General features: G+C 66.4%; 40 protein-coding genes. 17 read left to right on the forward strand and 23 right to left on the reverse strand.

Annotation, left to right across the window (positions count from 1 at the left end; genetic code table 11):
• The 5 genes from VIR62_RS15005 to dapA all read right to left on the reverse strand — a co-directional run.
• On the reverse strand, positions 1-209 hold a 209-nt coding region (locus tag VIR62_RS15005), incomplete at its 3' end, for a hypothetical protein (RefSeq protein WP_431872571.1).
• Positions 210-252: 43 nt separating this feature from the next.
• Positions 253-2391 carry a M13 family metallopeptidase gene (locus VIR62_RS15010; RefSeq protein ID WP_431872573.1) on the reverse strand — a complete coding sequence of 713 codons (2139 nt, stop codon included), beginning with the start codon at positions 2389-2391 and terminating at the stop codon, positions 253-255.
• 71 nt (positions 2392-2462) lie between these two features.
• A complete protein-coding gene (locus VIR62_RS15015) occupies positions 2463-3026 on the reverse strand; it encodes a DUF2062 domain-containing protein (RefSeq protein ID WP_431872574.1) in 564 nt (187 codons plus the stop codon).
• Positions 3019-3501: an SsrA-binding protein SmpB gene (smpB, locus tag VIR62_RS15020; protein ID WP_431872575.1), complete on the reverse strand. Its 483-nt coding sequence runs from the start codon at positions 3499-3501 to the stop codon at positions 3019-3021. The genes VIR62_RS15015 and smpB overlap by 8 nt, the downstream gene beginning before the upstream one ends.
• Entirely contained in the window at positions 3502-4377 is an 876-nt protein-coding gene (gene dapA, locus VIR62_RS15025) for a 4-hydroxy-tetrahydrodipicolinate synthase (protein WP_431872577.1), read from the reverse strand.
• An 81-nt stretch (positions 4378-4458) separates the two neighbouring features.
• On the opposite strand from dapA, the gene VIR62_RS15030 reads away from it, so the two are divergent.
• Positions 4459-6501, forward strand: a complete 2043-nt coding sequence (locus VIR62_RS15030; RefSeq protein WP_431872579.1) for a lytic transglycosylase domain-containing protein — start codon at positions 4459-4461, stop codon at positions 6499-6501.
• Positions 6502-6530: 29 nt separating this feature from the next.
• Positions 6531-7028, forward strand: a complete 498-nt coding sequence (gene greB / locus VIR62_RS15035; protein WP_431872580.1) for a transcription elongation factor GreB — start codon at positions 6531-6533, stop codon at positions 7026-7028.
• On the opposite strand, the gene VIR62_RS15040 is transcribed toward greB, so the two are convergent.
• From VIR62_RS15040 to aspS, 3 genes are all read right to left on the reverse strand, one after another.
• On the reverse strand, positions 7022-7471 hold the full coding sequence (locus VIR62_RS15040; RefSeq protein WP_431872582.1) for a hypothetical protein: 450 nt from the start codon (positions 7469-7471) through the stop codon (positions 7022-7024). The genes greB and VIR62_RS15040 overlap by 7 nt on opposite strands.
• Positions 7472-7540: 69 nt before the next feature.
• The gene (locus VIR62_RS15045; protein WP_431872584.1) at positions 7541-8320 is read right to left on the reverse strand and encodes a polyphosphate kinase 2 family protein; all 780 of its coding nucleotides are present in this window, start codon (positions 8318-8320) and stop codon (positions 7541-7543) included.
• A 99-nt stretch (positions 8321-8419) separates the two neighbouring features.
• Entirely contained in the window at positions 8420-10234 is a 1815-nt protein-coding gene (gene aspS, locus VIR62_RS15050) for an aspartate--tRNA ligase (RefSeq protein WP_431872636.1), read from the reverse strand.
• Positions 10235-10338: 104 nt separating this feature from the next.
• Between aspS and rnd the strand changes: the two genes are divergently transcribed.
• Both rnd and VIR62_RS15060 read left to right on the forward strand, forming a co-directional pair.
• Positions 10339-11511, forward strand: a complete 1173-nt coding sequence (gene rnd / locus VIR62_RS15055) for a ribonuclease D (RefSeq protein WP_431872585.1) — start codon at positions 10339-10341, stop codon at positions 11509-11511.
• Between the two features lie 14 nt (positions 11512-11525).
• Positions 11526-11807 (forward strand): I78 family peptidase inhibitor, encoded by a 282-nt coding sequence (locus tag VIR62_RS15060; protein ID WP_431872586.1) that lies wholly within the window; start codon positions 11526-11528, stop codon positions 11805-11807.
• A gap of 116 nt (positions 11808-11923) precedes the next feature.
• Here VIR62_RS15060 and VIR62_RS15065 read toward each other — a convergent pair whose 3' ends face one another.
• Genes VIR62_RS15065 through VIR62_RS15080 form a run of 4 tightly spaced genes read right to left on the reverse strand, consistent with a single transcriptional unit; the run spans position 11924 to position 17422 of the window.
• A complete protein-coding gene (locus tag VIR62_RS15065) occupies positions 11924-13381 on the reverse strand; it encodes a Ppx/GppA family phosphatase (RefSeq protein WP_431872587.1) in 1458 nt (485 codons plus the stop codon).
• 5 nt (positions 13382-13386) lie between these two features.
• Positions 13387-15549, reverse strand: coding sequence for an RNA degradosome polyphosphate kinase (locus VIR62_RS15070; RefSeq protein ID WP_431872589.1), 2163 nt, complete (start codon positions 15547-15549; stop codon positions 13387-13389).
• A gap of 2 nt (positions 15550-15551) precedes the next feature.
• Positions 15552-16172 (reverse strand): HdaA/DnaA family protein, encoded by a 621-nt coding sequence (locus VIR62_RS15075; RefSeq protein ID WP_431872590.1) that lies wholly within the window; start codon positions 16170-16172, stop codon positions 15552-15554.
• An 8-nt stretch (positions 16173-16180) separates the two neighbouring features.
• Positions 16181-17422 carry a heavy-metal-associated domain-containing protein gene (locus VIR62_RS15080; protein ID WP_431872592.1) on the reverse strand — a complete coding sequence of 414 codons (1242 nt, stop codon included), beginning with the start codon at positions 17420-17422 and terminating at the stop codon, positions 16181-16183.
• A 61-nt stretch (positions 17423-17483) separates the two neighbouring features.
• Here VIR62_RS15080 and purM point away from each other — a divergent pair, with 61 nt between their 5' ends.
• From purM to VIR62_RS15095, 3 genes are all read left to right on the forward strand, one after another.
• Positions 17484-18590: a phosphoribosylformylglycinamidine cyclo-ligase gene (purM, locus tag VIR62_RS15085; protein ID WP_431872594.1), complete on the forward strand. Its 1107-nt coding sequence runs from the start codon at positions 17484-17486 to the stop codon at positions 18588-18590.
• Entirely contained in the window at positions 18583-19521 is a 939-nt protein-coding gene (gene purN, locus VIR62_RS15090; RefSeq protein ID WP_431872596.1) for a phosphoribosylglycinamide formyltransferase, read from the forward strand. Before purM ends, purN begins: the two co-directional genes overlap by 8 nt.
• Positions 19522-19629: 108 nt before the next feature.
• Positions 19630-20262, forward strand: coding sequence for a hypothetical protein (locus tag VIR62_RS15095; protein WP_431872598.1), 633 nt, complete (start codon positions 19630-19632; stop codon positions 20260-20262).
• A gap of 32 nt (positions 20263-20294) precedes the next feature.
• Here VIR62_RS15095 and ndk read toward each other — a convergent pair whose 3' ends face one another.
• From ndk to VIR62_RS15115, 4 genes are all read right to left on the reverse strand, one after another.
• Positions 20295-20717, reverse strand: a complete 423-nt coding sequence (gene ndk, locus VIR62_RS15100) for a nucleoside-diphosphate kinase (RefSeq protein WP_431872600.1) — start codon at positions 20715-20717, stop codon at positions 20295-20297.
• An 85-nt stretch (positions 20718-20802) separates the two neighbouring features.
• A complete protein-coding gene (locus VIR62_RS15105; protein WP_431872602.1) occupies positions 20803-21246 on the reverse strand; it encodes a hypothetical protein in 444 nt (147 codons plus the stop codon).
• A 64-nt stretch (positions 21247-21310) separates the two neighbouring features.
• Complete coding sequence (locus VIR62_RS15110) at positions 21311-21745, reverse strand: DNA polymerase III subunit chi (RefSeq protein ID WP_431872604.1); 435 nt, start codon at positions 21743-21745, stop codon at positions 21311-21313.
• A 150-nt stretch (positions 21746-21895) separates the two neighbouring features.
• The gene (locus tag VIR62_RS15115; protein WP_431872606.1) at positions 21896-23371 is read right to left on the reverse strand and encodes a leucyl aminopeptidase; all 1476 of its coding nucleotides are present in this window, start codon (positions 23369-23371) and stop codon (positions 21896-21898) included.
• Between the two features lie 186 nt (positions 23372-23557).
• On the opposite strand from VIR62_RS15115, the gene VIR62_RS15120 reads away from it, so the two are divergent.
• The 4 genes from VIR62_RS15120 (at position 23558) to rsmA (ending at position 29029) form a co-directional block, all read left to right on the forward strand.
• Positions 23558-25780, forward strand: a complete 2223-nt coding sequence (locus tag VIR62_RS15120) for an LPS-assembly protein LptD (protein ID WP_431872607.1) — start codon at positions 23558-23560, stop codon at positions 25778-25780.
• 79 nt (positions 25781-25859) lie between these two features.
• Positions 25860-27209 (forward strand): foldase protein PrsA, encoded by a 1350-nt coding sequence (locus VIR62_RS15125; protein WP_431872609.1) that lies wholly within the window; start codon positions 25860-25862, stop codon positions 27207-27209.
• Positions 27210-27227: 18 nt separating this feature from the next.
• Positions 27228-28211, forward strand: a complete 984-nt coding sequence (pdxA, locus tag VIR62_RS15130) for a 4-hydroxythreonine-4-phosphate dehydrogenase PdxA (RefSeq protein WP_431872611.1) — start codon at positions 27228-27230, stop codon at positions 28209-28211.
• The gene (gene rsmA / locus VIR62_RS15135) at positions 28208-29029 is read left to right on the forward strand and encodes a 16S rRNA (adenine(1518)-N(6)/adenine(1519)-N(6))-dimethyltransferase RsmA (protein WP_431872613.1); all 822 of its coding nucleotides are present in this window, start codon (positions 28208-28210) and stop codon (positions 29027-29029) included. The genes pdxA and rsmA overlap by 4 nt, the downstream gene beginning before the upstream one ends.
• On the opposite strand, the gene VIR62_RS15140 is transcribed toward rsmA, so the two are convergent.
• From VIR62_RS15140 to VIR62_RS15160, 5 genes are all read right to left on the reverse strand, one after another.
• Positions 29026-29535 carry a tetratricopeptide repeat protein gene (locus VIR62_RS15140; protein WP_431872614.1) on the reverse strand — a complete coding sequence of 170 codons (510 nt, stop codon included), beginning with the start codon at positions 29533-29535 and terminating at the stop codon, positions 29026-29028. The two genes, rsmA and VIR62_RS15140, sit on opposite strands and share 4 nt — an antisense overlap.
• A 31-nt stretch (positions 29536-29566) precedes the next feature.
• Positions 29567-30751: an RsmB/NOP family class I SAM-dependent RNA methyltransferase gene (locus VIR62_RS15145; RefSeq protein ID WP_431872616.1), complete on the reverse strand. Its 1185-nt coding sequence runs from the start codon at positions 30749-30751 to the stop codon at positions 29567-29569.
• 108 nt (positions 30752-30859) lie between these two features.
• A complete protein-coding gene (guaB, locus tag VIR62_RS15150; protein WP_431872617.1) occupies positions 30860-32317 on the reverse strand; it encodes an IMP dehydrogenase in 1458 nt (485 codons plus the stop codon).
• Positions 32318-32376: 59 nt separating this feature from the next.
• Positions 32377-33831 carry a M28 family peptidase gene (locus VIR62_RS15155; protein WP_431872619.1) on the reverse strand — a complete coding sequence of 485 codons (1455 nt, stop codon included), beginning with the start codon at positions 33829-33831 and terminating at the stop codon, positions 32377-32379.
• Positions 33832-33872: 41 nt separating this feature from the next.
• On the reverse strand, positions 33873-34682 hold the full coding sequence (locus tag VIR62_RS15160; protein ID WP_431872620.1) for an HpcH/HpaI aldolase/citrate lyase family protein: 810 nt from the start codon (positions 34680-34682) through the stop codon (positions 33873-33875).
• 74 nt (positions 34683-34756) lie between these two features.
• On the opposite strand from VIR62_RS15160, the gene VIR62_RS15165 reads away from it, so the two are divergent.
• From VIR62_RS15165 to VIR62_RS15180, 4 genes are all read left to right on the forward strand, one after another.
• Complete coding sequence (locus VIR62_RS15165) at positions 34757-35725, forward strand: SPFH domain-containing protein (RefSeq protein WP_431872637.1); 969 nt, start codon at positions 34757-34759, stop codon at positions 35723-35725.
• Entirely contained in the window at positions 35722-36171 is a 450-nt protein-coding gene (locus tag VIR62_RS15170) for an NfeD family protein (protein ID WP_431872622.1), read from the forward strand. Before VIR62_RS15165 ends, VIR62_RS15170 begins: the two co-directional genes overlap by 4 nt.
• A 440-nt stretch (positions 36172-36611) precedes the next feature.
• The gene (locus VIR62_RS15175; RefSeq protein ID WP_431872624.1) at positions 36612-36866 is read left to right on the forward strand and encodes a hypothetical protein; all 255 of its coding nucleotides are present in this window, start codon (positions 36612-36614) and stop codon (positions 36864-36866) included.
• Positions 36867-37339: 473 nt separating this feature from the next.
• The gene (locus tag VIR62_RS15180) at positions 37340-37771 is read left to right on the forward strand and encodes a DUF4437 domain-containing protein (RefSeq protein ID WP_431872626.1); all 432 of its coding nucleotides are present in this window, start codon (positions 37340-37342) and stop codon (positions 37769-37771) included.
• 200 nt (positions 37772-37971) lie between these two features.
• On the opposite strand, the gene VIR62_RS15185 is transcribed toward VIR62_RS15180, so the two are convergent.
• Positions 37972-38424: a hypothetical protein gene (locus tag VIR62_RS15185; RefSeq protein ID WP_431872628.1), complete on the reverse strand. Its 453-nt coding sequence runs from the start codon at positions 38422-38424 to the stop codon at positions 37972-37974.
• A gap of 111 nt (positions 38425-38535) precedes the next feature.
• On the reverse strand, positions 38536-40131 hold the full coding sequence (locus tag VIR62_RS15190; protein ID WP_431872630.1) for a phosphoenolpyruvate carboxykinase: 1596 nt from the start codon (positions 40129-40131) through the stop codon (positions 38536-38538).
• A gap of 164 nt (positions 40132-40295) precedes the next feature.
• Between VIR62_RS15190 and VIR62_RS15195 the strand changes: the two genes are divergently transcribed.
• Positions 40296-41006: a response regulator transcription factor gene (locus VIR62_RS15195; RefSeq protein WP_431872632.1), complete on the forward strand. Its 711-nt coding sequence runs from the start codon at positions 40296-40298 to the stop codon at positions 41004-41006.
• The coding region (locus VIR62_RS15200; RefSeq protein WP_431872634.1) for a sensor N-terminal transmembrane domain-containing protein at positions 40993-41537 on the forward strand (545 nt) is incomplete at its 3' end. The genes VIR62_RS15195 and VIR62_RS15200, both read left to right, overlap by 14 nt.

Consider the following 41537-nt stretch of genomic DNA (forward strand, 5'->3'; position numbering starts at 1 on the left):
AGCAGCAGGATGGCGCCCAGCCCGCAAAGTCCCGCGAGGAAGGCGCCCGCGAACAACGGATCGTTCACCGCCCAAAGCAAGGCGGCGGCGGACAGGAGGGCGGCCGCGACCACGAGGGTCAGGGACCGGCCGCCGCCGCGCCCGGCGGCACGGGCGGCGCCAAAATCAGGGTCAGATGCGGGGCTGAGCGACGGCATGGATGCCGTCACTCATGTCCTGCCCGTCTCACCGCCGTCAAGCGGCGAGCAGCGCCTACCAGATGCGAACCCGCTCTTCCGGCGACAGATAGAGCGTATTGTCGGCGGAAACGTTGTAGGCGTCATACCATTGATCGAAATTGCGCACGACCGAGACGCGCGCCTTCGACGGCGAATGCGGATCGGTGATCAGCCGCTGGAGGAGGTTGTCCTCGCGGTAGTTGCGGCGCCAGATCTGTGCCCAGCCGAGATTGAAGCGCTGGTCTCCGGTCAGACCGCCGATCACCGGCGGCTCCCGGCCGTCGAGCGAGGTTCGATAGGCGTCATAGGCGATGGTGACACCGGCGAGGTCGCCGATATTCTCGCCGAGCGTCAACGCGCCGTTGACGTGCTTGCCGGGCAGCGGCTCATACTCGTTATACTGTTCGACGAGGCGCTTGGTGAGCGCCTCGAAACGCTGGACGTCGCCCGGAGTCCACCACTCCTCGAGCGCGCCGCGCTCGTTGTACTTGCTGCCCTGGTCGTCGAAATGGTGGCTGACCTCGTGCCCGATCACCGCGCCGATGCCGCCGTAATTGATCGCCGGATCGGCATTGGGATCGAAGAAGGGAGGCTGCAGGATCGCGGCCGGAAAGACGATCTCGTTCCAGGTGAAGTTCGCGTAGGCGTTGATCGTCATCGGATACATGCCCCACTCGCCCCGATCGACCGGCTTTCCCAGCTTATTCAGCTGCCGCTGATGCTCGAACTGGTTGGCGCGGATGACGTTGCCGACAAGGTCGTCACGCTTCACCTGGAGCGCGGAATAGTCGCGCCACTTTTCGGGATAACCGATCTTGGGCGTGAAGGCCGCCAGCTTGGCTTGGGCCCGCGCCTTCGTTTCCGGTGCCATCCAGCTGAGATTCTGAATGCGCCGGTCCATGGCGGCGAGGACATTCTGGACGAGCTCGTCCATCGCCGCCTTGGCCTCGGGCGGGAAATAGCGCTCGACATAATATTTGCCGATCTCCTCGCCCATCGCGTTGGTGACGAGAGTAACGCCGCGCTTCCACAAATCCTGGTTCTGGGGCGTGCCGTTCAGCGCGGTGCCGTGGAAGGCGAAGTTGGCGGCCACGAACGGGTCCGAGAGATAGGGCGCATAGGCGTCGATCGTGTGCAGCCTCAGATAATCCTTCAGCACCGCCATCGGCGCGGAGGCAAGGACCTTGGCGGTGCCACTGATCGCGGACGGCTGGCGGACGATGAAGGTGGGCTGGGCGTCGACGCCCACCGCCTCCAAATAGCCGTCCCAGGCGAAGCCGGGCGCCGACTTCGCGAACTGGTCTCGCGTCCATTTATTGTAGGTCTTCTGCGCGTCGCGGCTGTCGACCTGCGTCCAGTGCGCTTCGGCGATGTCGCTCTCCAAAGTCAGGATGGCCGCGGCCCGCGCTTCCGCGTTGGGCTCTCCGGCGAGAGTCAGAAGCTGGACGAGATAGTCGCGATAGGCGTTGCGCTTCCCGACGAGGCCGGCGTCGTCGCTCAGATAATAATCGCGGTCAGGAAGGCCGAGGCCGCCCTGGACGAGCTGGAAGATCGCCGCGTCCGGATTCTTGTCGTCCGAATCGACGAAGTTGCCGAACGGCGTGCCGAGGCCGAGCCGGCTGAGGCGGCCCATGACGACGGCGAGCTCGGCGCGGCTGCCAGCCTCGTCGATCGACTGGAGCACCGGGGCCAGCGGTTCGACGCCTTTCGCGTTGGCCGCCTCGCGGTCCATGAAGCTGGTGTAGAAATCGCCAATCTTCGAGCCGGGCTTTTGCGCGTGCTCTTCGAGAATCTCACGCGTGCGCTCGTTGGAAAGCTCCTCGAGCATGGTGAACATGCCGTAATTGGAGCGATCGGGCGGGATCGGCGTCGTCCTGTCCCAGGTGCCGTTGGCATAATCGTAGAAGCTGTCGCCGGGCTCGACGCCGCGGTCCATTCCGGCAAGGTCGAAGCCGAACGTGCCGAGCTGCGGCGCCCCCGCCGGCGCGGGCGTCACGGGACCAGTAGCGCCCTCCGCCACCGTGGCCGTCTGTTCAGCGACTTCCGGCGCTGTCGCCGTCTCGGCGACTTCCGCCACCGTCGCCGTCTCGGCGATTTCCGGCGACGTCGTTGCGGTGGTGGCGCAGGCGGCGAGCGCGGTGCTGGCGAGAAGGGCGAAAAGATACGGCTTCATCGTCTTGGGTTCCCCTTGGTTCATTGCTTGGGTGGGCGTAGCAACAGGTCGGGGCCGGCACAAACGACCGATCAGTCGTTCGGGCCGTCGGCCTGCCTCAGCGCGCGCTTCTTCCATTTCCGCCCCTGCCACCAGCGCCACGCCAGGTCCGCGATCACATAGCCGATCGCGGCGGCGGCGCCGGCGATAATGAGGAGCCCGCAGACGAGGGCGGGCGCCGCCGAGGAGGCGAGCCAGGCCAGCCATTCGCTGGCCGAGGCGGAGCTTTCATAGAGGTCATAGAAGGCGGTCGTGTCGGCCCGGAAGCCCAGCGTGTTGCCGACGAAGATCGAGGCCAGCAGGATGAAGGGCGTCGTCGCCGGGTTGCTGAGGAAGGTCATCGCGGCGGCGACCGGAATGTTGGCACGGAACGGCACGGCGAGCAGCGCGGCGCCGATGATCTGAAGCCCCGGGATCATCAGGAAGATGCCGACCAGGAGGCCGATCGCCACGCCCCGGGGCACGGAGCGGCGGGTAAAGCGCCACAGCTCGCTCCTCAGGATACGGCCGGCGAAGGGGCGCATCCAGCGATGCTCGGCCAGCTCCTCGCGCTTGGGCGCGTTCTTCGCCAGCCACCGGCCGAACCGCTCAACCATGGTTGCGCATCAGGCGGGCCTGCTCCCTCTTCCAGTCCTTCTCTTTTTCATGCTCGCGCTTGTCGTGGGCCTTGCGCCCTTTGGCCAGCGCCAGTTCGACCTTCGCGCGGCCGCGGCTGTTGAAATAGATGGAAAGGGGCACGAGCGTCATGCCCTGGCGGGCGACGGCGCCATGCAGCTTCGAGATCTCGCGCTGATGAAGGAGCAACTTGCGAGGGCGCTTGGGCTCATGGTTGAAGCGGTTGCCGTGACTGAATTCGGGTATGTTGGCGTTGATCAGCCAGACTTCCTCCTCCTTCACCTCGGCATAGCTTTCGGCGATCGAGCCTTCGCCGAAGCGGAGCGACTTCACCTCGGTGCCGGTGAGCGCGATGCCGGCTTCATATTTGTCCTCGATGGCATAATCGTAGCGCGCGCGCCGGTTCTCGGCGACGACCTTCTTCTTGTCGAAACTCTCGGGGCGCGGACGGGCCATTCAGACGAGGCCGGCATGTTCGAGCGCGGCGTCGACGGCCTTGCGGCTGGCTTCGGAAGGCGGGGTCATCGGCAGGCGAAGGTCGGAAGGCATTTCGGGGCGCACACGGGAGAGCGCATATTTAACCGGGCCCGGTGAAGCGTCCGTGAACAGCGCGGCGTGGAGCGGATAGAGCTTGTCCTGGAGGGCGAGCGCGCCGACCCAGTCGCCACGGAGGCAGGCGTTCTGGAAATCGGCGCAGAGGCGGGGCGCGACATTGGCGGTGACCGAGATGCAGCCGACGCCGCCCATCGCCATGAAGCCTAGAGTCATGTCGTCATTGCCGGAAAGTTGCGCGAAATCGGTCCCGCAGAGGCGGCGGTGGGCGGTGACGCGTGGGAGGTCGCCGCTCGCATCCTTGATCGCGACGACGGTCGGCAGTTTGGCGATCCGGCCCAGCGTCTCGGGCCTGATGTCGGTCACCGTCCGGCCAGGCACGTTGTAGACGACGATCGGCAGGTCCGAGGCTTCGGCCAGCGCCGTGAAGTGCGCGACCAGCCCCTCCTGATTCGGACGATTGTAATAGGGAAGGACGATCAGCGCCGCGTCCGCGCCTCGCGCCTTCGCCGCCTGCATGCTGCGGATTGCGCTCGCCGTGTCGTTCGAGCCGCAGCCGGCGATGACCGGGATTCGGCCGGCGGTCTGATCGACGCAGACTTCGATCACGCGATAATGTTCATCGGTTACGAGCGTCGCGGACTCCCCGGTCGTGCCGCAGGGCACAAGCCCATGACTTCCTTCGATAATTTGCCAATCGACGAAATCCCGATACGCGGACTCGTCAAACGCTTCGTCGCGAAATGGCGTCACCAGAGCCGGTATCGACCCGCGAAACATGATAGTCTCCTTCACCTCGGGAGCGTGCGCGGACATAGGCTGGTCCGCGATCGTTCATGGCCTGATAAGGAGGGGGCCGGCATGATGTCCAGCATGCATAAAAATACCGTCGCTTTCGCCGTCCTCCTCGCATCCGCCGGAACGGTCGCGGCGGCGCTCAAGACGAGCGGGCCGGCCAATCCCCTGCCCGCCGCGGTCCAGAGCGCCCCCGCGGCGGCCGCCGTCCAAACGCAACGGGCCGTTCCGCCCGCGCCCGCCATCGGCAGCCGGGTCAGCACCGGCCTCGCCCGCTGGAACAGCCTGCGCCAGAGCGACAGGCTGCCGTTCACCTCCTACGCTTCCTTTCTCACCAGCTATCGCGGCTGGCCGGGCGAGACTGCGATGCGCAAGACCGCCGAGCAGGCGATCGATCCCAACAACATGCGCGCCGCCGAGGTCGTCGCCTACTTTCGGGTAATGCCGCCGCTGACCGGCGTCGGCCACGCGCGTCACGCCTTCGCGCTTCACGCCCAGGGCCAGATCGAGGCGGCGCGGGCCGCCGCTCGGGAGGCCTGGTATAGCGGCATCCTCCCTCAGGCGGACGAGGATCGGCTGCTGGCGCTGTTCGGTGCGTCGCTGAGCATGGTGGATCACGACCGGCGGATGGAGACGCTGCTCGCCAACCGGGACACGGTAAGCGCGCGCCGCATCCTGCCGATGACTTCTCCCCAACGGCGCGCCGTGTACGATGCGAGGATCGCGCTCCAGACGGGCGCGGTCGATGTCGATAGGCGGGTCGCGGCGCTCGGCGATATCGCCAACACCCATCCCGGCCTCCTCAGGGACCGTGCCGAACGGATGCGCGACACCAACCAGGGCTATGCGGCCCGGGCTCTCCTTGCCCGGTCGCGCCAACTCAGCTCGCTGCCGCACGATCCGGAGAAATGGTACGAGACGCTGCTCCGCATGGCCCGGGGCGCCGCCAACGACCGTCAATGGTCGGCGGCCTACCAGATCGCCTCACAGATCGACGGCGCCTATCCGCCCGGCACCGATATCAGCACCAAATCCTATGGCGAGCGTGACGATTATACGAGCCTCGCCTGGTTGGCCGGCACGGCCGCCCTGTACCATCTCAACCGCCCCGCTGACGCCGAAGCTATGTTCGTCCGCTATGCCAATGGCGGACGCTCGGCGCAGGTGCTGACCAAGGGCATGTACTGGGCCGGCCGGGCGGCGGAAGCCCAGGGTCAGATGGTCCAGGCGCAAAGCTATTTCGGGAAGGCGGCCGCTTATCCTGAACTCTTCTACGGCCAGCTTTCCCTGGAGCAGCTGGGCCGTCCGGTGCCCCGCCCCCGCCCGGTGACCGCCATTCCGATCAGCCCCGGGGAGCGCACCGCCTTTTATGCCAAGGATCTGGTGCAGGCGATCCGGCTGTTGGGCCAGATGGGAAACCGGGACGACCAGACGGACTTCATCCGCGCACTTTCCGAACAGGCGGCGAACGACAGAGAACGGGCGCTGGCCGCAGAGCTCGCACGGCAGGTGGCGCGGCCCGACCTTTCGGTCTGGCTCGCGCGAGACGCCCGCAACGACGGCTCGGACTTTTATGTTCAGACCAGCTATCCCGAGGTCCAGATTCCGCCGACACAGGGCAATCTCTGGTCGCTCGCCCACGGCATCATCCGACAGGAAAGCTCTTTCGACCGGGCGGCCGTGAGTCATGCGGGAGCGCGCGGCATGATGCAGTTGATGCCGGGCACCGCGCGCGAGACGAGCGGCAAGATGGGTCTGTCCTATGATCTGTCCCGGCTGACCGCCGATCCCGGCTATAACATCATGCTCGGCAGCCACTATTTCGCGCGGCTGATGGACCGGTGGGGCGGTTATGCGCCGTTGGCGATCGCAAGCTACAATGCCGGCGCGGGCAATGTCGGCAAGTGGATCAACGCCAATGGTGATCCCCGGACGCCCAATATCGATATCGTGCGCTGGATCGAGGAGATACCGTTCACCGAGACGCGCGGCTATGTGCAGCGCGTGCTGGAGAACGCCGTCGTCTATGACGCGCTCTACCCGGACCGGGCGCGGACGCAGCAGTCGACACGGCTTTCCTACTATCTTCGCAAGAACAGGCCGGGCTGATTGTCGCTGTCTCGCGGGGGAGTAAGAGCATGACCGATCGCCCCAACTACATCACGCCCGAAGGCTATCGCCGCCTGCGCGAGGAATATGAGGGGCTGTTCGCCGTCGAGCGGCCCAGGCTGGTCGAGACGATCAGCTGGGCGGCCGCTAATGGCGACCGATCCGAGAATGGCGACTATATCTACGGCCGCAAGCGGCTGCGCGAGATCGATCGGCGGATCACCTGGCTATCGAAGCGCATGGCGAAAGCGGCGGTGGTCAATCCGGCTGAGCAACCGGACCGGACCCATGCCTTCTTCGGCGCCATCGTCACCTTGGCGGACGAGGACGACAATCGGCGCGTCGTAACCCTGGTCGGCGAGGACGAAGCGGATGCGAGCGTGGGCCGGATCAGCTGGAACTCGCCCATGGCGCGCGCGATCAGGGGCGGCGGGGCCGGGGACGTGCGGCGCGTCCGGCTCCCTTCGGGCGAGAAGGAATTCGAGATAATCGCGATCAGCTATCCCGTGGCGGACGCGCCTCAATAGCCGCCTGGAATCCAAGGCCGGTCGCGCGAACCCTGCACCAGCGCCACGCGGATTTCGGGGTCGGTGAGGCGACGATCGTCGTCCGTGTCGGCATAGCGACGGAACCAGATGTTCGCCCGCTCCGCCGTGCCCTCGGCGATCCAGCCGTCGTCATCGGTGTCGAAGCCGAGGGTGACGATGTCCCTTCCCTCCGGCGTCAGCGCGAGCCACGGGTCGAGCTGCTCGACGCCGGCTCCGATCAGATAGGCCTCGCGATCCTGCCAGCGGGCCGGCTCATAATAGTCGCCGTCGTAGCGATAATCTCCATATTGGTCGAAATCGTCCCAGCCCACCCGGTCGCCGTGATAATAGCCGGGGCCGTAGGCATAATCGCCATAATAGCTTGTGCAGGCCGACAGTCCGGCGGCTGTCAGCAGCAGCGCGATGACGCGCATCCTCCGCATGGTTGGCCTCCCTTATGGTTGATGGGCTGTTAACCATAAGGGAGCGCGAAAGTTGCTCGTTACGCGGCTTCAACCATCTTTTCCAAGGGCCTCGCGCGCCAATGCCTCGATCTCAGGTGAAGGCTGGGGCGGCTTCATCGGCACCTGCTTTTCGAGCGCATCGACAACGGCGGTCAGAGCCGCGATCCGGGCGGCCTTCTTGTTGTTGCCGTCGATTACCTGCCAAGGCGCCCAGCGGGTGTTTGTGTTCGCGAACATGTCCTTCAACGCGTCCAGATAATCCTCGCGGCGGGCGCGGTTGCGGAAGTCTTCGGCGTGGACCTTCCAGCGCTTCCAGGGATGGTCGAGTCGGGCCTGAAGGCGCTCGTCCTGGGTTTCCTGCGTCACATGGAGGAAGAGCTTCACCATGGCGGTGCCGTCTTCCACCTGCTGGCATTCGAACTCGTTGATCTCGTCATAGGCGCGGCGCCATTGCGCCTCGCTCGCCAAGCCTTCGACCCGCTCGACGAGGACGCGGCCGTACCAGCTGCGGTCGAAGATGGCGATCTCGCCGGCGCCCGGCAATTTTTGCCAGAAGCGCCAGAGGAAATGGCGGGCCTTCTCCTCTTCGGTCGGCGCGCCGATCGGCCAGACGCTGTAGCTGCGCGGGTCCCATTCGGCGGTGAGGCGCTTGATCGCCCCGCCCTTCCCCGCTGCGTCCCAGCCCTCGATGGCGATGACGGCGCGCTTCTTGTGCACGACATGGGCGACGAGGATACGGGACAGCCGCTCCTGCAGCTTGTCGAGCGTGTCGCCATAATGGCCCTGGAACTTGGCGCCCCGCTCGTAATCGGAGAGGTCGATGCTCACCCGTCAGCCTTAACCGTTCGTCCCGAGCGGAGTCGAGGGGCGTACGTGATGAGTCCGTGCCAGCGCCCCTCGACTACGCTCGGGACGAACGAGGTTGGGCTACTCCAGCGCCACGGTGCGGGCGGGGTCCTGCCTGGCCGTGCCGGCGGGCTCGACGATGCGGATGTGGAGCTCGCGGAGCTGCTTGGTCGTCACTTCGCTCGGGGCGTTCATCATCAGATCCTCGGCCCGCTGGTTCATCGGGAAGAGGACGACCTCGCGAATATTGGGCTCGCCGGCCAGCAGCATGACGATGCGGTCGATGCCCGGTGCCGAGCCCCCGTGCGGCGGAGCGCCATATTTGAAGGCGTTGATCATGCCGGAAAAGTCTTCGTCCACTTGGCTCTTCGTGTAGCCGGCGATCTCGAAGGCCTTGTACATGATGTCCGGGCGATGATTCCGGATCGCGCCCGAGGACAGTTCCACGCCGTTGCAGACGATGTCGTATTGGTAGGCGAGGATGTCGAGTGGGTCCTGGGTCTCCAGCGCCTCCAGCTCGCCCTGCGGCATCGAGAAGGGGTTGTGGGAGAAGTCGACCTTCTTCGCGTCCTCGTCATATTCGAACATCGGGAAGTCGACGATCCAGCAGAAATCGAAGCGGTTCTCGTCGATCAGGCCGAGCTGCTCGGCGACGCGGGTGCGGGCGAGACCGGCGAGCCTGGCGGCCTGCGCTTCCTTGCCGGCGGCGAAGAAGATGCCGTCATTGGGGCCGAGGCCCAGCTCGGCGACGAGCTTGCGCGTCGCTTCCTCGCCGTGGTTCTTGGCGATGGGGCCGCCCAGCTCGCCATTCTTCTGGGTGATGTAGCCCAATCCGGCATGACCTTCCGAGCGGGCCCAGTCGTTCATGTCGTCGAAGAATTTGCGGCTCTTTTCGGCGGTGCCCGGCGCCGGGATGGCGCGAACGACGCTGCCGCTCGCGACCATATTGGCGAAGAGGCCGAAGCCCGAGCCTTCGAAATATTTCGACACGTCGGAGATGAGGATGGGGTTGCGAAGATCCGGCTTGTCGGAACCGTATTTCAGCATCGCGTCCTTGTAGGCGATGCGTGGGAACGGCGCGGGCGTCACGCTCTTGCCATTGGCGAACTCCTCGAACACGCCGCCGAGCACCGGTTCTAATGCCGCGAAAACATCGTCTTGCGTGACGAAGCTCATTTCCAGATCGAGCTGGTAGAACTCGCCCGGGCTCCGGTCGGCGCGGGCGTCCTCGTCGCGAAAGCAGGGGGCGATCTGGAAATACTTGTCGAAGCCCGCCACCATGATCAGCTGCTTGAACATCTGCGGCGCCTGCGGGAGCGCGTAGAATTTACCGGGGTGGACGCGGCTCGGCACCAGATAGTCGCGCGCACCTTCCGGCGACGAGGCGGTCAGGATCGGCGTCTGGAACTCGGTGAAACCCTGATCGATCATGCGGCGGCGGATCGAGTTGATCACTTGGCTGCGGAGGACGATATTGCGGTGGAGGCGCTCGCGGCGGAGGTCGAGATAGCGGTAGCGGAGGCGGATGTCCTCGGGATAGTCGGCCTCGCCGGCGACCGGGAGCGGCAGCTCGTCGGCGGCGGACTGGACGGCGACCTCCTCGGCGACGACCTCGATCTCGCCGGTGGCAAGGTTGGGGTTGGTCGCCTCGGGTCCGCGCGAGACGATCTTGCCGGTAACGGTGACGACGGATTCGGCGCGAATCCGGTCGAGCACCTTCAGCGCCTCGCTGTCGGCATTGGCGACGACCTGGGTCAGCCCGTAATGATCGCGAAGATCGACGAACAACACGCCGCCATGGTCACGCTTGCGGTGGACCCAGCCCGACAGCTTGACGCGCTCGCCGACATGAGCGGCGCGAAGGTCGGCGCAGGTGTGGGTGCGATAGGCGTGCATAAAGGCGGCTTCCGATTTCAACTTTTGGGTGAAAAGGCTGGCGAGCGCTTCGCTTGGGATACAAGCCTTTGTCAAGGGATCAGCCCCTCGCTAAGACCCTGCCGATGCTTATTCATCCTTTAATCACCGACAGCGAGTCGCTGCTTGCCCTTTGCGAGCGCCTCGCCAAATCCCCATTCATCGCGGTCGACACCGAATTCATGCGCGAGAACACCTATTGGCCCGATCTGTGCCTTATCCAGATCGGCAATGAGGAGGAGGCCGCGGCGATCGACCCCAAGGCGGAAGGCATAGACCTGACGCCTCTCCTCAACCTCCTCGTCAACAACGAGGAGGTGCTCAAGGTTTTCCATGCCGGCGGGCAGGATCTGGAGATCATCTTCAACATGACGGGCGGCACGCCGCACCCTTTGTTCGACACGCAGGTCGCGGCGATGGCGCTCGGGCTCGGGGAGCAGATCGGCTATTCCAACCTGGTCGAAAGCCTCATCGGCGAGAGCCTCGACAAGGGCGCGCGCTTCACCGACTGGGGTCGGCGGCCGCTCGACCAGAGACAGATCGACTATGCGATCGGCGACGTCACCCATCTCGCCGCCCTCTTCCCCAAGATGTTGAAGAACCTGCGCAAGACCGGTCGTGGCGCCTGGCTCGATCAGGAAATGGAGCGGCTCGCCGAGCCGGCCAATTATGCCAACGACCCCGCCGAAGCCTATAAAAGGGTGCGGATCTCGAGCCGAAAGGCGGAGGTGCTGGGGCGCTTGAAGGCGATCGCCGCCTGGCGCGAGATCGAGGCGCGTTCCAAGAACCTTCCGCGCGGGCGGATCATGAAGGACGAGACGCTGGCCGACATCGCCGCCCATCCGCCGACCAGCCAGGAAGCGCTGGCGCGGGTACGCGGGCTTTCGGCAGGCTGGAAGACGAACGACATCGGTGCGCGGCTGATGGACGCGCTCGCCGCCGCCCATCCCCTCCCCGCCGACGAAATGCCGCAGCGGGAGGACAAGCCGGGGCTCGGCAAGGAGGGCGCGCTGGTCGCGGACCTTCTGAAGCTGCTCCTCAAGATCCGCTCGCGGGAGAGCAATGTCGCGGCGAGGCTCATCGCCCGATCAGAGGAGTTAGAACTTCTCGCCGCCGGCCGGCGTCAGGGACTCTCCATCCTCGAAGGGTGGCGATACGAGCAGTTCGGCCATGACGCGCTCGACCTCGTGGAAGGCCGGCTTGCCTTCGCCATCCGGAACGGAAAGCTGGCGATGACCAGAACGGAGGCTGAAACATGATTTTGAGACTTGCCATGAGCGCGCTTCTGCTGTCGGCTGCGGGCTGCATGACCCCGGCCAATGACGATGGGTCGCCCCCGGCGATGGGGGTGGGCGAGTGCGACGCCGATGCCGCCCAGGGCCTCGTCGGCCAGATGGCAACCGCAGAGCTCGGCGCCGAGGCGCTGCGCCTCAGCGGCGCGCGGGCCCTGCGTTGGATACAGCCGGGGCAAGCAGTGACGATGGACTATCGGACCGACCGGCTGAACATCAAGCTGGACGCCCAGAACCGCGTCGAGGCGATCACCTGCGGATAACCGTCATTCCGGCGAAAGCCGGAACCCAAGAACACCGATTCTCGAAAACTAGGTCGAGCGCACTCGTCTGCGCCTTCGTTCTTGGGTCCCGGCTTGCGCCGCGATGACGGGCTTGGTCAGACGCAGATCATCTCGGCTTTACAGCCCATCGCCGCCGCCAAAGCATTGAAACGCCGCTCGACCGCTTCGCCGTACAAGGCTTCGTCCCTTTTGCGAAGCTCCAGACGAAGAACTCCATTGTTCCGCACCAGACGGCTGCGCTCCAGGCTGGCGGCGACGCCGCCGCTGAGGCGCTGGCCGAGGCGCATGGCGAGACCCCAGAGCGCGGCCCGGGCGAGCGCCTCCTTGCCGCATAGTCGGGCCACATCCAGCGACGCGAAGCTCTTGCCTCCGCCGAAATGGCTGAACAGCGCCTGTGCCAGCATCAGCCGGCCCGGGGCGTCGATGCCGACCCAGTTGCCGTAGAGCGCCATGTCGACCCCGCGCTCGGCGCGGAAGTCCGGGTGGGCCTGCCAGGCGATATCGCTCAGGAGGCAGGCGGCGAGACGCAGGCGCGCCGCTTCCGTGTCGTCCTCGAAGATCGGGGCGATCCAGCGATCGAGCAGGGCACCGTGGCCGGGGAAGCGACCGAGGTCGCTGCCGACCTCCCGCGCCGCCTCGATCAGCGGATCGCGGCGCTGGTGATCGCCATCGAGCGCGTCGAAAAGCAGCCCCTCGCGAATGCCGAAGCTGGAGACGATGAGCTCGCTCGGCTGCAGCTCCTTGACGAGAATCTCGAGGAGCAGGTGCGCATCCGGCAGGGTCGGCCAGCGGGACATGGAGAAGGAGGGCACGCGCTTGAGCACCGCCATGTCGAGGCCGGCCATGCCATCGGCCAGTTCGTCGAGACGGCCCGGCTCCATCCGATATTGATGGGTGATGGGCAGCGGATAGTCGACGAGCAGCATGTCGAGCCGCGCCAGCGCGCGCCAGGAACCCCCGACGAGATAGAAGGGCCGTCCCTCGCCTCGCTTGCGAAGGCCGCGACCGTCCAGCGCCTTGGCGACCTGCTTCGCCAGCACCGCCTTTCCCTGCTTCGCGAGCGGCGCGATACGGAGCACGCCGAGCGGGAGGGAGGCGCTTTTCCCGACCTCGCCATCGGCGACCTCGACCAGCTCCAGGCTGCCGCCGCCAAGGTCGCCGACCAGACCGTTCGCCCAGGGAATGCCGGAAAGCACCCCCTGCCCCGCCATGAAGCCTTCCCGGTCCCCGGGAAGAATCTCGGGATCGAAGCCCAGCTCGCGAACCTTGGCCAGGAAGGCGGCGCCGTTGGAGGCGTCGCGGACGGCGGCGGTGGCGACCGCGCGCACGCGGCGCGCGCCCATCTGCCGGGTGAGGATACGGAATCGGGCGAGGGCGCCGAGGGCGCGCTGCTGATCGTCCTCGGCGAGCGCGCCGTCGGCGACCACGCCGCGCCCGAGACCGGCCATCACTTTTTCGTTGAAGATGACCGACGGGCTGCGGGTGGCGCCGGAATAGACGACGAGGCGTATCGAGTTCGACCCGATGTCGACGATGGCGATCGGCTTTTCCACTGGTGTCAGTGGCCGCGCCGGAAGCGCAACTTGGGGACCGCGTCGCCGCCGCGGAGTGCCGCGCCACGGCCAGAGAGCGACGGATTTGTCATGAAATAATGGTGAAGATTAAAGGGACTGCCGTCGTCAGCGGAGATTCTTTCGTAGCTTCCGTCGGGTAGCAGGCGCCAACTTTGCTCGGTGTCGATGAGATTGGCCACCATCACCTGGTCGAGAATCTGGGCGTGGACCGTCGGATTCTCGATCTTCAGCATATACTCGACTCGGCGGTCGAAGTTGCGCTGCATCCAGTCGGCGGAGCTGACATAGACGTCCGCGCCCCGGTTCGGCAGCGCCTCGCCATTGCCGAAGCACCAGATCCGGCTGTGCTCCAGGAAACGGCCGACGATCGATTTCACGCTTATGGTCTCGGACAGCCCCGGAACGCCGGGCCTCAGGCAGCAGATGCCGCGAATGACAAGCTCCACCTGCACGCCGGCGGCGCCCGCCTCGTACAGCTTGTCGATAAGGGCCGGGTCGACGAGCGAGTTCATCTTGGCCCAGAGCACGCCCGGGCGCCCCGCCCGGACATGGTCGATCTCGCGGTCGATCAGCCGGCAAAGCTCGTCGCGCAGGCCGTGCGGGGACAGGGTTAGCAGTTCCAGCCCGCGCGGTTCGACATAGCCGGTGATGTAGTTGAACAGCTGCGCCACATCGCGGCCGATCCGCGGATCGGCGGTGAAGAAGCTGAGGTCGGTATAGATGCGCGCGGTGACCGGATGGTAGTTGCCCGTACCGAGGTGGCAGTAGGTGCGGTAGCCCTTCTCCTCGCGCCGAACGACCATCGACGTCTTGGCGTGGGTCTTCCAGTCGATGAAGCCGTAGACGACCTGCACGCCGGCCCGCTCCAACGCATTGGCCCAGAGGAGATTCTGCTCCTCGTCGAAGCGGGCCTTGAGCTCGACCACCGCGGTTACCGACTTCCCAGCTTCGGCCGCGTCGATGAGGGCGCGGATGATCGCGGACTGCTTGCCGGCGCGGTAGAGCGTCTGCTTGATCGCGACCACGTCCGGATCCTCGGCCGCCTGACGGAGGAAGGCGATAACAACGTCGAAGCTCTCATAGGGGTGGTGGACGACGATATCCTTGGCCTTGATCGCCTCGAAACAATCGCCGCCATGCTCACGGATTCGTTCGGGGAAACGGGGTGAGAACGGCGGAAACTTGAGGTCGGGCCGGTCCTCCTCGACCAGGGCCTGGAGGTCGGCGATGCCGAGGAAGCCGGTCGATTCGAAGGTCAGGGCCTCGCCGGCTCTCAGGCCTTCGCGCACCGTCAGCTCGAGCGCGTCCGGTATATCCTCCTCCAGTTCCAGGCGAATGACGCGGCCGCGCCGGCGGCGCTTGATGGCGCTGCGGAAGTAGCGGACGAGGTCCTCGGCCTCTTCCTCCACCTCGATATCGCTGTCGCGAATGATGCGGAAGGCGCCGCCGCCGAGCATGTCGTAATCGGGGAACAGCGTGGAAATGTGGCGGCGGATGAGGGACTCGACGGGCACGTAGCGCGCCGCGTCTCCCGGCAGCCGGACGAAGCGCGGCAGGGTCGAAGGCACCATCAGCAGCTCGCGTATCGGCCCGCCGTCGGAGCGTCGCTTGAGATCGAAGACGAGCGAGAAGCCGGTATTGGGGATGAACGGGAAAGGATGCGCCGGATCGATCGCCTGGGGCGTCAGCACCGGAAAGATCTGTTCGGTGAAATAGCGGTCGAGCCAGTCGACCGCTTCCTGCTCCAGCTCGGCCCGGCTGCTGATCACCTCGATTCCCGCCTCGCCAAGGGCGGTGCGCAGGGTGCGCCAGACGTCCTGCTGGGCGGCGGTGAGGCGATTCGCCTCCTCGCCGATCGCGGTGAGTTGCTGGGCTGGAGTGAGGCCGTCCGCGGAGCATTCCTCGACATTGAGCAATTGCTGGCCCTTGAGGCCGGCCACGCGGACCATGAAGAATTCGTCGAGGTTGTTGCCGGAGATGGAGAGGAAGCGCAGCCGCTCGAGCAGCGGATGGGCGGAATTGCTCGCTTCCTCCAGCACCCGCCGGTTGAAGGCCAGCCAGCTCAGCTCCCGGTTGAAGTAGCGATCGCGCGACTCGCCGCCGCAAGGGCCGAAATCGTTGGCGGGCGCTGTGGCGGGACTGTCCATGCTTAAGCTCGATTCTTCGCTCGCTTGATCAGACCCGCTTCGACAAGGGCGCGGCGGGCCATCGGCACCGTCATACGCCTATGTTGCAAAAGCATTACCCTATCGAGACTTTCGACGACCCGCTGAACGGCTACGTAGCTGCGTTCGATCCGGGGTATCAGATATTTCGCCAGTTCGGGCGGGGCCGCAACCCCGCGGTCGCCGAGCAGCTTGACGATGAGGTCGCCGAGCAGCGCGTCGTCGGGCTCCTCGATCCGGATTTGCGGGGTGGCCGTCAGGCGCGAGCGCAAATCGGGCAGCGCCACCCGCCAGGCAGGCAGTGGCTCGTCGGCGATGATCAGCAGGGGCTTGCGCCGCTCCTGCGCCTCGTTCCAGGCGTGAAAGAGCGTTTCCTCGTCATGACTTTGGGCGTCGTCGAACAGCCGGCCGCCGGTCTTGCGGACGAAGATGCGGCCCAGAAGGCTGCGGCCGGACTTGCGCGGACCGGTGAGGATCGTCGCCATGACCGGCCAGAGCGACCAGCGCTTGAAATGGTCGAACGCGGCGCGGTTGGCGTCGGAGATGAGGAAATCCTCGTCGCGGTCCGCCACCGGCCAGTCGAGCGGCAGCGCGATCTGGCCCATGCCGGCGCCTATTGTCCGCCCGGGCGGGAGATTCGCAGCGTGCTCCCCGACCCCTGCACCTGCCAGCCCTGCGCCTGGAGCGCGGCCTGGAGCGACGCCGAATCGCCGACAAAGGTGACGCGCATGACCGAGGTGCCGCCGAGCGCCAGGCTGGTAGTCAGCGCCGAGGTAACGCCGTTGATGCGGCTCACCGACAGCTCGGCCTGGCTCACCGTCGCCGCGGTGGGTGTATCCACCTGGATATTGAAGCTGTTGGCGACTCCGACCGGCACCGGTGCCGTGGTGGTCGGCGTGGTGAAGGCGTCGGTCGCGGCCTCAATCTGCTCGGCAAGCTCGGCGGCGATGTCCGGCTCCTCGACGATCAGCGACGGGTCGGGCGTCAGCATTCCGGTCATCAGGGCGCGGGTGTAGGCTTGGTCGAGCCGGCGAACGCCTTCGTCGAGCAGGCGGGGTATGGCGCCGCTATTCTCGACGCGCAGGGTGAAGCGGTCGAGAACGGCGTTGTCGGGCCCGAAGCGCGCGGTGAAGGTGCCGATGGCGGGTCCGCCCGGATAGAGTCGTTTCAGATGAACTTCGGGGACGACGACGTCGGCCGCACCGTAGGAATCGAGGATCATCCGCCACCAGGCGCGGCCGGGGCGGCGGGTCTCGGCGGCGTTGAGAAGGAGCGGATCGATGCCGAGGCCGGTCGGGCGGACATAGTCGATGGCGCTGCCGCCGGTGCGGAAGCGGGCCCAGGCCTTCTGCCACTCGTTCTGGAATTCGAAGCTGTAGCGGGTCGAACCCGTCTGCAGGATGGGGATGACCAGCATCGGCGCCGATCGCCGGACGGGGCCCTGCGTCCCACCCAGCATCTGGCCGGCGCGGGCGCGATCGAACAGGATGCCGAGTTGGGCGATATAGCGCTTAGGGCCGATCTGCTCCTGCTCGACGACGATACCGGCGACGATCGTGTTGAGCACCGAATCGGTGAGATCCGGCGCCTGCGACGCGGGGCGGCCCGTGGACTTGGCCCAGAGCGCTGCCCAGCCGAGGCGCTGCGCCTGCCGCCAGCCCTCGAGCCGCGCTTCCTCCGAGGTCTTGCCGCTGGTATCGACCTCGATGCCGCTCACCTCCAGGGTGCTGGAACTGTCGATCGGCGGCACGCCCCGCTCGGCGCCCTCGAGCTGTGCGTAAAGGGCGCCGCCCCCCGCCATGGCGAGGGCGCCGGCCATCAGGATGAGGGGGGCACGACGTCTGAAAAGCTTCACAAGGCGCCTTTTGGCGAGTTGATCGTGGAAATCCAAGCCTGTTGTCGCTAGGCGCGCTGATATGAGTGAAACGGACGAGCAGACTGAGCCATACACTTACGCCAAGGCGGGCGTTTCGATCGCGGCCGGCAACGCCCTGGTCAGGGCGATCGGCCCGCTGGCGAAGTCGACCGCGCGGCCGGGTGCGGATGCCTCGCTCGGCGGTTTCGGCGGCTTCTTCGACTTGAAGGCCGCGGGCTACAGTGACCCGTTGCTGGTCGCGGCCAATGACGGCGTCGGCACGAAGCTCAAGCTCGCCATCGACAGCGGGCGCCATGACGGCGTCGGCATCGATCTCGTCGCCATGTGCGTCAACGACCTCATCGTGCAGGGCGCCGAGCCGCTCTTCTTCCTCGACTATTTCGCGACCGGCAGACTGGAGAGCGGCGTCGCGGAAGCCGTGATCGCCGGCATCGCCGAGGGCTGCCGCCAGGCCGGCTGCGCCCTCATCGGTGGCGAGACGGCGGAGATGCCGGGCATGTATGCCGAGGGCGACTACGACCTCGCCGGCTTCTGCGTCGGCGCGGTGGAGCGTGGGCAAGCGCTCACGGGCGACAAGGTGAAGGCGGGCGACATCATCCTCGGCCTCGCCTCCTCCGGCGTTCACTCCAACGGCTTCTCGCTGGTCCGCCGCCTCGCGGCCGACAAGGGCTGGAAGCTCGACCGCCCTGCGCCGTTCGAGCAGGGCCGGCTGCTCATCGACGCGCTGCTGGAGCCGACGCGCATCTATGTGAAGGCGCTGCTGCCCATCGTCCGCAGCGGGCGCATCCACGCGCTCGCCCACATCACTGGCGGCGGGCTCCTCGAAAACATCCCGCGCGTGCTGCCGGAGGGGCTGCATGCCTTCGTCGACGCCGATGCCTGGGCGCAGCCGCGGCTGATGGCCTTCCTCCAGGCGCAGGGCAATATCGAGCCCGGCGAGATGGCGCGCACCTTCAACTGCGGCATCGGCATGGCACTGGTCGCCGCTTCGGATCAGGCTGAAGCCGTCGCCGCCGATCTCGACAGGGTGGGCGAAACCGTCTTCACCATCGGCCGCATCGAAGCCGGCCAGAAGGGCTGCACCGTCTCCGGGTCGGCCGAAGCCTGGAGCGCCCGCGCCGCCTGGACCGCGACCCATCATGGCTGAGAAGGCGCGGGTCGGCGTCCTCATTTCCGGGCGCGGCTCCAACATGGCCGCCCTGCTCTACGCATCACGGCAGCCGGATTGCCCCTACGAGATCGCCCTCGTCGCCTCGAACAATCCCGATGCAGCGGGCCTCAAGCTGGCGGAGGCGGAGGAGGTGGCTACCTTCGCCCTAGGCCACAAGGGCATGAAGCGGGCCGACTACGACCGCATCCTCGACGCCGAACTGGCCAAGGCCGGCGCCCAATATGTCGCGCTCGGCGGCCACATGCGGCTCCTCTCGGCGGAGTTCGTCGAGAAGTGGGAAGGCCGCATGATCAACATCCATCCCTCTCTCCTCCCCAAACACAAGGGCCTCGACACCCACGCCCGCGCGCTGGAGGCCGGCGACAAGGTCGCGGGCTGCTCGGTCCACCTCGTCACCGTCGAACTCGATTCGGGCCCGGTACTGGGCCAGACGGAAGTGGCGGTGATCGAGGGCGATACGCCGGCGACTCTTGCCGCCCGGGTGCTGATCGCCGAGCACCAGCTCTACCCGCGCGTCCTCGCCGAGCTGGTCACCCGCGAAACGCGCCCGGAAGCGCTGCTCGACAGGTTGCGCGAAATCGCCCTCACCCTCCCCGCCGCCGAGGAGAAATTGTCGCATGGAACGCCAGCTTTCGCGGTAACGGGGGGCAAGATGTTCGCCTATTTCAGCGACGACCACCACGGCAACGGCATCACCGCGGTGCTGGTCAAGACGAGCGGCGCCGAAGAGCAGGCGATGCTGATCGAAGCCGAGCCGGACCTCTATTTCCGCCCCGCCTATCTCGGGCCATCGGGCTGGATCGGCCTGAGGCTGGACCAAGGCGATGTCGATTGGGACCATGTCGGGGAATGGCTTTTGAAGAGCTGGCGCATGGCCGCGCCCCGCAAGCTGGCCGATGTGATCTAACTGCCGTCATTCCCACGAAAGCGGGAATCCCGCTACGGGCGGCAGAGCCCTGCAAGAAGCGGGACTCCCGCTTTCGCGGGAGTGACGGGAAGGTGTAACGGGAGAGCCATGTCCGAGAAGCAGACCAAGGCCCAGGCCGCCGAAGCCGCCGCGATCCGCCGCCGCTGGATCACGCTGGGCGAAATCGTCGCGGTGGCGGCGCTGATCATTTCCGGCCTCACCTTCTGGAACAGCTATAGCGAACGCACGGCATCCGAGGCGGAGCGGGCAGCGGAAAAGGCGGCCGCGGCGGAGGCGGAGCAAGACGCCGCCGAACGTTCGCAAACGCTGTTGCTGAGAGCCCATGTGATCGGCGGCGGAACCAGCCTTGCCCTCGCGCCGGCGGATTCGGGTCAGGTCATCCAGAGCCAGACCCTCATCTTCCCGAAAGCGTTGGGCGTCGGTTCGATCGAGGCCGTGATCGAGCCCAGGATCGAGGCGCGGTGGATCGACGAGGCGGTCGAGGAGATGGATCGTTCAGGGTCGGCCGGCGGCGACCTGCGCCTGCCTGTCGCCATCACCACCCGCTTCGTGAGCGATGGCGAGACCTATAGCGACACGACGCTCTACGACGTCGGTTATCGACTCGACAACGGGATACTCGACACCGACGTCGAGCTTATCGGCCTCTCCAGAATAGAACGGACCCAGCCGTCCGCCGCCCAGGCCCGCCTCGACGCGATCTGGAAGTCGCGGCAGTAATTCCTCCCCGAGACAAGCTCGGGGAGGAGCTATCAACCGACGATCTCTTCGGGCTTGAAGAAGAAGTCGATCTCCGTCCTGGCATTCTCCGCGCTGTCGGAGCCGTGGACGCTGTTGGCCTCGATCGATTCGGCGTGGACCTTGCGGATGGTGCCCTCGGCGGCGTCGGCCGGATTGGTGGCGCCCATCACTTCGCGGTTCTTCGCCACGGCATTCTCGCCCTCCAGCACCTGCACGACGACCGGGCCGGAGATCATGAAGGCGACGAGATCGTTGAAGAAGGGCCGCTCCTTGTGCACGGCATAGAACCCCTCAGCCTGCTCCCGCGTCATGCGGATGCGGCGGGAGGCGACGACGCGAAGCCCCGCCTCCTCCAGCATCTTGGTGATCGCGCCGGTGAGATTCCGGCGGGTGGCATCGGGTTTGATGATCGAAAAAGTGCGCTCGGTCGCCATGGCCGTTTACAGCTCCATTGATGCGGGATTGATTTGGCGCGCTCTCTAGGCGCCGCTGCGCGAAACCGCAAGCGGGGCTACGACCTCATCCTATGTTGAAACGTCGGATGAACCGCTGAGTCTCAGGCTCGGTCATCGGCTCAAGGCGAGGGAGCGCAATAACACGCAAGCCAAGATAGTGTTCGTGCTTCCGCTCTAGAGGGGACACGATCACTACGCCCCGGATGCCTAAACCGAGAGCCTCGTCCACACCCCAAGCAGCGTCCCAGATGGGGTCAAGCTGTCTGTCGGGGATAGGGTCGGTCCGGGCAAACCCCATTCGATGATCCGGGCAGGTTCCGGAGCGAACGAGGATGCCGCCCTCTACAGCCGCGATCACAAGAGCTTCGAAGTGAAGCTGATAGGCACCATTCTCGAGCGGAGTTGCGCCCCAGCATTCTTTCAAAAACGCATCGTCGGATCGCTCCCAGGCCGATGCGCAGTTCGCAGCGGCCAGCAGACACGAAACGGCCAGAACGATCCCGCGCATGCCGACACCTTCGCAGTCCAGCGGAGAGTTCGCAATGACTGGTCACGCACTCCCATCACAAGACCTACGGCCCTTGCACCCACTTCCCCTCAACCTGCTTCCAATAGCGGCATTCCGCTTCGGGCTTGTCCTTGAGCGCGCGCCAGCTTTGGCGGGCATCTTCGATGTGGGCGCCGTCGAAGAAGTAGAAGGCGCGGGCGAAGGTCAGGGCTTCGTCCCGCCAGCGGCCGTCGGCGAGGGCGATGTTTTGGGCGCCGTTCAGGGGCTCCGGTTCGGGAGACAGGAGGATGGGCTGCTCGCCCGGCGCGGGGCCGTCGTGGCGGCCATGGAGCAGGAAGGAGTCGCGGGCGTAGCTCCAGAGCTGGCTGTCGAGTTGGTCGAGGAGGTTGGGCTCGGCGACGACCAGCAGCCTTTCCTTCTCGGAGAGCAGCTTCTCGCCAATGCGTGGAAGGACGCGCTCGATCGGTGAGGCGGTGAGATGGTAGAAGTCTACGAGCATATCAGGCGACCAGGCGCGAGGGACCGCTAGACACTGCACGGGTAATCGTCACCCCGGACTTGATCCGGGGCCCAGGGACACAGGTGCTTTCGGAAAAGGCGGTGTCTTGGGTCCCGGCTTTCGCCGGGATGACGTGAGGGCGTCATGAGATCAGCCTTCGAAGTTATCCTTCACGAACCTATCGATCAGCGCGACGCCGTAGCCGGTGGCGCCCTTGTCGTAGAGGTGGCCGGCCTTGTTGGCCCAGACCATGCCGGCGATGTCGAGATGGGCCCATTTGACGCCCTCCTCGACGAAACGCTGGAGGAAGGTCGCGGCGGTGATCGAGCCGCCTTCGCGCGGGCCGCTGTTCTTCATGTCGGCGATGGGGGAGTCCATCAGCTTGTCGTAGGCTTCGCCGAGCGGCATCCGCCAGACCTTGTCGCCGGTCTTGAGACCGGCGTCGGTGAGCTGCTGGGCGAGGCCGTCGTCGTTGGAGAACAGACCGCCATATTCATAGCCCAACGAGATGATCATCGCGCCGGTGAGGGTGGCGAGGTCGACCATCACTTCGGGTTTGTACCGGCGCTGCGTCCAGGCCATGGCGTCGCTCAGCACGAGCCGCCCCTCGGCGTCGGTGTTGATAACCTCGATGGTCTGGCCGGAGAGCGAGGTCACCACGTCGCCGGGGCGCTGCGCCTTGCCGTCGGGCATGTTCTCGACGAGACCGCAGACTCCGACGACGTTGGCCCTAGCCTTACGGATGGCGAGCGCCTTCATCGCGCCCGCGACGGCGCCGGCGCCGCCCATGTCCCACTTCATCGCCTCCATGCCCTGGGCGGGCTTGATCGAGATGCCGCCCGTGTCGAAGGTGACGCCCTTGCCGACGAAGACCACGGGCCTGGCGTCCCCGCCCCCGTTCCAGCGCATGGCGAGGAGGCGCGGCGGACGGGCGGAGCCGATCGCGACGCCCATCAGCGCGTTCATGCCGAGCTCGGTCATCGCCTTTTCGTCGAGCACTTCGATCTCGACGCCGAGCGGTTCGAGATGCTTGCGCGCGCGCTCGACGAAGGTCTCGGGATAGATGACATTGGCCGGCTCGGTGACGAGCTCGCGGGTGAACGAGATGCCTTCGAGCAGAGCCGCCTCGTCCGCCCAGGCCTTGTCGGCACCCTTACCCCCGCCGACGATCACCACTTCCTCCAGCGTCGGCTGCGCCTTCTTGACGAGCTTGGTGCGGTAGACGTCGTATCGCCAGGCCCGCGCCGCCGCGCCGAAGCCCAGACGCGCCGCGGCCTCGCCGTCCAGGTCCAGCCCCGTCAGGTCCACCACCAGCTTGGTTTCGCCCGAGGTCAGCAGCCGGGCGGTCAGCGCCCCGCCGACGCGCTCGTACAGCGCTTCGTCGTCGCGCTTGCCGCCTAGGCCGACGATCAGCAGCCGGCGGGCGGAATCGCCCTCGGTGATGAAGCTTTCGGCGATCGCCGCCACCTCGCGTTCGAAGCGCTGGGCCTCGGCCGCGCGCGCCGCCAGCGTCCGCCCCGCCTCGTCGAGGCCGGCAAGCCTGTCCGCCAGCATGTCCTCGCTCCAGACCGGAATGGCGAGCGCATATTGGCCATCGGGGCGCTGATCGACGAAGCTGACTTTCATGGGTGGAATACCTCCTGGACAGGAATCGGACGCCCGGAGACGTCAAGGAACTGGCGGACCTGATAGGCGAACGGCTGGCCGGTGGCAAAGCGGGTCCGCCGGCTTCCGCCATTGCAGGGAACGATTTGGGGTGCGATAGGCTCGTTCGTCGCGTGTGCCAATGCGGCGGGGCCAAAGTTGCGGAAATTGTCGACGACGCTGAATCTCCTTTGCCGGACGGCCCTGCCCCTGCTGCTGTGCGCGCCGGCCTTAGCAGCGGCGCAGGAGGTCACCCCCGCCGCGGCACCCGGCGAAGAGGAACGGCAGGTCGATTTCAGCGCCGACCAGCTGACCTACGACACCGATGCCGAGATCGTCACCGCGAGCGGCGACGTGCGGATGACGACCGAAGGCAACAACCTTCGCGCCGACAGCGTCATCTGGAACCGCCAGACCGGCGAGGTCCGCGCCGAAGGCAATGTCCGGATCGTCAATCCCCAGGGCGACGCCGCCTATGGCGACAGCATCGTCCTCACCGACACCTTGCGCGACGGCATGGTCGACAATCTGCTCCTCGTGCTGGAGGACGGCGGCCGGCTCGCCGCCGACCGGGCCGAGCGGGACGAGGGCCGGACCACCCTCTTTAGCGCCACCTACTCCCCCTGCGCGGTGGTCGACAGCGAGGGTTGCCCCAAGGACCCTACCTGGAAGATCACCGCCGTCCGCGTCGTCCACGACCCGGTCCGCAACCGCATCAGCTATGAAGGGGCGACGCTCAACCTGTTCGGGATACCGATCATCGGCCTTCCCGGCCTGTCGCACCCCGACGGCACTGAGGGCGGCGGCACCGGCCTGCTCGTTCCGGACATAAGGATCAGCCGCAGCAACGGACTGGAGCTGAGCCTCCCTTATTATTTCAAGGTCGCGCCCAACAGTGACGCGACGATCACACCGCACGTTTACACCGACGTGGCGCCGATGCTCGAAGGCCGTTACCGCCAGCTGACGGAGCTCGGCGCCTTCCAGCTCGGCGCCTATGTGACCCACAGCTCGCGTATCGGGCTCGATCCGCTGGCTTCGTCGGCGCCCGACCGCAACGAGGGCATCCGCGCCTATCTCGAGGGCAGCGGAAAATTTCAGCTCGATCCGCAATGGAGCATCACCGCGTCGGGGCGCTACGTGACCGACCGCACGTTCCTCCGCCGCTACGACATATCGCGCGACGATCGCCTTCGCAGCGTCGTCAACGCGGAAAGGATCGGCGAGGACAGTTATATTTCCATCGCCGGCTGGGCCTTCCAGGGCCTCCGCATGACCGACGTCGCCGGCCAGCAGCCGGTGGTCCTGCCGGCGGTGGACGCACGCTGGCGGTTCGACGATCCCGTCTGGGACGGCACGATCCAGGTACAGGCCAACAGCCTGTCCATCCTCCGCACGGAGGGGCAGGACACGCAGCGCGCCTTCGCCAGCGCTCGCTGGGACAGGCGGGCCATCACGGCCATGGGCCAGGAGTTGACCCTTACCGCTTATGCGCGGGGCGATGTCTACCATACGGACGACACGCTCCTCACCTCCAACCTATCGTATCGCGGCGATGAGGGTTGGAGCAGCCGCGCGATCGGCGCGGTGGCGGCCGACCTCAAATGGCCGTTCATCGGCGAATTCATGGGTGGGACCCAGCGCCTGACACCGCGAGTCCAGTTCGTCGCCTCTCCGCCCACCACGAATCTCGAGATCCCGAATGAGGACGCTCGCGCCGTCGACCTGGAGGATTCGAACCTTTTCGCCCTCAACCGCTTCCCCGGCTACGACCGCTGGGAGGACGGCACCCGCGTCACCTACGGCCTCGAATGGGCGCTCGACCTTCCGAAGACGGCGATCCGCACGACGATCGGCCAGAGCTATCGCCTCGACGAGAAGCCCAGCATCTTTCCGCCAGGCACGGGCCTTTCCGACCAGTTTTCGGACATCGTCGGCCGCACCAGCGTGAAGCTGGGCCGGAAGCTGAACCTCGTCCACCGCTTCCGGCTGGACAAGGACAATCTGGCGATCCGCCGCAACGAGATCGACGCCGTCGTCGGCGGCCGGCAGACCTACGCGACGGTCGGCTATCTGCGCCTCGATCGCGACATCGATCCGACGATTGAGGATCTCAGGGACCGTGAGGAAGTCAGGGTCGGCGGACGGGTCAAGTTCGCCAACTACTGGTCGATATTCGGCTCGGCGGTCGTCGATCTGACCAATCAGGAGGAAGACCCCTTGGCCGACATCGACGGTTTCGAGCCGGTCCGGCACCGGCTGGGCGTCGCCTATGACGACGACTGCATAGAAATCGGGGTGACCTGGCGGCGCGACTATGAGACCACCGGGGACTTCCGTCGCGGCAACACCTTCCTGTTCCGGGTGGCGCTCAAGAATTTGGGCCGCTAATGTTCCGGATGCAGGAGAGCCTGCTAAGCTTGGGTTCAGCAACATCGCGGCACATAAGCGGCCTGCATTTACTGGAGGAATGATGAAGCTCGGCACTTTTGGTAGGGCGGCGTTGATGCTGGCCGGGTCGGCCTTCGCCGCTGCGGCCGTGGCGCAGACTGTTGGCGACGAGGGCAGCAGCACGACCGACGCGCTCAACATCCCCGCCAATCCCGAGATTTTCGGCGAACGCGATCCGTCCGTCATTACCGCAACGGCCATCGTCAACGGCCATGTCATCACCGGCACCGACGTCGACCAGCGCACCGCGCTCATCCTGCTCTCCAACCAGGCGACGCAAGTTCCGGCCGAGGAACTGCAGCGGCTGCGCGCCCAGGTGCTTCGCAACCTGGTCGACGAGACGCTGCAGATCCAGGCCGCCGAGGCCGCCGACATCAAGGTCGAGCAAAGCGAGATCGATCAGTATTTCGCGCAATACGCGCAGAATTTCGGCAGTACGCCCGAGGCGTTCGCCGAATTCCTTCATTCGAAGGGATCGTCGGCGCGCGCGGTCAAACGGCAGATCCACGGCGAGATGGCCTGGACCCGCCTTCAGAGCAGTCGGATCGAGCCTTTCGTCAATGTCGGCGAAGAGGAAGTGCAGTCGATCATCGACCGGCTCCAGGCCTCCAAGGGCCAGCAGGAATATCGGATCGCCGAGATTTTCCTGTCGTCGACTCCCGAGACGGCGGCGGAGACGCAGGTCAATGCCGCGCGCATCGTCGAGCAGCTGAGGAACGGCGCGTCCTTCCTTGCCTATGCGCGGCAATTTTCCGAAGCGTCCACCGCGGCGGTCGGCGGCGATCTCGGTTGGGTGCAGGCGGAACAGTTGCCCGGCCAGCTGGCCGAGGTAGCGCGTGCGATCCCGGTCGGACAGGTGAGCGATCCGATCGCCATTCCGGGCGGCTATTCCATCATCGCCGTTCAGGATGCTCGCCAGGTTCTCACCAGCGATCCGCGTGACGCGGTTCTCAGCCTGAAACAGCTTTCCGTCACCTTTCCGGAGGGCATGACACGGGACCAGGCGGCGCCGCTGGTCGAGCGGCTGGCCGAAGCCGGCCGGACCATGGGCGGCTGCGGCCGCGCCGAGGAAACGGCCGCGAAGATCGACGCGGAGGTGGTGTCGAGCGACCAGGTGAAGGCGCGCGACCTGCCGCGCGCGCTGCAGGAAATGCTGCTCAGCATGAACATCGGCCAGGCGACGACGCCGTTCGGCTCGTTCGAGGAAGGCGTTCGCATCCTCGTCCTGTGCGGCCGCGACGATCCGGTGGCGACCGATGGTCCTTCGTTCGATCAGGTCTACGCGCAGCTCAATGAAGAGCGAGTCAATCGCAGGGCCCAGCGTTATCTGCGCGATCTTCGCCGCGACGCCGTGGTCGATTATCGATAAGAGGAGCTGATCTTGCCGATGCCTCTTGCTGTCGCGCTGGGAGATCCCGCCGGCATAGGGCCCGAGATCATCGCCAAGTCATGGGAGCGGCGGGAAGCGGACAAGGTTCCGCCCTTCTTCGCCGTCGGCGATTGTGACGCGATCGGCGTCGTTTGGAGCGGACCCTTGCGGGCGATCACCGATCCCGGCGAAGCGCTCGACTGCTTTGGAGAGGCCCTGCCCGTCATCCGCATCGGCGGCGGGCGCGGCGTTACGCCGGGCGCGCCGGACGTCGAGGGCGCGCGTGGCTCGCTCGACGCGCTGGAGCTCGCGGTGGGTCTCGCCCGCTCGGGCGCCGCTTCCGGTCTGGTCACCGGGCCGGTTTCCAAATCGCAGCTTTATGCGGTCGGCTTCACCCATGCCGGACAGACCGAGTTCGTCGCCGAACGCTGCGGCGTTTCCAGCGAACTGGTGGCGATGATGCTCGTGGGGCCGACGCTGAAGACGGTTCCCGTCACCGTCCATGTCCCCTTTCGCGACGTCCCCGAGGTGCTGACAACCGACGCGATCATCGCCAAGGCGCGCGCGACGATACGAGGCCTTCAGCGCCAGTTCGGGATTGAGCGGCCCCGCCTCGCCGTCGCCGGACTCAACCCCCATGCCGGAGAGGGTGGCGCCCTGGGGCGGGAAGAAATCGAGATCATCATTCCCGCCATAAAGCAGCTGCGCGACGACGGCTGCGATGTCGGCGGCCCCTACCCCGCCGATGCGCTGTTCCATGAACGGGCGAGGCGAAGCTACGATGCCGCGCTCTGCATGTATCACGATCAGGCGCTGGTCCCCTTGAAGACCCTTCACTTCGACGAGGGCGTCAACATGACGCTGGGCCTCCCCATCGTGCGCACGTCCCCCGACCACGGCACCGCGTTCGACATCGCCGGCAAGGGTCGGGCGGAGCCCGGTGCGATGATGGCGGCGCTCAAGACAGCCGACGCCTGCGCCCGGCGCGTTGCCGAGGCGTGACGGACCTACCACCGCTCCGTGACGTGATAGCGCGGCATGGCTTGAGCGCATCGAAGGCGCTGGGCCAGAATTTCCTACTCGACAGCCAGCTCCTCGACCGCATTGCCCGCGTGCCGGGGCCGCTGGAAGGCGAGCGCGTCTACGAGGTGGGGCCCGGGCCGGGCGGGCTGACCCGCGCGCTTCTGAAGACGGGGGCTCGGGTCACGGCCGTCGAGCGCGACCGGCGCTGCCTGCCGGCACTGGCGGAGCTCGACGAGGCCTTCGGCGGCCAGTTGACGATCATCGAGGGCGACGCGCTCGCCATCGACGCGGCGGCCGAGGTCGGAGTGGGCGCGCATATCGTCGCCAACCTTCCCTATAATGTCGGCACGGCGCTGCTCGTCCGCTGGCTCGGCGGAGAGGCTTGGCCGCCCTGGTGGAAGTCGCTGACCCTGATGTTCCAGCAGGAAGTGGCGGAGCGGATCGTCGCCCGGCCGGGCGACTCGGCTTATGGCCGGCTCGCCGTCCTCGCCCAGTGGCGGAGCGAAGCCAAGCTGGCGATGAAGGTTCATCGTTCGGCCTTCGTGCCGCCGCCGAAGGTGATGTCCGCCGTTGTCCACATCGTGCCCGGGCAGGCGCCGGCAGGGGTTTCCGCGGCAAGGCTGGAAAAGCTGACCGCCGCCGCCTTCGGCCAGCGCCGGAAGATGCTGCGGCAGAGCCTCAAGAGCCTGCCCGGCGCGCTCGAGGCGCTGGAGCGGCTCGGTATCGATCCGGCGCGGCGCGCGGAAACGCTGGCGGTGGCCGAGTTCGTGGCCGTCGCGCGCGCTATGACGGATTAGTCGTCCGTCTCCGGGATCTTGGTCGCGGGCGCCTGCGCGGTCATGACCTCGGTCGGCGGACCCTTGGCGATTACCGCGGCAAGCGTCGTGGCCTGCGGGCACGGCGTGTCGCAAAGGGTCTTGATCCGATCGAGATTGCGCTTGGCCCGCGCGACGGCGCCGCGCTGAACCAGTGCCTCCCCCTGCCCCGCCAGCGCGCCGAGATCGTTGGGCTCCAGGGTCAGGGCCTCGGAATAGAGCTTGATCGCTTTGCCGGGCAGCTTCTGCGCCTGGGCCACCTTGGCCATGGCGGAATAGGCCGCGCGATTGCGGGGATCGACGACCAGCGCCGTCTCCAGCGCGTCTACCGCCGCGTCATACTCACCCGAAGCCGTAAGCGTCTCGCCCTGCTGCAGCAACGCCAGCGACTGCGGGTCGATCTGGGCGTCGGGCCGTTGTCCGTGTCCCGCGCTCGCCATGGTCGCCAAGGCGATCGCGACTGAAAGGGCGATAGGGGTAAGGCGCATCAAAATCTCCATATTCCTGTCGTCGGCGAGTTTAGCATGACGCTCGCCACCGTGCGACGAAAAAGCCGTCGGTCCCGTCATGGGCCGGCGTCAGAAGCCGCCCCGGACCCGCGGGCCTGCCGCCATTCATGACAGGCGCTTCCGATACCAAGGCTGAACGACGCTCGCCCAGGGCCTCGGCCTGATCCCGTCCCTCGCGGGCGAGGACGGAGCAGACGGCATAGACCAAATGTCCACCGGGGCGGACCAGTTCCGCGGCCATGTCGAGAAGCCGTGCCTGCAGCGCGGCCAGGCGATCGAGCCGTTCGGGTGTCAGCCGCCACCTAAGCTCCGGGTTGCGCCGCCACGTCCCCGTCCCGGAGCAGGGCGCATCCACCAGAACGACGTCGGCCGCGCCGTTCAGATCGGAAAGGGCGGCGATCTCCCTGTTCGGGTCCAGAAGGCGCATTTCGACAATCGCTATCCCCGCGCGCTCCAGACGCGGCGTCATCCGCGAGAGGCGGGTCCGGTCGGTATCGCTGGCGATCAGCCGGCCGCTATTTCCCATCTCCGCCGCCAGCGCCATTGTCTTGCCCCCTGCCCCCGCGCACAGATCGACCACCGTCATTCCCGCACGGGCGTCGCAGGCGATGGCAAGGAGTTGGCTGCCCTCGTCCTGAATCTCGACGAGCCCGGCTCGCCAGGCGTCGGTCGCCTCCACCTGGAAACCGTCGGGCAAACGGAGGCCCATCGGCGAGAGGCATGTAGGAACGGCTTCCGTGAGCGCGGCAAGAGCCTCCTCCTGGGTGCCCTTGAGGGCATTGACGCGCAGGTCGAGCGGCGCGCGCTCCAGCAAGGCAGCGAGGTCGCTCTCGTCAATTAGGGGGTCGAGCCGATCATGCAGCCATCGCGGCGCGCGGGTCGCCAGCGAGACATCTTCGCCGGGCAACAGCGGTGATGGGCCGTGAGGCGACCCGTCGAAAAGCGCGAGAAGATCCGGCTCATCCTCGGCCTCGCCTAGTATCGCCGCGCGGCCCGTGGTTGGCCTTTCGCCAGATCGTCGGATGGCACGGTAGACGAGCTCCCGGACGGCGCGGCGGTCCTTGGAGCCTGCATAGCGGCGGGTCTTGAAATAGCGGGCGATGAGCGTGTCCGCCGCCGCGCCGCCTTCTCGGGAGGAAGCGATGATCTCATCGAGCAGCTCGATCGCCGCCTGGGCGCGGCCGGCGGGCGTCACCTTCCCCTCCCGCTTGCGGGAGGGGATCGAGGGGAGGGCATGTAAGATGGGCCAGGCTCGGAATCCACAAGCCCTCCCCCGGCTCCTCCCGTAAACGGGAGGGGAGATTTACCGCGTCGGATAATTGGGTGCCTCGCGGGTGATGGCAACGTCGTGGACGTGGCTTTCGCGAAGGCCCGCATTGGTGATGCGGATGAACTGGGCGCGGGTCTGGAGTTCCGCGATGGTTGCGGCGCCGGTATAGCCCATCGCCGCCTTCACGCCGCCGACCAGCTGATGGATCACGTCCTTGGCGTGACCCTTATAGGGCACCTGACCCTCGATGCCCTCGGGCACGAGTTTCAGCTGGTCCTTGATGTCCTGCTGGAAATAACGATCCGCGGAGCCGCGTGCCATCGCGCCGACCGAGCCCATGCCGCGATAGCTTTTGTAGCTGCGGCCCTGATAGAGGAAGGTCTCGCCCGGCGCTTCCTCCGTGCCGGCGAGTAGCGATCCGATCATGACCGTGGAAGCCCCCGCCGCGAGCGCCTTGGCGACGTCGCCGCTGGTGCGCAGCCCGCCGTCGGCGATGACCGGCGTGCCGCTCTTCGCCGCCTCGTTCGCCGCATCCAGGATCGCGGTGAGCTGGGGCACGCCGACGCCGGCGACGACGCGCGTAGTGCAGATCGAGCCGGGTCCGATGCCAACCTTCACGCCGTCCGCGCCGGCGCCGATCAGCACCTTGGTCGCTTCGGCGGTGGCGACGTTGCCGGCGATTATCTGGACGGCGTTGGAGATTTTCTTGATCCGCTCGACCGAGGCGGCGACGTCCTTGTTGTGGCCGTGGGCGGTGTCGATGACGATGAGGTCGCACTCGGCGTCGATCAGCGCCTCGGTCCGCTCGAACCCCTTGTCGCCGACCGTCGTCGCGGCGGCGACCCGCAGGCGGCCCGAGCGGTCCTTGGTGGCGGAGGGATAGGTGACCGCCTTCTCGATATCCTTGACGGTGATGAGGCCGATGCACCGCTGGTTCTCGTCGACCACGAGCAGCTTCTCGATCCGGCGCTGGTGAAGCTGCCGCTTGGCTTCCTCCTGAGTGACGCCGGGGCCGACCGTGACGAGGTTCTCGCTCGTCATCAGCTCCGACACCGGCTGCCGGGGGTTTTCGGCGAAACGGACGTCGCGGTTGGTGAGGATGCCGACCAGGCGTCCGTCCTTCTCCGTGATCGGGATGCCCGAGATGCGGTGGCGCGCCATCAGCTCGAGCGCATCGGCCAAGGTCTGGTCGCGTGTCATGGTGATAGGGTTCACGACCATGCCGCTTTCGTAGCGCTTCACGGCGCGAACGGCCGCCGCCTGCTCGTCGACTTCCAGGTTGCGGTGGAGCACGCCGAGACCGCCGAGCTGGGCCATGACGATCGCCATGTCCGCCTCGGTGACCGTGTCCATCGCCGAAGAGAGGATCGGGATGTTAAGGCCGATCTCCCGGGTCACCCGCGTCCTGGTATCGGCCTGGCTCGGCAGCACGCTCGATTCGCCGGGCTTCAGAAGCACGTCGTCGAAGGTGAGCCCCAGGCTGATGTCCATATGATTGTCTCGCGTGTCGGGATTCGGTGCCGCTACATAGGAAGGTAAGACCGCAAGCGCTAGCGCCGCGGCTGATACTCCTCCGGATCGGCCAGCTTGCGGCCGAGCGCGATCAGAAGCTCGGTGTCCTCCGCCGCGCCCTCCAGCACCAGCGGCCGGTCCAGGTCGTCCCCGGGCTTGTGGTAAGGGCCGCGGAGGAAATCCTCCAGGATCTTCATGTTGGCGAAGGAGCCGCCGACCATCACCGTCGGAACGCCGGCGCGGGTCAGCACCCAGCCATCTTGTCGCTGGACGAAGGCGTTGGCCTCCGTGTCCGTATCGACGGCGCGGCCGAGCGCGCGCGCCGTTGCATCGACCAGCGGGTCGAGCGGCGTGGTGCCGCGGCCGACGATCGCGACCGGCTCGCCGGCCCCGGCGATCGCCACTGTGTCGATATTGATGGCGGCCACCAGGGTTTCGAGCGGAACGGTCGGATGCGCGCCGAAATATTCGGCGCCGAGCAAGCCCATCTCCTCGGCCGTCGTGCCCATGAAGAGCAGGTCGCGCACCGGTCTCGGGCCGTCGGCGACAGCGCGGGCGATCTCGATCAGCATGGCGATGCCGCTGGCATTGTCGACGGCGCCGTTGCAGATGCGGTCTTTGGCACTCTCCGGCCGGCAGATGCCGAGATGATCCCAGTGGCCGAGATAGAGCACGCTCTCGCCCGTCTCGCCGCTGCCGCTCAGGCGACCGATGACATTGTGCGACGTATAAGGCCGCACCTGCGTCGAGACATCGAGGGAAGCGGTGAGGTCGAGCGGCACGGGCCTAAAGGCTATCGCGCGGGCGCTGGCGACATCGCCGCCGCCGGTCCGCACGAGCCTCTCCCCCGCCCCGAGCGCCATCGCCCCGGTGATGGGCGCGCGGCTGTCGGTGCCGAGCTTCGTCTGTCCGCGCTTGTAGGAGCCCGTGACGGCTGGCCAGGGAATGTCGTCGCCCATGATCGCGATAACGGCGGCGGCGCCCGCCTTCGTCAGCGCCTCGGCCCGCTTCGAATAGCCGGGCGCGCCTTCGGGAGCATCGTAGAGAATGAGGGCCACCGCCCCGTCCAGATTCACGCCGGCCAGCTGCTCGGGAAGAGCCTGGCCAACGAACCAGACCGGCGCGTCGTTTGTCGTCTCCCGCGCCTCGGTGCCGAGAAAGACGATATCCTTCCGGTCGAATTCGACCGGCGCGCCCTTCGACGCCCACAGCGCGAGGTGACCGAAGGGCGTCCGCTCGACCAGCGGGACCGGCTGATACCAGTCGCCGTCGCCGGCGGCCGGTTCGAGGCCGATCTCCTGAAACTGACCGGCAATGTAGCGGAGGGTCTTGTTCTCCCCCTCGGTCCCGGGCTCCCGCCCCTCGAAGGCGTCGCTGGCCAGCACCTCGATATGCCGTCGCATCTGCTCGACGCTGACGGCGAGCGGCTGGGCGGAGAGAGCGGCAGGGAAGAGGAGGAGGAGCGCGGCGCGAAGCCAAACCTTGGAAATCATGCAACCGCTTAGGCGGTCCCGGCCGCAGCTGGCAAGGCGCGTCAGCGGTGCGCCCGGGCGATCACCGCTCTTGCCTCGGTGACGTGCATGTCCTCGATCATGCGCCCTTCGAAGCGCTCGGCCCCGCCCGTCGCCGCGGCGATCAGGCGTTCGGCGGCGGCAACATCCTCCTCGCTGGGGCCGAAGATGCGATTGGCGGTCTCGATCTGGCTCGGGTGAATGAGCGACTTGCCGTCATATCCGAAGGACCGGCCCTCCCGGCATTCGGCCGCCAGGTCCTCTTCGTCGTCCAGCCGGTTGTAGACGCCGTCGAACGCCGGCACGCCGGCGGCGCGCGCCGCCAGCACGACCGTCTGCAGCGCGTGCATCAGCCCCCCGCGCCCCGCTCCGCCGGGGATGCCAAGGTCGGCGACGAGATCGTTGGTGCCGATGATGAGGCCCACCGCCTCCTTCGCGATCGCCGGCGCTTCGAGCACGCCCGCCGCCGTCTCTATCATGGCCAGGATCGGCTTTTCGGTCAGTTGTCCCGCGTCATGGACCTGCCGCCGGCTCTCGACCTTGGGAAGCACGATATAATCGGCGCCGCCGCGCCTCACCGCCACCACGTCGTCGCCGAAATAGGGGCTCCCGACCGCGTTGAGACGGATGGCCGAGGGCTTGTCGCCGAACCCCTGGGCGGCGGCCTCGGCCGCCATGCGGCGCGCCGATTCCTTGTCCTCGGCCTTCACCGCGTCCTCGAGGTCAAGGACGACCAGGTCGACGGGAAGGTCTCGCGCCTTCTCTATCGCGCGCGCGTTGGAAGCGGGCAGGAACAGCAGCGAGCGGCAGAGCCGGAGGTTCGAAGGCGTCATGGATCGATTCTGCTTGGAAGCCGGCCCGCTTGTCTACATTATATAGCCATTGGGGCTTTGGGGGAGTTGAGATGATGGAAGCGACCGCACTGTTCTTCATCCTTGCGCTGGTGATCATCTACCTGATGGCCAGTATCAAGATCGTGCGGCAAGGCTATCAATATACGATAGAATATTTCGGGCGCTTCACCGTCGTCGCCCGCCCCGGCTTCAACTTCTACCCCGCCTTCTTCTATCGCGTCGGGCGCAAGGTGAACGTGATGGAGCAGGTGCTCGACATCCCCGGCCAGGAGATCATCACCAAGGACAACGCCATGATCTCGACCGACGGCGTCGTCTTCTTCAACGTGCTCGACGCCGCCAAGGCCGCCTATGAGGTGTCCGATCTCTACAATGCCATCCTCAACCTCGTGACCACGAACCTGCGCACCGTCATGGGCTCGATGGACCTCGACGAGACCCTGTCGAAGCGCGACGAGATCAACGCGCGCCTGCTCCACGTGATCGACGACGCCACCACGCCGTGGGGCGTGAAGATCACCCGCATCGAGGTGAAGGACATCCGCCCGCCCGCCGACATCGTCAACGCCATGGCGCGGCAGATGAAGGCCGAGCGCGAGAAGCGCGCCAACATCCTCGAGGCCGAAGGCATGCGCGCCTCCGAAATCCTTAGGGCCGAAGGCGAGAAGCAGGGCCAGATCCTCCAGGCCGAGGGCCGCCGCGAAGCCGCCTTCCGCGACGCCGAGGCGCGCGAGCGTCAGGCCGAGGCCGAAGCCAAGGCGACGCAGGTCGTCTCCGAGGCCATCGCCGGTGGCAACAATCAGGCGCTAAACTACTTCATCGCGCAGAAATATGTCGAGGCGGTGGGCAAGTTCGCGACCTCGCCCAACGCCAAGACGATCCTCTTCCCGGTCGAGGCGACGCAGCTCATCGGCACCTTGGGCGGGATCGGCGAACTCGCGCGCGGCGCACTGGCCGGAAACACCGTGCCTCCGCCGCCCGCAGGCAAGCGGCCCGGACCGTTCGAGGGGCCGGCGCAATGAATCTCGACGGCATCGACCCGGCCTGGGTCTGGCTGATCGCCGCCGCGGTGCTTGGCATCGCCGAGCTCCTGATGCCAGGCATCTTCCTCATCTGGCTGGCGGCCGCCGCCGCGATCACGGGCTTCGCGACCTTGCTCTTCGACATGCCGGCCGCCTTCCAGTTCGCGCTGTTCGGCCTGCTCTCGATCGGCGCCGTCTATGTCGGCCGCCGCTGGTACACGGCCAATCCGGTCGAAAGCAGCGACCCCCTGCTCAACGACCGCGCCGTCCGACTGGTCGGCGAGACCGTGGTCGTCGTCTCCGTGATCGAGGACGGCCACGGCCGGGTGAAGGTGGGCGACAGCGTCTGGTCCGCCCGCGGCCCCGACGCCGAAGTCGGCGCCCGCGTCCGCGTCGTGGGTGCGGATGGAGCCTGTCTCAAGGTCGAGCCAAGCGCCCGAGCTTAGGGAGAGGATTGCGCAGCAATCGTCGAGCAGCGCAAAGAGAACGCGCAGGCCGGCCAGCGGCGGCCGGTTTTCCGCTGAAGAGCCTGTACGCCGCCGCCGCGACGCCGTCTTCCGCCTGGGCTGGGCCTGGGCGCTGGAGCTCTCCGCCGCCGACGAGAGTGCCGCGCGCCGCTCCACCTCCGCCTGCGACGCTCCCGTGCGCATCGCCCCGCAAGGCAGCCGTCTCCTCCAGCGCCGGCGGATGCGCTGAGTCCGCTTCACCGAGGCGCGCCAGCAGACCTTTCTCGATCATTTCGCCGGCACGGCCGATGCCTACGCGGCGGCCGAGGCGGCGGGTGTCGGCTATGCGACGGTCTACGTCCACCGCCGCCGCAACGCCGACTTCGCCGCCCGATGGACGAAGCCCTGCACATGGCCTATCCCCGGCTCGAGGCCGAGGCGTGCGCCAGCGCCTGGAGGCCCAGCGGCTGCGCGAGGAGATCGTGCTCGCCGGCGAAACAGCCCGGGAGTTCGACCGCGTCATGAAGCTGCTCGCCCGCTGGGACCGCCGCGGCGGCGCCATCGGCCAGCGCGAAGTCCGCCACCTCCAGCGCGCAACCTTCGACGATGCTATGGAAGCCCTCGAAAAGAAGCTCCGCAACCTCGGCATCCCCATCCCCCCTCTTCCCCCGCCATCGCCGGGCCACACGGCATGAGTCCGAATGACGCCAAACCGATCGCCCTCCGCTTCGAAACCGGCCGAGCTAAACTCGCCGACCACTTCCCCGATCTGGAAGACCAACTCTGCGCCCTCACCTAGTCCGGCTATCAGGGCGCGGAGAGCGCCGACAGAGCTGACGCGAAGGTATGGGCCATGACCGAACTCTTTGAGAGCGGAACGGGCGGAGCCGCGGATTCGGGTACAAAGCACCTCGGGGTGCTTGAAGAAGCGGGGATACTCCGCACGAAGTGGAAGTCGCGGTCGAAGCACCATTTTTGGAACGTGAGCCATTGCGACGGTTGTGGCGTATGTGGCTCGGTCCTGTCGCCGAAGGCCCATCGGAGGAAGCTGATGTTGAAGGTTACGGTGACGAGCGTGCTAGTCGATGACCAGTCATGCCGACGAGGAGGTGTGGGGCGATTTGCGGCGCCTAGCGAAAAGCATCTATTTCATGGAGGAAGCAACGGAATGAGAATCAAAGCAAACCTGACGACATTGCTATCGTGCCTGATCTTTGCCACGCCGGCTCTGGCCACAGAAAACACCTATATAGCCGCCGAGAGCATCCCATTTGCCTTTGAGGCACCGGGTCAGCCGCAGCAACTCGGCCCGCTCTGGGGCGTCAGATCCAAAGGGCCTGCCGGAACACTGCTCAAGGTGCCGGCCGACTTCCGGGCGCCAATCCACGCCCACACGGCGGATTACCGCGCCATCGTCATCGAAGGCCAATGGAAACATTGGGTGCCCGAGACCGGCGAGGGCCAGGAAGTCGAGCTTCTCCCGGGCGCCTACTGGACGCAGAGGAAGGATCAGATGCACGCCGACGCCTGCGTTTCCGAAACCCACTGTGTGATCCTGCTTATCAACGAGGATCCGTACGAAACCTATCTCGCCGAGTAAGCGCAATTCCATCCAAGGAGTGCCGCGTTGGAGCTCAATCTGAAAGGTAAGACGGTCGTGGTGGTCAGCGCCAGTTCAGTCGCGGGCAAGGCAAGTCCACGATCACTTCAACGTCGAACGGAAGCGGACATTGCGCTTTTGGCGGGTTAGGCCGCTAAGAAGTCGGTCCGCTATCGACCCACAAGCCGCCACTTATCCGGTTATTCTCGCAACACCGCCAAATCAGGCTCCACCCACCCCAGCCGCGCCTCTTTCGAGAACAGCCGTTCCCGGCTGTAGAACCTGAGCGGCCAGCCCCGCCGCCCCTCCGGCGCCTGCAGCAATGCATTCACCTTCTCCGCCAGCGGTAACCCCGCGTCCGTGCGCGCCAGGCAGCCCCGCACGCCCCGGATGAAGCACTGGGTGATCGTCTCGTGATAGCCCTGCGTCTCGTCGTTGATGCCGCCGACGCTCTCGTTAAAGCGGCGGATGAGGGCGCGGAGGTCGCGCTCCAGCACGACGTCGGGCCGCTCGACGATCAGCCAGAGGCAGGCGGCGAGGTGAGCCTCGTGGGTCCATTCGGCCTTGGCGAGGGAGCAGGCGATGAGCCCCTCCCCGGTGTGCCGCACCGCCGCGTCGCTTTCAAACAGCCGCGGCTCGTCAGTCTCGCTCATTCCTTTCCTCCCATAGAAAAGGGAGCGCCCCGGCCCTCGCCAAAGCGCTCCCTCTTGTTTCCTTCCTCTCTTCAGGGTCCCCATCAAAGTATCACTTTGATGGGATAAGCTTTACGCCGCGCTGGGGGCTGCTTCCTTCACGCCTTGGTCGACATGGGCTTCGAACTTGGCGAAATTGTCGATGAACAGCTTCACCAGCTTGGCCGCCGTCGCGTCGAAATCCGACTTGTCGGCCCAGGTCTCGCGCGGGTTTAGAATCGCGCCGTCGACGCCTGGCACGCTCACCGGCACCTCGAAGCCGAAATTCTCGTCGGTGCGGAATTCGGCGTTCTTGAGGCTGCCGTCGAGCGCGGCGTTGAGGAGGGCGCGGGTCGCCTTGATCGGCATGCGCTTGCCGACGCCGTATTTGCCGCCCGTCCAGCCGGTGTTGACCAGCCAGCAATCGACGTTGCCTCTGGCGATCCGCTCCTTGAGGAGGTTGCCGTAGACCGACGGATGGCGCGGCATGAAGGGCGCGCCGAAGCAGGTCGAGAAGGTCGCTTCCGGCTCGGTCACGCCGATCTCGGTGCCCGCCACTTTCGCCGTGTAGCCGGACAGGAAATGATACATCGCCTGGTCGGGCGTCAGCCTGGCGATCGGTGGCAGCACGCCGAACGCGTCCGCCGTCAGCATGACGATGTTCTTTGGCACCGGCCCCATATTCTCTTTTGACGCATTGGGGATGAAGTCGATCGGATAGGCGCCGCGCGTGTTCTCGGCCTTCGAATTGTCGTCGAGGTCGAGCTCGCGGGTGACGGGATCGATCACCACATTCTCCAGCACCGTGCCGAAGCGCTTGGTGGTGGCGTAGATCTCGGGCTCCGCCTCGGGCGAGAGGCGGATCATCTTGGCATAACAGCCGCCCTCGAAGTTGAAGACCGCGGTATCCGACCAGCCATGCTCGTCGTCTCCGATGAGCGTGCGGCTGGCGTCGGCCGACAGGGTCGTCTTGCCGGTGCCGGAAAGGCCGAAGAAGACGGCGGTGTCGCCCTTGGGACCGATATTGGCCGAGCAGTGCATCGGCATGACGCCCTTGGGCGGGAGCTGGTAGTTGAGGACGCCGAACACCGACTTCTTCATCTCACCGGCATAGCGGGTGCCGCCGATCAGGATCATCTTCTCGGTGAGGTTGACGGCGATCACCGTATCGGAACGGCAGCCGTGACGCGCCGGATCGGCGCGGAAGCTCGGCAGGGCGATGATCGTAAATTCGGGAACGAAGTCTTCAAGCTCGCTCGCCTCGGGGCGGACCAGGAGGGTGCGGATGAACTGGTTGTGCCAGGCGAGCTCGTTGATGACGCGCACGCGGACGCGGTGCTCGGGCTGCGAGCCGCCATAGAGGTCGGCGACGAACAGCGTGTCCTTCTTGGCGACCTCGGCCAGGAAATCCGCCTTCAGCGCCGCGAAATGCGCCGGCGTCATCGAGGCGTTGTTGTCCCACCAGATCGTCCCTTCGGTCTCCGAATCGCGGACGATGAACTTGTCCCTGGCGGAGCGGCCGGTGTGCTTGCCGGTCTCGACGACCAGCGGGCCGTCCTTGGCGAGAACGCCCTCGCCGCGGCAAACCGCCTGCTCGACAAGCGCGGGAATTCCCAGATTCCAGCGCAGCTCGGCGCTCGTTTCAATGCCCTGTTCGGCAAGCCCGTGTGCGGGCACGCGATTGGCCACGACAATCTCCTGTTTGAATCGACAATGGCGGCCCAGACGCGCCGCCGACCTGTGGGGGCCCGCATATATAAGAGCGCGGGGCGCGTCAAAAGCGAAGCGCGTCCGCCGGTTGCGGGCATGCGCCGCTTTGGATAGACCCCCCCCATGCGGCGAAAGGCGTGAACATGTCGACAGTGATCGCTCTCGTCGACGACGACCGCAACATCCTCACCTCGGTTTCGATCGCGCTCCAGGCGGAGGGGTTCATCACCCGCGTCTATTCGGACAGCGAGGCCGCGCTGAAGGCGCTCACCGAAAATCCGCCCGACCTGGCGGTGCTGGACGTCAAGATGCCCCGGATGGACGGGATGGAGCTGCTCCGGCGTCTCCGCGAGAAGAGCGCCATCCCCGTCATCTTCCTCACCTCCAAGGACGATGAGCTGGACGAAGCCCTCGGCCTCGCCATGGGCGCCGACGACTATATCGCCAAGCCCTTCTCCCAACGCCTCCTGATAGCCCGCATCCGCGCGGTGCTGCGTCGGGCCGAAATGCGCGCCACCCCTGTGGACGAAGAGGGAGAGGCAGCGGAGCCAGCGCAGATCGTCCGGGGTCGGCTCGCCATGGATCCGGCGCGGCACCGTGTCACCTGGGGCGGCAAGGACGTGACGCTTACCGTCACGGAGTTCATGATCCTCGAAGCGCTCGCGCAGCGCCCCGGCGTCGTCAAATCGCGCAACCAGCTGATGGACGTAGCCTATCAGGACGACATCTATGTCGACGATCGTACCATCGACAGCCACATCAAGCGCCTTCGGCGCAAATTCCGGGCCGTCGACGAAGATTTCGGCGCGATCGAGACGCTTTACGGCGTGGGCTACCGTTTTGCCGAGGAATGACGAGCGCGACCTGGCGCTGCGCTGGTCGGGGCGGCTGTCGCTCACGCAGCGCATCCTCGCGGTCAACATCTTCGCTTTGGTCATCCTTGCGGGCAGCTTTTTCTACCTCGACAGCTACCGCGCCCGCGCGACCGAAGGGCGGCTGGAGCAGATCGAAACCGAGGCGAAGCTGATCGCGGCCGCGCTGGAGGCGGCGCCGCCAGCTGCCAGGAAACCCCTGCTCAACCGGCTGGGGGCCGAATCCAGGACACGGCTCCGCATCTACGCGCCGTTCGGCGGCAAGCGCATGGACAGCTGGGCGGGGGCGCCCGCCACCTACACGCTGCGCAATCCGGCCATGGAGCCGTGGGACAAGCGCGCGGCGCGGATCCTCGACGATATCGTAAATACGATCGTTGGCGCGGATCAGCCGCCGCCTTTCGTCCCCGATCCGAGCGAGTCGCTCGCGACCTGGCCCGAAGCGCGGGCGGCACTGGCCCTGGGGCGCGCGACCGCGGCTCTGCGCGAGGCGCCGGAGGGCTCGCCCTTCCT

Origin of the sequence: Allosphingosinicella sp. (genome assembly GCF_036570505.1) — a bacterium.
Lineage (GTDB): Bacteria > Pseudomonadota > Alphaproteobacteria > Sphingomonadales > Sphingomonadaceae > Allosphingosinicella.

Coding starts and splice junctions, on each gene's coding strand:
- purM (WP_431872594.1), top strand. CDS start 17,484: ATGAGTGAAACGGACGAGCAGACTGAGCCATACACTTACGCCAAGGCG.
- guaB (WP_431872617.1), bottom strand. CDS start 32,317: ATGGACATCAGCCTGGGGCTCACCTTCGACGACGTGCTTCTGAAGCCC.
- VIR62_RS15115 (WP_431872606.1), bottom strand. CDS start 23,371: ATGAAAGTCAGCTTCGTCGATCAGCGCCCCGATGGCCAATATGCGCTC.
- dapA (WP_431872577.1), bottom strand. CDS start 4,377: ATGTTTCGCGGGTCGATACCGGCTCTGGTGACGCCATTTCGCGACGAA.
- VIR62_RS15140 (WP_431872614.1), bottom strand. CDS start 29,535: ATGCGCCTTACCCCTATCGCCCTTTCAGTCGCGATCGCCTTGGCGACC.
- VIR62_RS15155 (WP_431872619.1), bottom strand. CDS start 33,831: ATGATTTCCAAGGTTTGGCTTCGCGCCGCGCTCCTCCTCCTCTTCCCT.
- VIR62_RS15095 (WP_431872598.1), top strand. CDS start 19,630: ATGTCCGAGAAGCAGACCAAGGCCCAGGCCGCCGAAGCCGCCGCGATC.
- VIR62_RS15180 (WP_431872626.1), top strand. CDS start 37,340: ATGAGAATCAAAGCAAACCTGACGACATTGCTATCGTGCCTGATCTTT.
- smpB (WP_431872575.1), bottom strand. CDS start 3,501: ATGGCCCGTCCGCGCCCCGAGAGTTTCGACAAGAAGAAGGTCGTCGCC.
- greB (WP_431872580.1), top strand. CDS start 6,531: ATGACCGATCGCCCCAACTACATCACGCCCGAAGGCTATCGCCGCCTG.
- VIR62_RS15040 (WP_431872582.1), bottom strand. CDS start 7,471: ATGCGGAGGATGCGCGTCATCGCGCTGCTGCTGACAGCCGCCGGACTG.
- VIR62_RS15010 (WP_431872573.1), bottom strand. CDS start 2,391: ATGAAGCCGTATCTTTTCGCCCTTCTCGCCAGCACCGCGCTCGCCGCC.
- VIR62_RS15070 (WP_431872589.1), bottom strand. CDS start 15,549: ATGGACAGTCCCGCCACAGCGCCCGCCAACGATTTCGGCCCTTGCGGC.
- VIR62_RS15105 (WP_431872602.1), bottom strand. CDS start 21,246: ATGCGCGGGATCGTTCTGGCCGTTTCGTGTCTGCTGGCCGCTGCGAAC.
- ndk (WP_431872600.1), bottom strand. CDS start 20,717: ATGGCGACCGAGCGCACTTTTTCGATCATCAAACCCGATGCCACCCGC.
- VIR62_RS15170 (WP_431872622.1), top strand. CDS start 35,722: ATGAATCTCGACGGCATCGACCCGGCCTGGGTCTGGCTGATCGCCGCC.
- rnd (WP_431872585.1), top strand. CDS start 10,339: ATGCTTATTCATCCTTTAATCACCGACAGCGAGTCGCTGCTTGCCCTT.
- VIR62_RS15060 (WP_431872586.1), top strand. CDS start 11,526: ATGAGCGCGCTTCTGCTGTCGGCTGCGGGCTGCATGACCCCGGCCAAT.
- purN (WP_431872596.1), top strand. CDS start 18,583: ATGGCTGAGAAGGCGCGGGTCGGCGTCCTCATTTCCGGGCGCGGCTCC.
- VIR62_RS15195 (WP_431872632.1), top strand. CDS start 40,296: ATGTCGACAGTGATCGCTCTCGTCGACGACGACCGCAACATCCTCACC.
- VIR62_RS15165 (WP_431872637.1), top strand. CDS start 34,757: ATGGAAGCGACCGCACTGTTCTTCATCCTTGCGCTGGTGATCATCTAC.
- VIR62_RS15015 (WP_431872574.1), bottom strand. CDS start 3,026: ATGGTTGAGCGGTTCGGCCGGTGGCTGGCGAAGAACGCGCCCAAGCGC.
- aspS (WP_431872636.1), bottom strand. CDS start 10,234: ATGCACGCCTATCGCACCCACACCTGCGCCGACCTTCGCGCCGCTCAT.
- VIR62_RS15110 (WP_431872604.1), bottom strand. CDS start 21,745: ATGCTCGTAGACTTCTACCATCTCACCGCCTCACCGATCGAGCGCGTC.
- VIR62_RS15075 (WP_431872590.1), bottom strand. CDS start 16,172: ATGGGCCAGATCGCGCTGCCGCTCGACTGGCCGGTGGCGGACCGCGAC.
- VIR62_RS15030 (WP_431872579.1), top strand. CDS start 4,459: ATGATGTCCAGCATGCATAAAAATACCGTCGCTTTCGCCGTCCTCCTC.
- pdxA (WP_431872611.1), top strand. CDS start 27,228: ATGCCTCTTGCTGTCGCGCTGGGAGATCCCGCCGGCATAGGGCCCGAG.
- VIR62_RS15160 (WP_431872620.1), bottom strand. CDS start 34,682: ATGACGCCTTCGAACCTCCGGCTCTGCCGCTCGCTGCTGTTCCTGCCC.
- VIR62_RS15185 (WP_431872628.1), bottom strand. CDS start 38,424: ATGAGCGAGACTGACGAGCCGCGGCTGTTTGAAAGCGACGCGGCGGTG.
- VIR62_RS15125 (WP_431872609.1), top strand. CDS start 25,860: ATGATGAAGCTCGGCACTTTTGGTAGGGCGGCGTTGATGCTGGCCGGG.